We start from the raw sequence: 57,671 nt of genomic DNA, 5'->3' as shown, positions 1-57,671 counted from the left end.
ATGTATTATTCCGGCGGCACCGAAATTATTACATTTCACAGATTAAACCTGATTCATACAGGAGCCATTATTGATATTAAAAGTATTCCTGAATGTATGTCATTAGAAGAAGATGAAAATTTTTTAATAATCGGAGCTGCATTACCATTAACCTTTCTAGAAGAGAAAAATGCTTTCCCTCTATTAAGCAAAACATCGAGCGGTATAGCGGATCACACCGCTCGAAATAAAATTACTTTAGGTGGGAACATTTGCGGACAAATTTTTTACCGGGAAGCCGTACTACCATTCCTTCTGGTAGATAGCTTTGTAGTAGTAGCTGGGCATGACGGAGTAAAAAGTTACCCGATACAAACGGTCTTTAATCAAACATTAAACCTTTTTGAAGGACAGTTACTCGTGCAATTCATTACGGAGAAAAGGTTTTTAGAAATGCCTCATATCGCAATCAAAAAAAGACAGCAATGGGAGACAGGATATCCATTAATAACGTTCGCGGCAATGAAAGCGGATGATCAAATCAGAATTGCCTTGAGTGGCCTTTGTCCGTTTCCATTTCGCTCATTAGATGTAGAAAGGGAGTTAAACAATCGGCAGATGCCTTTTGAAGAAAGAATCAATCAGGCTATTAAATATCTTCCAAATCCAATATTAAATGATATTGAAGGCTCGAAAGAATATCGATTATATGTTTTAAAAAATACATTATTAGATATTTTAATAGAATTGGAGGGGAGATAAATGGATGCCTCACCAGTAAATAAATTGAATATTACACTTAATATTAATAATGAAATCTATCATACAGAAGTAAGACCTATAAGTACACTATTAAGTGTTCTTCGCCAGCAATTAGGGTTGACTGGTGCTAAGCCTGGCTGCCTTAACGGTGATTGTGGTGCATGTACCATACTGATTGATGGACTTCCATTTAAATCATGTATCATATTAGCCGTCGAAGCAGCAGGAAAGAAAATTACCACGATTGAAGGCTTGAAAAATACGCCTATCCAGCAGGCATTTGTCGAACATTTTGCCTTTCAATGCGGCTATTGTACCCCAGGCTTTATTATGAATTGTCAGGCGTTAGTATCTAATCATCCAAATCCATCGAAAGAAATGATTAAAGAATGGCTCTCTTCCAATATATGCAGATGCACATGCTATGAGGAAATTGAACATGCGATTACATCTGTAATCCAACATAATAATGAATAATTGAAAAGGCATAGCTATGGAAGATTGTTCATAGCCATGCCTTTTTCTTATATTACATCTGATGCTTTCTCCTGTGTAAAAAAGAAAATGAAAATAACGATTGAAAGAGCGAGAATAAATCTGCCACCCTCGCTAAGTCGAATGGCAGGTAAATCAGTTAAGAACATCCTCATCATTCCTTTATATGTTTCTAAAGACTGTTGGATCCACAGCAAAATATTTCGTGACAATTTTTTTATAAAATTTATATTCTCGTTTTAAACATGGAAGTGTCGGTACATGCCTACGTGATCCAAAAATTGGTCCACTGACAACGATCGAGAATCTCCTCGGGCCGATGAACGCACCGATAACCTGAATTTCATCAATAATTAATAGAACTGCGATAATTACATCAATGATATCAATAACAGTGTTAATAAATGGCTCGTTGCTAAATTTACTTTCCAATCGGGCTCTTCCAAAAATTGGACCACTTAATGAAAGGTTAAAATCCCCGGGGTTTATAAATATACCTACAATTGAAATTTGTCCTGTTAACAATAAAAAAGCAGTAACTAAGTTCAAATCCCTTTGAAGTAAAGCAATGAGTTGAAGATCTTGTTGTAGTTCCAATTTACTTTGCAATGTGCCCACACCCTTAAGAGCAGTGTATTCAAACGAAACTAATGTGTTAATGAATTTGAATTGCATAAATAGGAAATAAAAGGAGAAATTATGTTTTAAGGTGGTGGGATCGATGGATTTTCCTACAATTCATACAAATTTCTGGGATGCGGTCATAGCAATCCCCGCAATCATGATTATTACACAGGTCATCAAAGTTGTTTTTAAAATCCCAAAGAAGTTCGTACCTCTTGTTGCGATCTTCCTTGGCTACGGAATTTCCATCTTTATTAGTCATAGATACCATCTATTTGCTGGCATATTTATGGGTTATTTATACGGCTATGCTGCAATTGGCACCTATGCCTCATTAAAAACCTCTTTACTCGCTTTTAGAAAAAGGTAAATTCATGAGTTTGGCAGGGGATATGAATGGGAAAATCTAACAGTCTTTTGGAACAAATTAAAGAAACGTTTTCGAAATCAAATGATTTTACACATAAAACATTAATTATTAGGGATTTTACGGTTCAGATTTTATATGTTTCAAGTTTAGTTTCAGTAGAAAGAATAACGGAATATATCATTCCTACTTTAATCAAATTAGAGGATGCGCTTTTTCACGACTATATACACAATATAAAAACTCATGAGACGGATGATTTAGAAGATGCCGTAAAAGGGCTTTTAAGCGGGCTTTTTGGATTGTTTTTTGAAGATAGAGATGAAATTTTTCTTATTAAAATGGCCGATCCTGTTCAACGAGCAATTGAAGAGCCGAAATCGGAATTAATTGTACGCGGCTCACATGCAGGATTTGTCGAAAGTTTATCAACCAATATTCAATTAATCAGATCAATTATTAATGATAGTCATTTAATCGTTCATTTATTAGAACTAGGATCAAAAACAAAAACGCTTTCAGCGATCATTTATCGGGATGATCTTGTTAATCCAGAGATTTTAACAGAAGTGAAAAGAAGGCTTTCCTATATAAATATCGAAACAGACATGATCATTAGCCCAGGATTTATTGAAGAATTTATTGAGGATGACCCGTTCACTGTTTTTCCGCAAATTTTATATACAGAAAGACCCGATCGTGTCGGAGATAACATTATGGATGGCCGAATAACGATCATGACAGAAGGAAGCCCTGCTGCATTGATTATGCCTGTTAATTTTTTCACTTTTTATCAATCACCAGATGATTATAACAGCAGGTGGACAACAGCGACATTTATACGTGTATTAAGAATGATTAGCTTTGTGATTGCGATTACATTCCCGGCGATTTACATAAGTGTTGTTTCTTTTCACTTTGAAGTATTGCCTAATGAATTAATCATTCCAATGCAAAATTCTGTTCAAGATATCCCTTACCCGCCAATCATTGAGGCTTTTATTATGGAATTAACGATTGAATTAATTCGGGAGGCTGGAATACGGCTGCCTACTCCAATTAGCCAAACAATTGGTATCGTAGGCGGTTTAGTCATCGGTGATGCTGTCGTAAAAGCGGGAATCGTCTCAAATATGATGATTGTCGTCGTCGCTATTACCGCTATTTCATCCTTTGTCGTCCCGTCCAATGAATTAAGTGCTGCGGTAAGATTATTGAGGTTTCCCTTAATGATTGCTTCTGCCTCATTTGGTTTTTTCGGACTCGTGTTCGGTTTCATCTTAATACTAATAAAACTTTGCAAGCAGGAATCATTTGGTGTTCCATACTTTTATCCTGTTGCTCCATTGAGACTGAATGGATTAAAAGACTCTATCGTTCGACTCCCTATATGGATTATGAGGGAAAGACCTCAAGATACAAAGGCAAAAAGACAAAAGAAATTAAATTGGGTTAGAGGCTGGGATAAAAATGAAAGATAAAACAAAAAAAATATCTCCAGCCCAGCTATTTTTCATGATTATACAAACCCAAATCGGTGTCGGTGTATTATCTTTACCGAATACAATGGCGAATGCTGCAAAAATAGATGGCTGGATCTCTCTACTTTTTGGCTGGATCGTTGTGCAAATTTATATAATAACTAGTTATTTTATTATGAAAAAACACCCAAATAAAAAAATGAAGGAAATTGTCGAACTGCTATTTGGTAAGATGATAAGTCGAATGTTTGAAATCGTTATATTACTTTATTCCATTCTCATCGGTGTATTGATTCTTTACTTATATACAAGAATACTTGATCGATGGGTATTGCCTGAAACACCGAACTGGATTATCTCTCTATTATTAATTATTTGTTGCTATTTTTTGGCGAAGGAAGATATCCGTGTCATTGCCAGGTTTTATGTCATCGTTACTCTATTCTTATTTATCTTTCTTGGGTTAATCATTTATTCACTTAAATATGCCAATATTTATTATATTTTGCCCGTTGCAAGCACGGACTGGAAAGATATTTTAATTGGTACGAAAGAGGCAATCATTGCTCTTCTTGGTTTTGAAATCATCATGTTTTTAACCGCAATGACATCTGGAGCATTAAATTTAAAAATCAAATTAATTAGCGCAGCAAATGGAGTAGTGACGTTTTTTTATGTATTGGCAACGATTGCCTGCTACTTGTTTTTCAGTCCAGCCGACCTCCTGTTAATACCTGAACCATTGCTTTATTTAATTAAATCTTTTTCCTTTAATATTATCGAAAGAACCGATCTTCTCTTTTTATCGATATGGATTGTTTTCGTTTTTACCTCATTAGTCTCTTATGTCTATTGGGGAGCGAATTGTCTGCAAAATATTGTGAAAGGTAAAAAGACGTCTAAATATACACTCATCATGGTCGCGATCATTTTTATCATGGCACAAATGCCTTCAGACACTGAGCAGTCGATGCAGCAATTGAGTAAATATGCTTCCTATGCGGGGTATTTCATTATTCTTATTCCATTCGTCCTTTTGCCATTTGTTTTATTAAGCAGAAAGGGGAAGCATCATGCACAAAATCAATAGTGTAATTATCCTGTCCGTTCTATTTTTATCTGGCTGTTGGGATCAGAATTTATTAAAAGATGCCAGCTTGATCAATAGTATCGCATTTGATTTAGAAGATTCTGGTCAAGTTTCAACTACTGTTTCTATTCGATCTTTACAAGGATCCGAAGGGACTGGAGAACAAAAGATTCATACAGATACATTTACAGAAGTTGACAGTACCCCGCGAGGATCCCGTGATAAAATTGACTTAGAAGTAGCGAAAAAAATTAATGCTTCCAAAATACAAGTGTTGCTAATTGGAGAAAAGCTAGCAAAGAAAGAGTTTTACCCTACTTTAGACGTATTTTACAGAGATCCCAAAAGTGCTTTAAATGCGAAACTTGCAGTTGTCAATGATCAAGCGAAGGAAGTGATAAAACTAGGCAGTGAAGTGAATGTTTCTGTAGGGGAATATATTTCCGATTTATTAACTAGTGCCGAGGATTTGACAATGGCAAACGATTTCGATATACAAACAGTAGGAACAATTATTCTTGATCCAGGTAGGGATATTGCTATTCCTATGATCCACCGTGTTAATCATAAAACGGCAAAAGTGGTAGGCCTCGCCCTATTTAATAACAATGTATACTCAGGAATGGTGTTAAATAAACAGGATACAACTATGTATTACCTTTTAGCAGGACATCTTTCTAAAATAGCAAGATTTACGAAGAAGATCGATGATTCAGGAAGTGTGAAAGATTTTATTACCTTTGAAGTGACAGATTTAAAAAGAAAATTAACCGTCCAAGCGAAGAAGCCTCAAAGTGTGATCGTAAATATTAATCTTGTCTTAAAAACAAAAGTAGTTGAATATCCGAAAAACAAATTGGATTCGCAAAAAGAGATTGATAAACTAAATAAATTACTCTCAAAAAAAATGACAGAAAAGGCACAAAATATAACGGTGCAACTTCAAGAAGCTAATTGTGACGCTTTGGGCATCGGCAGACGGATGATTGCTCTCCATCCACACGTATGGAAGGATCTTGACTGGCGAAAAGTTTACCCGACCATCACTTTTAAGACTGATGTAAAAGTGGATATTACTCAAAAGGGAATTACCAATTAATGAAGAAAATGAATGATGTAAATGAAGTATGGAAATAATAACAGCACGATGGAAAAAGGATGATTCCAATGATCTATGTATATAATGATTTCGGTGGCACTCATACTACTTCTATTGCTGCGGCCTATCATTTACGAAAGCTTCCCGAAAATCGTGTGCTTACAAAAGAAGAAATTTTAAACGTCCCGTATTTTAATAAGCTGGAAAAATCGGACGCTGGCAAATTTATTTTTCATGGAAAAGACGAGGATGGTCATTCTGTTTATACTTTAGGCAGAAGATCGTCTAAGCTAATTATTCCAAGTTTAAAAAACTTTTACGAAGTGCTAGAGGACCGTTTTCAATTAGATGAAAAAATCATTTTTTCAAACACATCCCCAACAGTTCCATTTGCGATGACAATGGGGGGATTTTTTTCAAGAGGGTTAAAAATCGACTTTATCGGTGTTCCTTTATTAGTCGCTGGAGCAAAAAAATCCTGCCTAAATATACATAAGCTTGTAGAGAATACAAAACAGATTGGAAGCAGTGCGCACTCAAAGGTAACGGTTATTGAAAATAAAAACTTTCAAGCGTAAAAAAACAGACTAATGTTGAATGTCTGTTTTTTTATTTACTATTCAAGTAAAATAAAAAAGAAAATAATCCACGAAGCTATTGCTACATAAGTAAGCAACTAAAGGAGAGCATAATAATCATGTTAAGCAAAAATTTACAAGCTTTTATATCAAAAAAAAAACCCAATGTAGAATTATTAAAAGAAGAAATTGATTTTGCAAAGAAAGTCCAAATTATTGATGATATGGTAATCGAAAAAAATGATTCATCACTATTCAGCGGTGCTTATGTCGAACGCAGTCATAAAGAAACAGAGGAGCTTATTGCAGAGGAAGCGGAAAATTTTTTAGATCAGCCGGTTAGCTATTTAAAAAACCATATAAGTGAATTTCTCTACATAGAATCTGAGCGTTTTTCCGTTGTAGGGGCAGACTCTATTTGCCTAGAAATAGATGATGTATTTGGCACCTATGAAGCGATGCTAGGTTTAAAGCTGCAAAAGAAGCATGAAAAATCAATAAAGGATTATTTAAAAAGTACATTAAACGAGGAAGGGAAATTTAGTTTATTATTTTCACAGACTGACGGATTATGGGATTTCAATTTTGCCCTAAATGGTGTAAAGGGATTTACAGAGGAAATGACGATAGGTGAAGCGTGCAAGCTGATTTATCTGTATTTATTTAAGCTCGTGGAGACAGTAGAAGAGAATAAATAATGCTGAAACCTTCGATACGTTTATCGGAGGTTTTTTTACATAAAAGTCATTCCTTCATCATATGAATCATCTAGATGGGGGGACTGATGATGAATAATATCAACGTACTATGCAATCAATTCGCTAAAATATTGAACGGCAAAGGAACAATAAATAATGGAGTATGCTCCGTAGAAATGCAGCGTGATTTTAAAGTAATGGTTCAAGGGCGATCAACCTCGTCAGTTGTACCGGCAGGCTTTTCTTTTGAGGCTTTGGACAAGGATGGAAATGCATTAAATTTAGCCGAAATCGCCATTTTAGAAGAAGAAATTCCAGGCTTTATGCATGCCGTAGTCCAGCAGGGAATTATCGTTAGTGCCTTGCATAATCATTGGTTGTTTACTCAGCCAAATATCCTCTATATCCATTTACAATCTATTGAACCCCCATTAAACTTCGCCAATAAATTAGCTTATTCCTTCCGTACTTTAAGAAGTAATCCCGTCCAAAAAAATTAATCTTTAAGTTATGAGAAGTATTTTTAATAAATGTATGTTAAAATTTCTGCAATGCTATACTTATATGTTTAAAAACATAAGTATAGGTATATTTGTAGCTATTCTATTTAAACGGAGAGTGTAACAATGTTAAAGCAATTGATGAAATGGACGATTATTGGATTTGTTTTTATCTTAGCAGCGAATTTTGGAACAATGGCACACGCGTCCAATGGGAACAATGACGATGAGAGCATTAATGAAAAGTTTGGTCTTCCAATCGTAGTTTATGGTGAAAAACTATCAACTTCCCAAAAGGATGAGGTCCGTAAGCTATTAGGTGTAAATGACACAAGCAAAGTAACAGAAATAACGGTTACTGGAGATGATCTAGTTACCTATATTAAAGGGGACAGACGTGCAAACATGTATTCTTCAGCTAAAATCACCCGAAAAGAAGCTGGTGAAGGGCTCGTTATTAAACAGGTGACCCCAGAAAATATTACTGAAGTTACAGACGAAATGTATGCGAATGCGCTGTTAACAGCAGGAATTCAAGATGCGATTGTTGAAGTGGCATCCCCAGTTAAAGTTTCTGGACATTCAGCTTTAGTCGGTATTTACAAGGCTTATGATGAAGGGAATGGGGAAGAGCTTAATAAAGAACATACAGAAGTTGCGAATGAAGAATTATCTATAGCCACTCAATTAGCCAAAAAGGAAGGCATGGACAATGATAAAGTTACTGAGCTTTTGACAGAAATTAAAAAAGAAATTGCCGCAAAAAAACCAGCAACAAAAGAAGATATTGAGAAAATCATTAATGATCAAGTGAAAAGACTGGAAATTCAATTAAGTGAACAAGATCGCCAACTGCTCATTGATTTATTTGAAAAAATGCGCAGCCTCAATATTAATTTTGATAATGTACAGTCCCAGCTTGAAACCATTTCAAAAGATATTAAGCAGCGGATCGAAGAAGCTGTCGGTGATAAAGGTTTCTTGGAAGCAATATCGGATTTCTTTAAAAAGTTAATTGACGGCATTAAAAGCTTATTTTCATAAAACATATCTAAAGGACCTCTACCTTTCATGTTAGAGGTCCTTTTATGTTGGCCGGGTTCCCTTTAATTGCTTGAAATCTTAGGAAACTTAATGGGTGTGTTTAACGAATAATAGTCCCGGTATGAACGATAGGATACTAATTGTACCCCTCCAGAATGCACATCTAATTGCAAAATATAGGAGTTTTTACATTCTAGTGAATAGTAAATGCCCTCTTTTTCTAATTGATAAAAGAAAAAAGATTGTCCTAATAGGTCCTGCCGCTTTACTTTTGTATCCGGATTATTTCGAATAAAATCTGCTAACTGTATGACAGTAACAGCTGAAGTGCCGGTTAATTCATACAATCTTTCTTTCATAAGAGCGGAAGCAGAATGTAAAGATTCTTTTGCTTTGTGTAAAAGCTTATTTAAAATTGGCTTCATCTTTCGTCACCCTATCAAAATATTAGTCGAAACATGACATTTATCATGGTTTAGACATGACACCTATGCCTACAAAACATTAAATCAATTATATACAATATTCTTAAAAAATGGTGGAAGGATATCTTTAAAATGACCAAACAAATGCAAACTCAATTGAGAAAGCAAATGGCTCCTTACGAAAAAGCGAATTTAAAGACGAGCGTTTTTCAAATTATTAATACAATTATTCCATTCTTTCTCTTATGGTTTCTCGCTTATAAAAGTTTATCCATATCTTATGTATTAACATTAGCGATTGCTTTAATTGCTTCAGGTTTTTTAGTACGTATTTTTATTATTTTTCACGATTGCTGTCACTACTCATTCTTTAAAAATCGCAAGGCTAATAAAATACTTGGCACCATTACAGGGATCATCACTGTTTTCCCATTTAGTCAATGGCAACATGACCACTCCGTTCATCATGCAACTAGCAGTAATTTAGATAAGCGCGGTGTTGGAGATATTTGGATGCTTACAGTGGAAGAATATTCGCAGGCTTCCTTTTGGCAACGTTTAGGTTATCGGCTTTACCGCAACCCAATTATCATGTTTGGCTTTGGCCCTATTTACCAATTTCTAATCGTCAATCGTTTTAACAGAAGAGGAGCAAAAACGAAGGAGCGCCTAAATACTTATTTAACGAATATATCCATCGTTATTTTATACAGTTTCATGTGCTGGGCGATTGGCTGGGAGGCCTTCTTATTAGTTCAGGGACCCATCTTTTTAATTTCTGGGTCTGCAGGGATTTGGCTTTTTTATGTCCAGCATACGTTTGAAGATTCCTATTTCGAAGCGGATGAGCATTGGGAATATGTGAAGGCGGCCGTTGAAGGAAGCTCCTTCTATAAACTGCCAAAACTGCTTCAATGGCTTACTGGAAATATCGGCTATCACCACGTCCATCATTTAAGTCCGCGAGTACCGAATTATAAGCTTGAAGAAGCACATAATAATACAGAACCATTACGAAACGTGCCTACTGTTTCTTTAAAAACAAGCTTGCTATCACTGCGGTTCCATTTATGGGACGAGGTAAATAAAAGGTTTGTTACTTATAAGGAAGCAGCAGATTACATGAACAACAACATGAAGAAAGTAATTTAATTCAATAAATTACAGCACCTTTAGTCCATTTCTAAAGGCAAGGACCTCGTTAACAATGAGAACCTTGCCTTTTTTATGATAGAATTAATAAAATGAAAAAAAATGGAGTTACTCGTATGCTAAAAAAATATATTACAACTTTAAAAAGTTCTGGCATTTCTCCATACATCTGGAGTATTTTTAGTATTCTGCCTTTTTATTATATCTTCCAAACCTCATCAACGATCGATATTATTGTTGGAATCATCTTAACGATACTCTTTTTTATTACATATCGATTTGCTTTTATTTCCAAAAAGTGGACAGTCTATTTATGGACTAGTATCCTTATCGGCATTTCCATTACGATGACGATTCATTTTCAGTTCGTTTATTTTGCCTTCTATATTGCCTACTATAATGGAAACATTAAAAACCGCATTGCTTTTTTAATTTTATATATTATCCATTTAATCGCAACAACTTTTTCAATTAATTATAATCTGATCTTTAAAGATGAACTATTTTTAAAGCAACTACCATTTATTATTATTGTTTGGATCGGTGTTATTCTTTTGCCATTTAATCTTTATAATAAGAAAAAACAAGAAAAGCTGGAAATGCAGCTAGAAGATGCAAACAAAAGAATCGCTGAGCTCGTAAAACAGGAAGAGCGGCAGAGAATAGCCCGCGATCTCCACGATACGTTAGGGCAAAAGCTGTCACTTATCGGCTTAAAAAGTGACCTATCAAGAAGGCTCGTCTATAAAGATCCAGAGCAAGCACGCCATGAAATGAAGGATGTCCAGCAAACGGCCAGAATGGCATTAAATGAAGTACGGAAAATGGTATCACAAATGAGAGGAATCCGCATAAAAGAAGAACTCGTACTAATTAAACAGCTACTCGATGCGGCAGAAATTGAGTTTATCTGTGAAATAGAGAATAAGCTATCAAACGTCTCGATCTACCTCGAAAACATTTTAAGCATGTGTATGAAAGAAGCCGTTACAAATGTCGTCAAACATAGTAAGGCGACAGTTTGCCGCATTACAATTGATCAAAACTCAAATGAAATTAGCATCAAAATTGAAGATAATGGGATAGGAATTGGAAAAAACTATGATCTTTCCAAAGGTCATGGTTTAATAGGAATAAAGGAACGACTCGAATTTGTTAACGGCAGCCTTGAAATCGAGGATAGAAATGGAACTTTCATATTAATGAAGATTCCGAACGTCATCATGCAAACAGAGAAGGAGGAGAAGTAATTGATTCGGATCGTCATTGCTGAAGACCAGCGAATGGTGTTAGGGGCGTTAGGCTCTTTACTAAATTTAGAAGAAGATATGGAAGTCGTCGGAAAAGCAAATAATGGTGAAGAAGCCATTGCTCTCGTCAGGCAATATCAGCCGGATATTTGTATGATGGATATTGAAATGCCAATGAAAAGTGGACTGGAAGCAGCGGAAGAACTAAAAGAGTTCGATTGTAAGGTGATCATCCTTACCACATTTGCAAGAACTGGCTATTTTCAAAGAGCATTAAAGGCAGGAGTGAGTGGCTATTTATTAAAGGATAGCCCAAGCGAGGAGCTAGCAGACTCAATTCGAACCGTAATGGCTGGCCGCAGAGTCTTTGCTCCAGAGTTAATGGACGATGTTTATAGCGAGGAAAATCCGCTTACCCAGCGGGAAAAAGCCGTCCTTGAGCTTGTTGCTAATGGTAAAAACACGAAGGAAATTGCCGATGAATTAAGTATTAAAGCTGGGACAGTGCGAAATTATATTTCGCAAATTTTAGATAAGCTTGAAGTGAAAAATCGCATTGAAGCGATTACTCAGTCTAAAGAAAAGGGCTGGTTTAAATAGGAAAAGCGGAATAATCGTAAGAAGATTCCGCTTGGAAATTATTTTTTAAAAATTTGCAAAAAACACTCGACAAACCGCTGTGAATTGTCGGATAATTATAATTACAATCACGACATAAGAAATTATATGAAAATATTATTAAATTTTACATGAATGAGTATTTTGTGATTGAAACGATTTATTAAAAAGAGACTTTAGCACAATTAAAAGGCAGGGAAATAAAGGATGAAAGACCAACAAATTGAAATTAATTTAGCTACAACTAGAAAAGAAAAGCCAGATTTTAACAACCTACAATTCGGAAGAACCTTCACAGATCATATGTTTATTATGGACTATACGGAAGGGAAGGGCTGGCATGATCCAAGAATTGTACCATATCAGCCGATTACTTTAGACCCTGCAGCGACAATTTTTCATTATGGACAAACTGTATTTGAGGGGTTAAAAGCCTATTTAACAAAAGATGAAAAAGTTTTTTTATTTAGGCCTACTAAAAATTTTGAACGCTTAAATCGATCAAGCGCTCGCTTGTGCATGCCGGAGCTTGATGAAGAGCTTGCTTTAAATGCATTAAAAGAATTAATTCGAGTGGATCGCGACTGGATCCCTAATCTTGAAGGGACTTCTCTATATATTCGTCCATTCATTATTTCAACGGAAGTTCACTTAGGCGTGTCAGCAGCATTAACGTATCAATTCATTATTATTCTTTCTCCAGTGGGAGCTTATTATAAGGAAGGGATTAACCCTGTAAAAATTGCTGTTGAAACAGAGTTCGTTCGAGCTGTACAAGGCGGTACAGGGAATGCGAAGACAGCAGGAAATTATGCTGGAGCCTTAAAAGCTCAAGAAGTTTCAAGCAAGTCAGGCTATTCCCAAGTGCTGTGGCTTGATGGAAAGGAAAAGAAATACGTTGAGGAAGTCGGAAGTATGAACGTCTTCTTTAAAATCAATGGAGAAATTATTACACCAGAATTAAATGGCAGTATTTTAGAAGGAGTTACCCGCGATTCCATCATTCAGCTTCTCCAGCATTGGGGTTTACCAATTGTTGAACGAAAAATTTCAATGGAAGAGGTTTATCAGGCTGGTTTGGATGGCAAGCTTGAAGAGGCCTTTGGAACAGGTACAGCAGCCGTAATTTCACCAATTGGCGAATTCTTTTGGAAAAACGAAAAGCTCATTATTAATAATGGCGAAACAGGTCCGCTTGCCAAAAAGCTATACGATGCGTTAACTGGCATCCAAAACGGAACATTGCCTGATTCATTGGGCTGGGTTGAGGAAGTATAATAAGCTGCTTATTGGAAGATTTTACTTGCTTTATTTCTTATTCATGTTATTCTATGTTTAAATATTAATAATTTTCACTAGGGGTGTCTTTCATAAGACTGAGACTGAACTGCTGTTCTAAACCCTTTGAACCTGAACTAGTTCATACTGGCGTAGGGAAGTGGCATAATAATGGTCCGAATACATTATATAACCCCACTCATATGCCATATGAGCGGGGTTTTTTATTTGTGCAATACCAATAACTTCATACCTTTGATTTGCTAGGGGCGCCTTTTGGCTGAGATGAACCCTTTGAACCTGATCTAGATCATACTAGCGTAGGGAAGCAGTTAATGAATACGGCTCTTCATGCCTGTTCGATTAACCGCTTTCTGATTAGAAGGCGGTTTTTTTATTTTTCCATGAGGCCGTATACTCCAGAAAAACAAAAAAAATGAGAGGGAGAATGAAAATGGAAGTAATTAAAACAAAAAAATTTACGGAAAGATTATTTGAAAATGTTCAGCCAATTTGGGAAAAAAATCACAACCATCCTTTCGTACAAGAGCTTGGCCAAGGGATTTTAGATGAAGAAAAATTTATTCATTACATGAAGCAAGATTATGTATATTTAGTCGATTATTCAAAACTCTTTGCGACAGGAGTAACGAAGGCCCGTGACCTAGATACAATGGGGAAATTTGCACAAATTCTTCATGAAACCTTACATTTTGAAATGGAATTGCACCGGCAATTCGCAGCTGAATTTGGGATTTCCCGTGAGGAGCTTGAAGAAACGAGACCTACTCCCGTGAATTTAGCCTACACACGTTATATGTTAAATGTCGCCCAAAATGGCAGCTTAGCTGAAGTTGTATCCTGTCTGCTTCCTTGTGCATGGGATTATTGGGAGATTGGGAAGCTATTAAGAAAACAATATGGAAATCTATTAGCTAAAAATCGGTATGCTAAATGGATTAAGACGTATGATTCTGAAACATTTGGTGAAGGAGCTAAATGGCTAATTGGGCTTATGGACGAGCTTGCAGAAGGAAAACCCGAGCGAGAGCTGGCTGTTCTTGAAGAGCATTTCCAAATGACTTCGAAATATGAATATTTATTCTGGGATATGAACTACTACAAACAAGATTGGCCTATATAAAATAAAGTTGGAGGAACTATGACATTAGAGATTATTAATGTATCTTATTCATATAAAAATTCAGAAAAGCAAAAAAACGATATCATTTCGAAATTGAACTTTGAAATATCAATTGGTGAATTTGTCTCCATCATTGGCAGAAGCGGAACTGGAAAAAGCACCATTTTAAAATTAATCACTGGTCTGCTTAAACAAGATGAAGGAGAAATTCTCCTAAATAATAAAGCGATCAAACTTGGGGATGTTGGCTATATGCCTCAGCGTGACTTGCTTCTGCCTTGGCGGACGATTATGGAAAATATCATGATCTCCTCTGAAATTCAAAAGGAGAGACAGATGACGAAAGAAGAGGTTCGAGAATGGCTTAATCGAGCAGGCTTAATCGAATACGAAGATGCATATCCTAAGCATCTTTCAGGAGGAATGAGACAGCGTGTTTCATTTCTCCGCGCGTTGTTGACAGGGAAGGAATTGTTATTGCTTGATGAACCATTTGGCGCATTGGATGCATTAACAAAGAAAGAAATGCATGCATGGCTGTTGTCCATTTGGCAAGAGTTTAAAAAAACAGTCCTGTTTATTACCCATGATTTAGAAGAAGCCTGCTTTTTAAGTGATCGAATCCTCTTGTTACACCCTAATAAACAAGTTGAAGAGATTGAGGTCAATCTCAAACGTCCACGAGTGCTTAAGATGCTTCATGAAAAAGAGATAATTACATTAAGACAGAGTTTGGAGAAAAAGATTACGAATGAAAAGATTTAAAAATTGGCTTCAATCATATAGGCTGTTTCTCATTTTTACAATTACCATTCTTGTTTTATTTGAATGGCTTGTACGTGCAGGGTTCATTCCGGCATTTATTATTCCTGCCCCAACAAGCGTGATGGTCTCAATCATAGAAAACTGGAAGCCGCTACTTTTTGAGCATTTGCCAGCAACTATGATTGAATTTCTCATTGGTTTTTTATTCGCCGTTAGTGGAGGAATTGCATTAGCTGTGACCATGTTCTTTTCAAAAACGGTCGAAAAAATGCTTTACCCGGCAGTATTAATTTCACAAATGATTCCAATTATAGCGCTGTCACCAATTTTCGTCCTATGGTTCGGCTATACAATTTGGAGCAAAGTAGCCGTAACTGTGCTCATTTCATTTTTTCCAATTGTGGTTGGTACGTATGACGGACTAAAAGCCAGTGATAAAGATTATTTCGAATTATTGCGATCCATGGGTGCAAACCGCTGGCAAATCTTTATAAAGCTAAATATTCCGATGGCTCTACCTTCTTTATTCTCAGGATTAAAGCTAGCCATTGTTTATGCCCTAGTAGGAGCGACGATAGGTGAATGGCTTGGCGCGAGTGAAGGACTCGGTTACTATAGCCGCAGAATGTCAGGGAATTTGAATTCTGAAGGCGTATTTGCAGCCATTACCATCCTTACCATCCTAGGAATTCTACTATTCGGATTCATACAAGTAATTGAAAAGAACGTTTTAAAATGGAAAAACACAGATTAATAGACAGATGGAGATGTTCACATAATGAAAAAGAAATGGTTCAATCATTTATTTATCGGACTAATAGCTATACTGCTTGTTGGCTGTACAGGAGAAAACGTTAGCAGTAAGAAAGATCTTGAAGAGATTAGTATTATGCTAGATTGGTATCCAAATGCTGTACATTCAGCCATTTATGTGGCAAAAGAAAAGGGCTATTTTGAGGACGAGGGTATTAAGGTGAAAATCGAAATGCCTGCAGATACGAACGATCCTTTAAAGCTTGCTGCTACGGGAAAAGTTGATTTAGCCATCAGCTATCAAAGCCAGCTTTTAGTATCAAGAGCAGAGGACATACCTGTTGTCTCCATTGCTGCACTCGTCAGACATTCTCTCGATGCGATTATGTATAAAAAAGAAAGCGGGATTCAATCCCCACAGGATTTACAAGGGAAAAATGTCGGATATCCATCGGCCTCTGTCAGTGAAGCAGTTGTTGCATCTATGGTTAAAAATGATGGCGGTGACATGAGTAAAGTCAAGATGACAGATGTTGGTTGGGACTTAATGTCATCTTTAGCTACTGACCGAGTTGATGCACTTGTTGGAGCCTATATTAATCATGAGCAAGTACTATTGCAAAAAGAAGGGTACAACATTGATATTCTTAATTTGCCAGATTACGGGGTGCCTGATAATTATGAACTGATTATCGTGACAGGAGAAAAAACGTTAGAAAAGAAACGAGTTGCCTTTGAAAAATTCTGGCGTGCTGTAACGAAAGGGCAGGAAACAGTAAAAGAGAATCCAGATGCTGGTCTTCAAGTCTTACTAGATCATGAAAATGATAGTTTTCCGTTAGATAAGGGAGTAGAAAAGGAAAGTTTACAAGTTTTATTGCCATTAATGGAGGCGGATAATGTTCCATTTGGTCATCAGGATGAAGCGGTATGGCAGGATGTTGCTGACTGGCTATACGATTCCAAAGTAATAAAGGAAAAAATTGATCCAAAAGAAGCGTTTAAAAATATCGTATCAAAATAAAGATGCACATTTGGAGGATATATGCAAAGAACAAAAAAACTTACTTTAACCGCGATTATCGCAGCGATTACAACCGTTTCAAGCAGCTTCATTTATATCCCGGTTGGCTTTGTGAAAATTTTTCCGATTCAGCATTTCGCTAATGTCCTTTCGGCTGTATTACTCGGACCATGGTATGCCGTTATTCAAGCTTTTATTTCATCCTCATTGAGAAATATGCTTGGTACAGGTAGTCTCTTTGCATATCCAGGCAGTATGATCGGGGCATTTTTAGCTGCCTTGCTTTACCGCAAAACAAAGAGTATAGGTCTTGCTGCAACCGGTGAAGTGATTGGAACAGGAATTCTTGGTGCCATGGCCACTTACCCAATTGCGGTTCTCATTTTAGGCAAGGAAGCAACGTTATTTGGATTGATACCTGCTTTTACGATGAGTTCCTTCACAGGTGCCATTATGGGTTTTGCATTACTGAAAATTTTAATTAGAAATAAAGCAATTGGAGGGATGCTACATGAGAACAGCGTTAACAATCGCTGGTTCTGATTCAGGCGGAGGCGCAGGCATTCAAGCAGATTTAAAAGCCTTTGCTGCTCAAGGTGTATATGGGATGTCAGTTATTACGGCAGTAACAGCACAAAACACACAGGAAGTGCGCTCCGTACAAAATATTGACCCATCCATCATACAAGACCAAATAGAAGCAGTATTTGATGATATTCAAGTGGACGCAGTAAAAATTGGGATGCTTTCTTCACCTGAAACGGTTGAGCTGGTTGCTCGTAAATTGCAAAAATATAGCCCAAAAAACATTGTATTAGACCCCGTCATGGTATCAAAGGGCGGGCACCACTTATTACAAGCGGATGCCATTTCAGCACTGATGAAAAAAATGATTTCTTTAGCTACAATTGTTACTCCCAATATTCCGGAAGCCGAAGTGTTAACTGGCAGTAAAATTCATACGGAAGAAGATCGCATGGATGCGTGCATAGCTATTCAAGCACTAGGAGTAAAATCAGTGTTATTAAAAGGCGGACACTTAAACGGCGAGCCAAATGATTTATTTTATGATGGAACGGATTTTCATTGGATACAGGGTGAGAGAATTCATACAAAAAACACGCATGGAACAGGCTGTACTCTTTCATCCGCAATTGCTGCAAACTTAGCTAAAGGAGCTTCCTTATTAGAAGCTATTCAAATTTCCAAACAATATATAACGACAGCTATTAGGCACAGCTTAGATTTAGGACATGGGCATGGACCAACCAATCATTTTTTTGAACTTTATGAAAAAGCAAATCTGCTGGTCAATCATAAATAGAATAATAGCGGGGGACGAAATCAATGCTTATTGATAATATTAAGGAATTATTTTTGAAAATTAAAAAAGGCAACCCTCTTGTTCATCATATTACGAATAACGTAACGATCAATGATTGTGCCAATGCAACGCTTGCCATTGGTGGTTCTCCAGTCATGGCAACAAGCATCGAAGAAGTAGCAGATATGGTGAACCTAGCAAATGCTTTAGTGATAAATTTTGGTACGATTGATGATTCGACCTACGAAGCGATGCTAAGAGCTGGAAAAGCCGCCAATAAGAAAGGGATCCCTGTTGTTTTTGATCCAGTCGGTGTCGGAGCAACACCATTTAGAACAGAAAGGGCAATTGATTTTCTAAAAAAAGTAGATGTATCCATTATTAGGGGAAATGCAACAGAGGTGTTTGCTCTTATCGGTGGTAAGGCAGCAACAAGAGGCGTTGACGCGGTTGAAATTACAATTTCCAAGGAAGAACTGGCAAAAAAGACGGCTCAACAGCTCAATACCATTGCCGTTATTAGCGGGAAGCATGACGTGATTTCCAATGGGGAAGAGACAGTCAAAATAGGAAATGGCGATATTTGGTTAACTCGAATCACAGGAACAGGATGTATGACCGCTTCTCTAATTGCCAGCTTTGCTGGAATCACAGATGATCTATTTTCGGCAGCGATTGCGGGGATGTCTGTCATGAGCTTAGCTGGGGAAAGAGCAAAAAATAGACTAATAGACGGAGAGGGAATTGGTACATACCGTGTTAAGCTGATAGATGAAATTTCAATGATGGATTCACAAATTTGGGAGGAAGGAGTTCGTTTCTTATGAGCTTAAATTACACTTTATATTTAGTAACTGAGGAATCTTTGGCTACTGAGGAACTCCTCGATATAGTGGAGAAAGCTGTAAAAGGCGGTGTGACAATTGTTCAACTACGAGAAAAAAAGAGCAGCGGCAAGCTTTTCTATGAAAAAGCAAAGAAACTGAAAGATTTACTTGATCGCTATCAAATACCGCTCATCATTAACGACCGGATTGATGTTGCATTAGCCGTGAATACAGCCGGTGTTCATATCGGTCAAAGCGATCTCCCGTTAGATGCTGTTAGAAAAATAGTCCCAGAGTCGATGATTGTAGGAGTCTCCGTATCAACCGTAGAAGAGGCAAAAATGGCCGAAATAAATGGCGCTGATTATATTGGTGTCGGTGCCGTTTTTCCAACACAATCGAAAGACGATGCCACATTACTTCCTGAAGGAACGCTCGAATCGATCATCAAGCAAGTTACCATTCCAGTTGTGGCAATTGGAGGAATCAAGCATCATAATATTCAAGAGCTTCGTGAAAAAAACATCTCAGGCTTTGCTATTGTTTCAGGGATTGTGAAAGCAGATAATCCTTTGGAAGCCGCAGAAGCTTTTAGGAAGGCTATTGACCGATGATTCATGTGTACTTCACCATTTCTTTAAAAAGGAATGGTGTTATTTTTTTAGAGAGCAGCCTGGTCAGTAACACGTACAATTTTCCTAATGGATTTTAAAGTTTTTTTGGAAATTACGTCGATATATACATAATTATGTTAAAATTTAATAATGTACAACATTAAAGTGATGGAGGAATAAAAAAGTGAAGAAATCTTTAACAATCATTTTAGCCGTATTACTTTCATTAGCTATCGCTCTTGTAGGCTGCGGAAAGCATGAGGAAAATCAATCAACTGGACAGGAATCAGACGCCAAAAGCAGCTCCAAAAAAGTCCCTGTAAACATTGGTATGCTTAAATTAACAAGCTCTGCACCTTTGTTTATCGCTTTAGAAAAGGGATTTTTCGAAGAGGAAAATATAGATGTAAAGGCAACTTGGTTTGAAGCTGCACAGCCGATCGCTGTAGCCACTGCTGGCGGAAGTGTCGATGTGGGGGCAACAGGAATTACTGCCAGTCTTTACAATATGGTTTCTGGCGGCCAACAATTATGGATTGTTGCTGATAAGGGAAGAGAGCAAAAAGGCTATTCATCATCTGCCTTATTAGTCCCTAATGATTCGGATGTATCGAAAATTGAAGAGTTAAAAGGAAAGAAAATTGGGATTACCCAAACAGGTTCAACATTCCACTATATGGCCGGAAGAGTTTTAGAGAATCACGGTTTAAGTATTAGTGATGTACAATTAGTTCCACTTAATAGCATTAAAGGGCTAATGGAGGCACTTAATAGCAAACAAGTAGATGCTGTTATCTTGAATGAGCCAAATATTTCAACAGTTGTCGAAGAAGGCTATGGTAAAGTTATTACACAAATAGGCGATGAGATCGATTATCAAACTTCAGGGATTTTCTTTTCGCCTGCATTTGCTGAAAATAAAGATGCTGCAATTAGATTCTTTAAAGCTTATATTAAAGCATCCCGTTACTACTATGATGCAGTTCTAGTAAAAAAAGACGGTGAAACCGTTCCAGGCGAAAACTATGAAGAAGTCATTAACATTATTGCGAAGTATACAGATCAAGATCCAGAGCTTATTAAAAAAGGACTTCCATATATGGACCGCGACGGAAAATTACTTCAATCTGACATCCAAACTCAAATCGATTGGTATGCAAAAGAAAAACTAATTGATAAAGCTATTGACAGTAAAGAAATTGTCAATACAGAATTACTAGAGGAAGCTTTAAAAGAACTAGGGGAATAACATCATGAGAATAGTAGTTGAAAATGTCGGAAAAACATTTACCGATTCAAAGAAAAGTGAAGTAACGGCTCTTGAAAATATTAACTTTGCCATTGAAAATCAAGAATTTGTTGTACTTGTAGGTCCTAGTGGTTGCGGGAAATCAACCTTGCTGAATATTGTTGGCGGGCTGCTTTCTCCAAGTGAAGGACAAGTTTATTTTGAAGGTACTCTAGGCAAAGAACCAAATTTAGGCATAGTCTTTCAGGAAATTGCTCTTTTCCCATGGCGCACAGTATTCGAAAATGTGGTGTATGGGCTTGAAGAAAGAGGCGTAAGCAAAAAAGAGCGCGAGGAAAAAGGCAAATATTATATTGACATGGTTGGTTTAACAGGATTTGAAAATGCCTATCCTAAACAATTATCAGGCGGAATGAAGCAGCGGGCTGGAATTGCCCGGGCTCTTTCCGTTGAACCAGATCTTCTTTTAATGGATGAACCATTTTCGGCATTAGATGCGCAAACCCGTACGATTATGCAGGAAGAATTGCTGACCATTTGGGATCGGACAAGATTAAGTACTTTATATGTTACCCATAACATACAAGAAGCTGTGTACTTAGCAGACCGAGTAATTGTTTTATCAAGGCATCCTGGACGAATCAAAAGTGTTATAAAGATTGATCTTCCAAAAATTGGCCGCGACGAAGAGAAATACCGCAGCCAATTTGAACAGTATTCCAATGAGATTTGGAATTTAATACGCCATGATGCTCAAGAAGCATTGAAGGAGGCGTAAATATGAAAGAAAATAGACAAGTCATTAAAAATCGGGTTGCCTTTCTTGAACGAAAAATCCCAACTTATGCTTCAGTACTAGGAATTACTGGTCTTTTGCTATTATGGGAACTTGTTTGCAGAATGAACATTGTGCCGCCACTATTCTTACCCGCTCCAACAGCCATTATTACCGCTGGATGGGAAATGATTCACAGTGGAGAACTGTTCAAAAATTTATTAGCAAGTTTGTATCGAATTGGGTGGGGATATGCTTTAGGAGCTACGCTTGGAATCATTATTGGCCTCATTCTTGGTTTCTCTAAATGGGCTGATGCCATCTTTACACCAATCGTCTATTCGATTTATCCGATTCCAAAAATCGCCCTATTGCCATTAATTATCTTATGGTTTGGCATTGGTGAAATGCCAAAGGTCGCCATTATTGCACTAGGGGTATTTTTCCCTGTACTTATTAATACATTTTCAGGTGTGAAAAGTGTTGATTCAATTTTAATTAAAGCTGCAGTTACATTTGGTTCCAATCATTTTAATGTGATTCGAAAGGTCATTTTGCCTGGAGCTCTTCCAACTATTTTTGCTGGTCTCAAGTTAGCCGCAGGAACAGCCCTTTTACTTTTAGTGTCAGCTGAAATGATTGCTGCACAGTACGGAATTGGTGCAATGGTTTTACACTATGGGAACTTAATGATCACGAATAAATTAATGGTAGGAGTATTATTACTTTCATTATTAGGATTACTCTTTAATCGAGGACTGCAATGGCTAGAGCGAAAGCTTATACCTTGGAAATAAGTACTGGACAATTCCTTTTTACGAGGGATTGTCCTTTTTTAAAGGGTTTTTCAGAACCGCCACAGAATTAATTACATTGAAATGATTTTTTAAAAGGACTTGCAAGGTGATAGTTGAACATCTATTGGAGTTATTGAGTTGCTAAGCAATACTCCGATTGAAATTGACTTCATAATCGCCATTTAGGAAGAGGGGAAAACTGAATGATTTCATTAAGCGATGTTCAAGCTGCGCGAGAGCGGATTGCAGAAATTACTTACATGACTCCAATTTTTACATCAACTAAGCTATCGCAAATTTGCGGTAATCAAATTTATTTAAAGTCAGAGCATCTACAAAAAACGGGATCCTTTAAAATAAGAGGCGCTGCCAATAAAGTCATCCAAGCCCTTCAGGATGGAGCAATTTATGTAACTGCTGCGTCTTCCGGAAATCACGGGCAAGCAGTAGCCTATATTGCCGATCAATATCGTATCCCAGCTACAATCGTTGTACCAGACAATGTAAGCTTTTGTAAAGAAAACGCCATTAAAGGCTATAATGGACATATCGAAAAATGCGGTACCACCTCAAGAGAGCGGCTGCCTCGAGCTATGGAAATAGCGAAACAGGAGAATGGAGTATATATTCCGCCATACGATGATCCGTATATTATGGCCGGTCAAGGCACAATCGGATTAGAAGTCTTAGAACAAGTTCAGGATGCAGATGCAGTCATCGTGCCAATTGGTGGCGGCGGACTTATTTCCGGCATATTAACTGCCATTAAGGAAAGTAACCCAAGCGTAAGGGTGATCGGTGTTGAGCCTCAGCTAGCTAATGATACATTTTTATCCTTTCAGAATAAACAAATAACATCCATTTCAGGAACAAATACAATTGCTGATGGCTTAAGAACTAATCAGCCAGGCGACCTCACCTTCCCTGTTTTAATGAAATATTTAGATGATCTCGTTCTCGTCAGTGAGGATGAAATTCGTCAAGCATTTAGCTTTGTGATGGAAAGAATGAAGCAATTAATCGAGCCATCAAGTGCGACAACTGTTGCGGCAGCAATGTTTAATAAATTGCCTTTCCAAGGAAAAAAAGTTGTTACAGTCATTACTGGAGGCAATGTCGATTTAGATAAGGTTTCCGATTTAATTGTCGATACACATATGTGTTAAAATGATGCTGAACAAACAAAAAAAGGTGGCAAACGAAAATTGAAAACAATTTCTCCAATGGAACTCAATGAAAAAATAAAAAAGAATGAAGATGTTTTAATCTTGGATGTAAGATCCGCAGAAAAATATGAAAGCTATAATATAAATGAACAAAATGTCACATCTTTAAACATTGAAAAAACAACTATTTTTTCACTGAATGATAATAATATGGATCAGATTTCATCACTGCCGAAGAACAAAGAATTGATCATCACTTGTACAACCGGAAATTCCGCAAGAAAATGTGCAGAGATTTTATCTGAAAAGAACTATAACGTTATGTTATTAGAAGGTGGTATTACAGCCTGGAAGGAATTTAAATCGAACTAAAAAGTAATTCAAGCAGCCGTCCCGAACGCCTGCTTGAATTACTTTTTTTGGTTCCTTAATGCACTCATTCGGTAAAATAGGTAGATGGTAACTAAATAAAAGAAATAACCAATGAAAGAGTAATAATGCCTCCATGACTCGTCATGAACAAATAGTCCTTTTTCTTCAGACCATTTTTCCACGGATGCCATCAATAAACTTATGCAAAGAATGAACCCCGCTTTTTTCACTATCGATAATCTTTTAGCTACAAATAAAAAGAAGAGAATGAGCAGCGGTAATCCGATAAGCGTAAATAAGATATTTATAGAAAAAATGTCAGGCAGCAGTCTCAGTGGAAATGCATACATCCCTATCCCAACAAAATATAGATCGAGATAAGTTCCAAGCAAGGAAGCAAATAGAATCGCTGGGAGCATTTTATGCGTCTCGCAAAGAAATTGTTTTTTTCGTCGTTGCTGCAAGTTCGAGTCTTTCGAGTGTTTTACAATAATCATTCTTAATCTCCCCATCAACATTTTCATTGTCTTCAGCCAAATAATAGACTACTTTCCAATCGTTAAACCAATCGCCGATTTCAGCTGGTTCATGGATGCGATTTTTCCAAGCAAACGCTAACATCGGACTATAAATTTTTGATGATCCTTTTGTCAGCTGGCAAGATCTTATACTTGGCTTTAGTAAAGTGCCTGGCACGCCTTCATTTACATCATTAAATAGATGAGGCCAATAATCCTTACGGGAACCAGTATGTGGATTTTCGTCAGCCCACTTCTTAACAGCTATAAATCTTTCCTGATCCCGACACAACACGGCATACAGCCTTTTTCCTAAAAGAATCCGTTCGTGTAAGCTCTGAAAATGATCCAATGTCTGTCCAACAAGCTTGATTTTACCCTTTTCTGTAAATGGAAAAAGAATATGGTTCATCGAAAGAAACTCCTGCAATACAAATTCAAATGTATTAAAGACATTCTTTATAAAAGCGGGATTTTTAAGGACTCTTTCTTCTAAATAGTTTTGTTCATTAATAACTAATGCCATCATAAGGGTATAGGGATCTTTTTCCTGCAAAAAATGATTCCATATTACTTCCATAAAGGTGGAAATATGAAAATGTGGCAGCAAATGAAACAGGTTTTTTCCACATTTTTGGCTTTCTTCATAAAGTAAAAATTGTGGGAAAGCGTCTTGGAAAATCAGCCAATTTCCGCGTTCTAAAAAGGTGAAAAACGCAGAAGCTTCTCTTTTCGTCATAAGTCTCGAAAGGAAGCTGCCCTTTAAATCCGTCATATTCCAACCGCCATTTCGCGAAACCATATGTCCTAAGAAAGCCCAGTGAATCTCGGGAAAGCGGTGATAAAAATCTAAGTAGGCTTTCGTTCGAGTAACATTATTTTTATTTAAAAAACTAGTTATGCCTTTTATTTTTTCAATAAGCGCCTGCTCCTCAGCAGTTAGATCTGATATAACATTAGGTGATTTCATTTTTTTCTTTAATTCTTTTTTTATTTTTAATAGAGAGTCGGGAAGTGGAGTTTTTTTTTGTTGCATGATTTTACATAGAATGATCATCACCTCCTCAATGAATGCTCACGGTCTTAATTGAATATGTATTGGTTAGGATAGAAACTTTCTAAAAGGAGAGGAATGAGTGTATGAATATGCCAATCTCCGACGGCATAAACGAGTTAGTACAAATCTTAAAACAAGACCAAAAACATGATGGAACCTGGGAATATCCTTTTGAGGTGGGCATTTCCACTGATTGCTATATGATTATTTTATTAAAGACGCTAGAAATAAATGATGAAAAATTAATATTGGATTTGACGAAAAGGATATTAAGCAGACAAGAAAAGACGGGAGCATGGAAGCTATATTATGACGAAGAGGGAGGGAATCTGACTTCAACACTCGAAGCCTATTATGCACTACTTTACTCCGGATATTATCAGAAAACAGACGAAAGGCTGCGGGCAGCAAAAAAATTCATCTTAAAAAATGGCGGGATAGAAGAAGCTCATATGTTCATAAAAATCTTGCTCGCCTTAACTGGACAAATTAATTGGCCAAGATTGTTTCCTGTTCCATTAGAAATGATTTTGCTTCCTCTTTCTTTCCCTGTAAACTTCTATAGTTTTTCTGAATTTGGGAGGGCAAATTTGGCGCCAATCATGATCCTGGCCGATCGGAAGTTTCAGCGCAAAACTGCTGACAGTCCTGATATATCTGATCTCTTTCATAAAAGAGGGACAGAGTTTGATAGAGATTTGGATGCCTTTCGATCGATCTTTTCTATATTGGAAAATGGGATTAAAAGTTTAATAGGTTTGCCTAGCCAAATCCATAAACTGGCAACGGAGCAGACGAAACAATATATGCTTGATAGAATCGAGCCCGATGGCACGTTACTCGGATATTTCAGTTCGACCTTTTTGATGATTTTTGCATTACTCTCTCTAGGCTATTCCAAAACGAATTCAGTCATTATCAATGCAGTCAATGGCCTTAAACAGATGAAGTGTGAAATTAATGGGCTACCTCATATTCAATATACGACCGCAACCGTCTGGAATACTTCATTAATTAATTATGCTCTCCAAGAAGCAGGTATGTCCCCAACCGACGAAACGATAAAAAAAGCAAATCATTCTTTACTGAAGAGACAGCAATACAAATATGGGGACTGGGTCATTCATAATCCAACTGGTATTCCAGGGGGCTGGGGTTTTGGTGATATAAACACGAAGCACCCCGATATCGATGACACAACGGCATCATTAAGAGCGATAGCAAGAAATGTGATCACTGATCCAAGCTACCGCCATTCATGGGATAGGGGAATGAATTGGCTATTATCGATGCAAAATGACGATGGTGGCTGGCCAGCCTTTGAAAAAAATGCAAACAGTAAACTATTGCAGCTTTTACCGATTGAAAAAGCGGAATTTATTCTCGCCGATCCTTCTTCAGCAGATTTGACGGGCAGAACGCTTGAATTTCTCGGTAACTTTACCAATCTGCCAAAAAACCATTCAGCCATTAAAAGTGGGAGGAATTGGCTTTTTAAAAACCAAGAAAAGGACGGTTCATGGTACGGAAGATGGGGTATTTGCTATATTTACGGTACTTGGGCTGCTCTGACTGGACTAAGAGCGGTTAATGTATTACCTGATCATCGGGCTATGGAGAAAGGAGTTATATGGCTAAAAGACATACAAAATCCGGATGGCGGCTGGGGAGAATCATGTAAAAGCGATAGTGCGAAAAAGTATATTCCTTTAAATGCAAGTACATTAACCCATACCGCCTGGGCGGTGGATGCTTTAATTTCTGTCTATGAACGCCCAACGAAAGAGATTAATGAAGGGATTCAGTTTTTATTAGGTCATTTAGAGAAAAAAGACTGGACAACTGAATACCCGAAAGGACAGGGAATGGCTGGCGATTTTTATATGCATTACCACAGCTACCGCTATATATTCCCGCTTCTTGCATTTGCTCATTATCGTGAAAAGTTTACCTGAAAGAACAAATAATTTAATTATTTACAAATATTTACTCAATCTAGGCGAGAGTAATGTTAGAATAGGCAATATTACTAGTAGTTTTTGAAAATAATAGGAGGAGTTTAAAAATTGAATATACAGTTTAATAAGCCTAAAGGATTCAGTGAAATATTAGACCACACCTTTAGTTTAAGTAAAAATCGCTTTAAAGATTTTTATATGATTTTACTCATTTTAATGGGACCTGTTTATGTTATTCAGGCTTTAATGCAGCTTTTTTCTGGTGTAAGCTTCTTTAGACAGCTTGGGAGCGGCGATGTTTGGTATAAAAAAATTCTTTCTGGTTTAATTGAAACGGAACCTGCTGCTACAAATATTGGATCCGATATTGGCATCATCATAACGGGTATTATTAGTTTTCTCTTATTGCCGATTGCTGAAGCAGCCATATTACTAGCGATGAATCGCATTCGTAGAAATGAAGAATATACAATTCAATCTGTGATCAAAGAAGCATTTTCTAGGTTTTGGCCAATCATTGGAAGTACGATCTTGTTTGCAATTATCACATTCGGGCTCATTGCCACTCCGTTTATTATTATCGCATTAACGGGAGTAATAGGTTCATTTATCCATCCAGCTGTAGGAATTGTTTTTTCTATTATTCTCATTTTAGGCTTTGCGGTCTTAATTGGATATTTATTAACACGCTGGAGCTTTTATTTTGGTTCTGTTGTACTCGATCATGACGCTCCTGGACTAACGAATAGCTGGAGGCTTGCAGGGAAGCGCACTTGGATATTAATGGCCCTCTATGTATTATTTTTCTTAATTATTTCTTGCATTAGCTCTGCGGTGGAAATAACCTTTAGCCTATTTTTAGGGAATAGCGTATTACTCTCGATCATCGTTAATCTGGTCACTTTATTTACAACAATGATTCTGTGTATAGGCTACGGAATTATGTACTTTGATTTAAAAACGAGACATGATGCAGACGATTTAAAAGAACTGATTGATGATTTTCATCAATAAATACCGATGTAAGCTTGGTGATTTCTTATGTTAGATGTAAGCAAAGCAAAGAAAGAGCTTCAACATATTTTAGATGCCAGAGAGTATAGGGCTTATTACGACGAGTCGAAAAGTATATTTGAGACATGGTGGGAAGACGCGAAAAAATGGATAGCAGATCAGTTATCCAGCCTATTCCCATCGTTTGAACCTTCGGGAAGTGCTTCTAGCTTTCTTTTAATTGGCTTGATTGTCATCATGATTGCCTTATTAGCACTTACCGTCTTTTTGATGGCAAGAAATATGAAACGCAATCGAATACTTCGTCATAAAAACCCCCTGCAAACGATAAAGGAATTAAATTGGTCGTTTCAACGTCATTTGATGGAAGCAAAAGAACAAGAGGTTATAGGGAACTACAAAACAGCGACTCGTCATCTATTTTTGGCGCTGCTCCTTTATTTTCATGAAAAGGAGTGGTTAGAGGCAAGAATGTGGAAAACAAACTGGGATTATTATGACGAGCTTGGAAAAGTCAATTCCGAATGGGCCCAACAATTTTCCAAGTTAGCAAGCATTTTTGATGAGGTGACGTACGGAGAGCGGGAAATCAATCAAAACGAATACATACAGTTTCATAATGAAGCAATGTACTGGCTCCTGGAAACGGCTGATGGATTCGAAGGGCAAGGGGGGAGACAGACTTGCTAGGGGAAAATTCAAAAGGACGAGCGTGGATTTATATATTCGCTCTTCTTATCGTTTTTATGGTGGTTAGCTATTTCTCGTTTTCTCCAGAACTTAAACAATACCCTGATTATGTGACAGAATCTCCCTCGCCAACGGGTACGAAAGCATTTTATACGTATTTATCTCATGAAAAGAAAGTTAAGAAGTGGACGCACTCCCCTCAGTTACTAAGGAATCAAGAGGGAAGACAGCTGCTCATCATGGCAGAGCCAAACTTTTTTCAAAATGGGGAAGAAACGGAAGGGTATATAAGCTTTATGGAAGCGGGAAATACGATTCTATTTTTAAAAAAGAATCCGAAGGGTTTTTTCAATATAAATACGTTTCCGGTAGATGAAAACAATTTATCTGCTGAAAGGCAAGAAGTAGTTACACCTGCAGGCATAAAACATCATGCAGAAATAAGCTCATCTGTGCGTCTTCAAACAAATGAAAACGATGAAATTTTAATATCCGATCAAGCGGGCACAGTCGCTTTAAAACGCCCATTTGGTAACGGACAACTGGTTGTTGCTAATACTCCCGAATGGATAAGCAACGGGAAAGTATTAACCGAAGATCATCTTCCGCTCCTATTCTCCCTTTTACTCGTAGAAGATGCATCCATCATTCTCTTTGATGAATACATTCATGGCGGTGAAAACGCAGCTAACTTATCTGCCTTATATCCAATGTGGTTTCTGCTGCTAATCATTCAAGGCGGCTTACTAGCCATTCTTGCCCTTTGGTTTACAGGCAAGCGCTTTGGCCCGATCTATACGCCGCGAGAAGAAGCGGTTCGATTTAGTGATGAGAAGCTTCGTGCTTTAGCGGCTTGGTATATGAGAGGGCGAAGGTATCATGATTCATTAGGCATTCAGGCAGAATATGTGAAGTTGATGATGCAGGAGCAGTTCGGCATTCCTTATAATAAACCGTGGACGGATATCCTTGAACAATTATCAAAGAAATGGCGCAATATGTCACAAAGCGAAATTCAAGCCTTCCTAACAGGGTTATCTCATATGTTAGAAAAGGATAAAGTAAATAAACAAGAGTATTTACTATGGTCGAAAAAGCTTGATCATCTAAGAAAAGAGGTAGAAGATAAATGAGGACAGCATTAACTTCCTTATTAGAAAAATATGAAGAGCGTATATTAGGGCAAAAAAGAAATATAAAATTACTTTTAACAGCTATTTTGGCAGGCGGACATGTCCTTATTGAAGGAGTACCTGGTACTGGGAAGACTCAAATGGTAAGAACGCTTGCAAGTCTGATAGGCGGAAACTTTAACCGTATTCAATTTACTCCAGACCTATTGCCTAGTGATATTACAGGTAGCACGATATTCAACATGAAAGACAGTAGTTTCCAAACATTAAAGGGACCTGTTTTTACTAATATTCTTTTAGCTGATGAAATCAACCGTACTCCAGCGAAAACACAGGCTGCTCTTCTTGAAGCGATGGAAGAAAAACAAGTAACAATCCAAGGGGAAACGTTTCAGCTTCCAGACGTCTTCTTTGTCGTAGCCACGCAAAATCCAATTGAGTTTGAAGGGACGTATCCACTGCCAGAAGCACAAACAGATCGGTTCTTATTTAAGCTTCAAATTGATTTCCCGGCATTTGAAGAAGAAAAGGCTGTCTTAAAGCAAGTCATTGAAAATAACTATAGTCATTTTAACGAGCATCCAATTTTGGATATGAACACTTTTTTAGCGATCAAACAGGAAATTCAAAAAGTCAACATTGGCGAAGGTGTTCTAGATTATATTATGCAAATTGTTAGAAAAACACGGGAAACAGAAGCAATACGCTTCGGTGCGAGTACGAGAGCGGCAATTTCGATTGGAAAAGCGGCACAAGCATGGGCCTATTTATCTGGACGCGACTATGTCACACCTGATGATATAAAAATGGTCGCGAACTCTGCGTTAAGGCACCGTATTCAGTTATCTCCGCATATGGAATTGGAGGGAGTGACCGTTGACCAAATCATTCATGAGCTTGTGGGGGCGATTCCTGTTCCAAGATAGAGGAATTTTGCCGACAAAAAGACTATTAATCATTTATAGTATTGTCTCCCTTAGTATGCTGGCTTGCTCGGCATTAATTGCTTCATGGACATTCGTGATTGTTGTAAATGTATGTTTCATATTAATTAGTTTCATAGATTTACTGCTGTTTCCTCGAAAACAACAAATTATTATTATGCGAAACATGCCAGAGGAAATGGAAAGAGGACTTACATATGCAATTCAAGTAGAAGTGAAAAATAATTCAGAGCAATCTATAAATTTTCGGTTAACTGATGGCATCCCACAATCATTTTTACGTCCATTTCCTTCCAAAGGAAGGGTTTTAAAGAATACTCAAGCTGTCATCACTTATGATACACAAGCAAGTATGCGTGGTAATTATCAAATTGATAAGCTGTATTTTCGCTACTCTAGCATTTTTAATTTATGGGAAAAGCAAATGACAGTAGAATTGCCTCATTCTGTAAAAGTTATACCGGACTTAACAGAGACGAAGCAGTACTTGCAGGATGCGCAAGCATTTTTATTATATGAGGGCTTAGCGATTCGCAAGCAGCAGAGCGGCATAGGGGATTTTGCCAAAATTAGAAATTATGTTGTTGGAGATGATCCGCGAAAAATAAACTGGCGGCAAACGGCTAAGCTTCGGGAAATCATGACGAATGATTATGAGCCAGAACATGGAAAATATATTACGGTCTTAATTGATTGCGGGCGAATGATGGGTGTCGAGCTGGCAAAGGGAAATCGGCTAGAAAAATCATTAGAAGCTGCACTGACAGTAATTGCAGCAGCCCTTCAAAAAGGGGATTATGTTTCCGTGCTTGCCTTTTCAAATGAGGTCAAAGTATTTGTTCCTCCTGCAAAAGGAATGGCGCATCTACAGACGATTTTACAGGCGGCTTATCATCTTCAAGTAGATGCCGCTGAATCCAATTATGCTGCAGTGCTTCATTACTTAGAAACGATGCAGAAAAAACGCAGTCTAATTTTACTCTTTAGCGATGTAGGAACTTTTCTGCATGAGGACTCAGCTTTAGCATATTTAAAACGACTTAGGCAGCGGCATTTATTCTTAATGATCGGCATAGAAGATATGACATTAACACGGATGATAAAGGTAAATCCAGATCAAGTGCAAACAGCGATGATGAAAAGCATGGCCCAACAGCAAATGCTCATTAAGAAAAAAGAGAAGATCAAATGGGAAAAGCAAGGCCTCTTACTGCTTGAGGCCCGAGAGGAGAAGTTAGCGGTAACAGCCGTTTCCCATTATATTGAGATTATGAACCGTAATTTGCTGTAGGCTGCTTTTTCTTTATGAAAAGCTTTCCAGTTATCATATAAAGAATCAGTCCGATCACTGTTAGGAACGCAACGATATATTTTGCTTTAAGAGAGATAGCTGCAGGTGTAATAAACCCCTCGATTACACCTGCAATAACAAATAATGGAATGGTTCCAAGCAATAATTGAACAGATCGTTTCGCCTGCTGCTTTAACTGATATCCTCTTGAGTAATTTCCGGGAACGAGGAGCCTGTAGCCCATTAATAAGCCCGCTCCGCCCGCAATAAATATTGCTGTAAGTTCGATCATTCCATGCGGGACTATATATGCCCAAAAATCATATGACATTCCGTGATGCCAGTAGAGACCAGCAAGGGCGCCAACAATGATGCCATTATAAATTAATAAATAGATCGTCACGATCCCAAAGGTAACGCCGCCAGCAAAGGCGAATATCGCTACTTGGATATTATTCGTCATAATGCTTGCCGACATGAAAGCTGAATCAACCGCTCCATCATGATTGCCCAGCTTTTCTGGCTCAATATTTTGTGCCATTTCTGCCGGCAAAATGGAATAAATATGTAAGGGGTCATTTATTAACGAAAAAAAGCTGCCTGCAGCACCTAGAGTAAAAAGGATCATAGCTGCTACGATAAATTTCCATTGCTCTAATAATAATCCAATAAATTTAGTGCTGAAAAAGTGACGGAATTGCTTCATACTAGTTATTTGATTTTTATATAACAGATTATGTGATTTTGAAACAATGCCATTTAAATAATGCGTTACTTCATTATTTAGAAAATAAGTTTGACTGTATGATAGATTGTGAGTCGCCTTTTGATAAAGCCGATGAAATTGGTTAATATCAGCACCAGTTATGCTGCTTTTACGCTTCTGCATCGTTGCGATCATTAATTCAAGCTGCTGCCAATCTTCACGGTGCTGTTTAATAAATTGCTTTACATTCATTTCGTCACCCCTTCGTCTGCATAATCCTTATTATAGTAATTTTACAGAAAAATAGAAACAACATTCGAAATATCAGCAAATGGAGGGAATAGAATGAGCCAGGACCGAATCGATATAAAAACACCAGAATATGTTTCATTGAATTTTCAGCTAGCTGGTCTTGGTAGCAGGACCGCTGCATTTTTAATCGACCAGACGATCTTAATCATCGTGAATATTTTAATATTAATCGGTCTATTTACTATCCTATATGGTCAATCAGGTCTCCCATTTTTGGCCGAAATCAATTCTGCGCCCGTCGCGATCGCCATTATTTTGATGTTTATTATTAATTGGGGATACTTTTTTGCCTATGAATTTTTTTCAGGCGGGAGAACGATTGGCAAAAAATTAATGGGCTTAAGAGTCATTCAAGAAAATGGACATAGCATTACTTTACTTTCAAGCTTTATTCGGAATTTGCTGCGCATTATCGATTCCTTACCGGCAAGTTATTTTCTTGGTATCATGATGATATTTTTTCATTACAAGCATAAGAGAATTGGAGATCTTGTAGCTGGAACAATCGTCGTCCATGAACGGAAAGCCAAAAATAAAAAACAGCTTTCACCGATTGAAAAAGAAATAGAAAAACGCGGACTGTCGAAAAATGATCTCATGATAGAAAGCTCGTTATTACAAGTTTTTGGGACAAAAGAATGGAATTTAATTAAGACGTATAGCAGCAGGTTTTTGCAATTACCTGAAGAAGAGAGAATCAAGCTTACTAGACAAGTAGCTGAAATATTACTGCCAAAAGCAGGAATAGTCGTAGCTGGGAAAAATTTCGCGGACTTGGAAAACAGTTTGCTTGTCCTTTATTTAATATTAAGGGATGAGTGGGCGTTTGAAATAGCGTAAGAAAAAATCCACACATAATTATTTCTTAAAGGTGAATAAGGGAACTTGTAAAATTCAGAAAATTATAATATGATGAATATAACTACTTCACCCTATCTGCTTTGTCGGCAGAAGGTAGAGAGGGAGCTATTAATAAATAATAAATTTGACTGATAAGATTCCACATCCATCCTTTGCCGGATGGTTCTTATGGATCATGTAGCCAGTCCTTACCACATCATGTGATAGGGCTGGCTTTTGTGTTTTTTAGGCACTAGGCAGTCGTAATTAAAGTACAAGCTCCAGGGAGCAGTGATGAAACGAGAGGCTAGAGTCCTCCATTCAAAACGGAGTTATATGCGAGGAGCTTGAAAGGGGGGATTAGCGGGGGTATCACTCTAAACGAAAAGTATAAACTTGGTCCTGATATAGGAGGGATTAAATGTCAGAGAAAAATGAATTTTCCAGGGTGTTATCACGAGCTGATGTCATTGTATTAGCTTTTGGTGCAATGATTGGCTGGGGTTGGGTTGTTTTATCTGGAGATTGGATTATGAAAGCTGGATCAGTGGGCGCGATGATTGCATTTATCATCGGAGGCATTATGGTGACATTTGTCGGATTAGTGTACTCAGAGCTAACTACTGCCTTGCCAAAAACGGGCGGAGCTCATCATTTTGCTCTAGAAGCTCTAGGCTCTAAAGCGGCCTTTGTCGTATCTTGGTCTATATTACTAGGTTACATTTCAGTAGTTGCCTTTGAAGCGGTTGCTCTACCTACCGTTATTGAATATATTTTTCCAAACTATCAAGTTGGATACATGTGGACAATTGCTGGCTGGGATGTATATTTTTCTTGGGTAGCTGTTGGCATGATCGGATCGATTATCGTCACTTGGATTAACTGGATTGGTGTAAAACAAGCAGCTTTTCTTCAACTCGTCTTAACGATTCTATTAGCAGTCGTTGGATTAACTTTAATTTTCGGCTCTGCATTTGGTGGTGAAGTGCAAAATTTAAAGCCTCTTTTCACCGGTGGAATGGCCGGTTTAATGGCCGTAATGATTATGACACCGTTCATGTTTGTAGGCTTTGATGTCATTCCGCAAATGGCCGAGGAGATGAATATTCCTAAAAAAACAGTTGGACGAATTCTTCTTTTATCGGTCGTTTTAGCCATCTTATGGTATGTTTTCATCATTTTAGGCGTGTCATTATCATTAAATGATGGACAGCTTCAAGTAGCAAGCCTTCCTACCGCAGATGCAATGGGAGCAGTCTTCGGCTCGGCCCTTTTCTCAAAAATATTAATTCTTGGAGGAATCGCAGGAATTTTAACGAGCTGGAATGCATTTATCATCGGTGGAAGCCGAGTCATGTATGCGATGGCACAGGATGGCATGCTTCCAAAGTGGTTTGGTAAGATCCACCCTAAATATAAAACACCTGGCAATGCAATCTTTATTATCGGATTACTCGCAACTCTAAGCCCTCTTCTTGGTCGCCCTGCACTAGTTTGGCTTGTTGATGCTGGAGGTCTTTCAATTGTAATCGCTTACTTTATTGTTTCTCTGTCATTTGTCGTGCTTCGCAAAACGATGCCAGAATTAGATCGGCCATTTCGTGCTGGAAAAAGTAATATTGTTGGTATATTAGCTACTATTTTGAGCGTTGGCTTTATTATTTTATATTTGCCAGGCATGCCAGCTTCACTCGTATGGCCTTATGAATGGATTATTTTTGGTGTTTGGTGGATTTTTGGCTTATTTTTCCTTGCACGAATTTCTAATTTAAAAACTATAAAAACAGATTCCAATATAGAACAAACTTTAAAGGAGTGATTGATTATGATCAAAACAGATTTAAAGGAAATGTTAATCGATTTAGACAAAAAACACTTTATCCATCCAACTTCATCTTTAAAACAGCAGCAAGAATCAGGCGCACCATTTATTTTCACGGAAGGGAATGGGGTATATCTAACGGATATTAGCGGTAAAAAGGTTTTAGAAGGGATGGCATCCTTATGGAATGTAAACGTGGGTTACGGCCGGAAGGAACTTGCAGAAGCAGCTCGTGAGCAAATGGAAAAGCTTGCTTATACAAATTCATTCTCTTCCATGAGCAATGAGCCAGCGATACGCCTTGCTGCAAAAATAGCCGAACTTACTACAGGTGACTTAAATGCTGTTTTCTTTACATCAAGCGGTTCCGAATGTAACGATACCGCCTATAAACTAGCAAGATATTATTGGAAGCTAAAAGGTTCTCCAGAAAAAACAAAGATTATATCAAGGAAAAAAGGCTACCATGGAGTCAATATTGGGGCGACTAGCGCAACAGGTATTAGCCCGTTTCATGAGATGACTTCTTCGCTGGCTCCCGATTTTCTACATGTAGAGACGTTTTCAACGGAAGCTCTTCGCGAATGTATAGAAAGAGAAGGAGCAGATACAGTTGCTGCTTTCATTGCTGAGCCTGTACAAGGTGCTGGCGGAGTGAACATTGCTCCGGATGGTTATTTTCAAGAAGTAAGAAAAATCTGTGACGAATATAATATTCTTTTTATTGCAGATGAAGTAATAACGGGATTTGGCCGAACTGGAAAAATGTTTGCTTGTGAGCATTACGGCATTGTTCCTGACATCATGCTCCTTGCAAAAGGAATTACTAGCGGGTACATCCCATTAGGTGCTGTAGTAGTAACTGACCGAATCCATAAAGATCTTATAGAATTTTCAGAAGGGGTACTACTTCATGGATACACATATAGCGGGCATGCAACTGCTTGTGCAGTAGCATTGAAAAATATTGAAATTCTTGAGAAAGAAAACTTAATTGAGAATTCACGATTGATGGGTGAGGAATTATTAAATGGTTTCAATAAGCTCCAAAAAGAAATTGATATAGTAGGAGAGGTTCGAACGCTAGGCTTAATTGGAGCCGTTGAAATTATTAACCCCGAAACAAATAATAGATTTCCTACACATATTGCTCCAAAAGTGAGTGCAGAAGCAGCAAAAAGAGGATTAATCTGTAGAACAGTTGTTTTTGAAGGAATGGACACGATTGTTTTTTCTCCTCCTTTAGTCATTAATAAAAAGGAGATTGAAGAGCTTATATCAATATTGCGTGAAGCGTTGCTAACTGTACAACAAAGCTTATAAGTAGATTAGGTTCCTTACAAAGTATTTGGGATACTCAGTAAGAGTATCCCAAAATTAATTAAATAAAATTTGCTTGCTGATAATAACTTTCATATTGTTTATGAAGATCCTTTAATGCCGCAATTAACGCATTATTCGCCTTGCCTAGGTAGCCTTTTCTTAACTGTTCAAGCGGCTGATCTATACCATCTCTTAAACTATGCCCCTTTAAGAGCATCTTAATATAATTTCTGCCGTGATCAGTCGCTAACGTGCAGGAGGCTTCTACTATTACTCCATATTTTTTATCGATCTCAGCAGTGATCGTTAAGGTTTCAAAAATATTTTTAGCTGCCATTCCAGAAGGTAATTTTGCATGACCAGCAATAAAGATTGTATTCATCTTATCTCTCCTAGTATTTAATATCTTTAGAATAATACAAAAATAGATTTATGTTAAATGAAAGTTGTTTATTTACTTGATTAATAATATCTATATAAAATATACTGAATATTATCAATATTAAAAATAGATATCGATAAGTAATTTCCAATTGGTTAAGGGGGTAAATCACTATGAAACAGACCAGACTCGCAATCGATGTAGGTGGAACATTTACAGATGTATTTAGTTTTGATGAAAAAACAGGAGAAATTTTTGTTACGAAAACTTCCTCTACACCATCGAATCCTGAGCGCGGAATACTTAATGGGATTGAAAAAGCCCAATTAAAAGGAGAAAACATAAAGATGTTCTCTCATGGAACCACTGTTGGTACTAACGCTTTAATAGAAAGGAAGCTTCCTAAGACAGCATTAATTACTACAAAAGGGTTTCGTGATGTTCCAGAGATACGCAGGGGAACAAAACAAGACTTATGGGATGCGTACAAAGATACAGCAAAACCATATATCCAAAGACGTGACCGTTTCGAAGTGAGTGAAAGAATTGATTATAACGGAAGTATATTACTAGACATTGACGAAGAAGAGGTACGTCAGCTTGCAAGGAGATTAAATAAACGAGGAACAGAATCGATTGCCGTTTGTTTCATGAACTCCTATGTAAATGGAGAGAATGAGAGAAAGGTAAAAGAGATTTTTCAAGAGGAGATGCCAAACGTTTATGTTTGCATCTCGAGTGAAGTTTTACCAGAAATTTTTGAACATGAGCGTATGAGTACAACAATTATTAATGCTGTTTTAGGGCCGATAATTAGCAAATATATTTATACGTTAGAAGAAGAAATGAAGCAAAAGGGCTATGAAGATGATATACTCGTTCTCCACTCTGGAGGTGGGGTAATGACCTCTAGTACAGTTCCACGATTTGCTGCAAGAGTTGCTAGCTCTGGTATTGCTGCGGGAGCAATTGCAAGTAAACATATTGCTAAGCTGTGTGGATTTAATAACGCTATTGGACTTGATATGGGAGGTACGAGTACAGATATCTCCCTCATGCATAATGGTGACATTCGAATCACGAAAGATTGGTATATCGAATATGGTTACCCAATTGGCTTTCCAAGTATAGAAATATTAACCATCGGTGCAGGCGGAGGCAGCATAGCTTGGAAGGATGATGGTGGTTCATTAAGAAATGGCCCGCAAAGTGCGGGGGCTATCCCAGGTCCCGCTTGTTATCAAGGTGGGGGCGAGGAACCAACGAACTCGGATGCAAACTTAGTTCTTGGCCGCCTTGGAATCAATCTATTAGATGGTAATATGCAGCTAGATAAAGAGAAAGCAATGGAAGCTGTTGAAAAAATAGCAAAAGAGTTTAATTTTTCAACCGTTGAAGCTGCTAATGCCATTATTGAAGTTGCGAATGCAAATATGTGTGATGCTCTACGCTTAATCTCAGTAAGACGGGGCTATGACCCGCGGGAATTTGCTCTTGTTGCTTTTGGCGGGGCAGGTCCATTACATGGAGCATATTTAGCAAAAGAAATGGAAATTCCGACAGTGATCATTCCACCACATCCTGGAGTCGCAGCAGCAATGGGGTGTCTACTAGTCGATGTACGTCATGACATATCAAAAACATTTGTCAAGAATTTTAGTCATGTCACAATGAAAGAACTAGATTTAGAGTTTTCAAAAATGGAAAAAGAGGCTGTGGAGTTGTTAGAAGAAGAAGGTGTTGCAGAAGAAAACTCTACACTCATGAGCTTTTTAGATATGAGGTATAGCGGACAATGGAGATCATTAGCAATACCGATTAATTTGAAAGCGCATACATTAGATGATGCATTAGAAGCCTTCCATCAAGAACATGAACGTGAATTTGCCTTTTCGGATCGGATGCAATCCGTTGAGATATACGGTTTACGAGTAACTGCATTGGGAACTGTGCCAAAACCAGAATTTCCAAAGTATGGGCCATCTGGTCGTCTCGATGATGCTCTCAAAGAAGTACGAGATGTCTATTTTGATAATAAATTTGTTCACACAAAAGTATTTGACCGAGAAAAAATCCCAGTATTCTCAGAAATTCAAGGTCCAGCGATTGTTGATCAGCTTGATGCAACAACAGTGATACCACCAGACTTCACCGCATTTGTTGATGAATATAGAAATTTGATTCTTACGATAAATAAATAAAAAGAGGTGAAAGGCAATGAGTTTAAATCATTTTACAGAACAGGCTCATGGTAATCGCTTAGATCCTGTTACATTTGAGGTGTTGAAAAATGGTTTCGTCAACCTAGTTGACCAAATGGCGGAACAAATTTTAAGAACCTGTTATTCATTTGTCATTTATAATCGAGATTTCAGCTGTGCATTATGTGATGCTGAAGGAAATACGGTTATGCAAGGGACACAAGATATTTCGGTTCATGTAGGAACATTACATTTAACAGCAAAAGCCGTTTTAGAAGATTTTAAGGATGACATACATCCAGGTGATGTTTTCTTAGTAAACGACCCATACCGAGGCGGAACTCATTTTAATGATACTCGTGTTGTATTACCTGTGTTTTATGATGGGGAATTAATAGCGTTAATGCAGACGAATGGACATTGGGCAGATATGGGTGGATCCACTCCAGGCTCTTTTGATATAAACGCAAAAGAGCATTATGGTGAAGGAATTCGAATTCCTCCAGTAAGAATTTATAGTAAAGGGACTTATTTAAAGGATGTCGTCAACGTACTTGCTTCCAATATGCGTGTTCCTGAAGAGAGAAGCGGGGATCTAAGGGCACAAGTAGAGGCTGCAAAAGTAGGGCAAACTCAATTGCTCGAAATCGTTGCCAAATACGGCATTGAAAAAACACTAATCGCCTTTGAAGAAGTTCAAGATTATGTAGAACGGTTGGCAAAAGTTAAAATTTCAACATTACCAAAAGGGACCTGGCAAACCGTTGATTATATCGATATGGACCCAGAATTAGGCGATGGTCTAATTCCTATACATGTGAAGATGACTATTTCCGACGATGAAATTTTATATGATCTTAGTGGTTCACATCAGTATATTAGCTGTTTTTTAAATTCAGGTTTTGGTGGATCATTATCGGCAACCTATGCAGGAACAAAAACCTTTTTCCCTGAAATTCCTTTAAATTCAGGTTTTTATCGAGTAGTTAAAGTTAAATTACCTGAAAACTCGGTTGTAAATGCCCCTGCTCCAATTGCTGTAACAGGGTTCTGTTCAGGCACTTATGAAAAGATCATGAATGCTTGCTTTGAATTATGGTCAAATATTATGCCTGAAAGAGCTATCGCCTGTTCCTTCAACTTAGAATACTTATTAATTGGCGGGAATGATCAAAGGTCGAATCAAAATAGCTACTTTATGTGGTATGACTGGATGGCAGGCGGCCACGGGGGGCGTAATGATCGAGATGGAGCAAACGCTACTTCACCAGTGTTTGGTGTCGGTTTAAGTGTACAACCATGCGAAGGTCAAGAAAGACTATCACCTGTTATTACGACGAAACATCAAATCATCACTGATTCGGCAGGACCTGGAAAATACCGAGGCGGATGTGGTGTAGAAAAAGGTGGGGTGCTTTCAAAAATAAATAACTCAGTCATGTCTTATTGTTGTGATCGTTCCCGTTCTGTAACATGGGGGATATTTGGAGGATTGCCATCCTATCCACACGGAGCATGGCTAAACCCTGGGAAAGAGGATGAACAATATTTAGGTGCTATTTTTTCTAATGTGAAAGTGAAGAGCGGCGACTCCTTTATTAGACCTTCTGCAGGTGGAGGGGGATTGGGGGATCCACTTGAGAGAGATCCATTAGCTGTTTTAGAAGATGTAATTGATGACTACGTCTCAATTGAGAGAGCAAAAATAGATTATGGGGTTGTGATTAGAGAAATAGACAGAGATCTAGATCTATTTGAAATTGATTTCGAAGAGACTGAATTTGAAAGAAATTATATTCGAAAACATCGGAAACGGTGGTTAGAGATAGACCCGTTCACTGTTGAGGAAAAATTTAATAACAATGAGATTGATAAATTAGATGTCATTCGAAAGTTTGGTGTGATCATTGATTATTCAACCAATAAAGTATTATTAAAATCAACAGAACAATTTAGAGAATCGATGAAAAGACGTTCGTTAGCTTATTGGAATTAATTTTAAAAAACAAGGGTCAATTCGGCCCTTGTTATTAAAATAAATATAAAAAAGGGGATGAACAAATGGCTGAGATTTCAAAACCGAATGTTTTTACAGATGAGGAGTCTAGTAAAGAAGTAAAAAAGGATGACTTTGCACTTGAAAAGGTCCCACTTGAAGGTAGGACAATGGGTTGGAAAAGCATCACCAATGTAACTCTCGGAGTGGCAACAGCTATGATCTTCATGCAAATGGGAAGCTTAATGGCAGTTAACTTTGGGTCTATCAATGCACTGATAGCAGAAATTTATGCAACAGTTGTTGCTGGTGCATTAGGTATCGGAATTTGTTATTATGCTGCTAAATCAGGATTAAACGTTAATTTATTGGCAAGGGGTGGGGGTTTTGGTTATATAGGGGCATCCATAACCTCCCTCATATATGCTTTGAATTTCATCATGTACTGTGCTATTGAGGGAGCCATCATGGCATTTGCAGTACATGAGTATTTGCCAAGCATTCCAGTTTGGGCGCTTATGGTAATCTTTGGGTTGCTAGTTGTTCCTCTCAATTGGTTTGGAATTAAACAGTTAGATAAGCTGCAAAAATGGTCTTTGCCAATTTTTATTATTTTACTAGGTACCGGCTTCTTTCTTGCCTTTAAGATCACTCCAAAAATTGCTGGGAATGTATGGACCTATTTACCACAAGGATCCGAAGTAGGTGGGGCAGCCCTATTTGCATGTATTGGAATCATGAATGGTTTAGTCGGAATCATGGCTCTACTCGTGTCAGACTATGCAAGATTTATTAAAAAAGAAGAATTTAAAATTGGCGTATTTGCTGTCGGATTTATCCCTCAACTAGTTTGCTTCTTAATCATGGGAATCATTGGTATATGGTTTGGAGTTCGAATGGCAGAAGTAAACCCAGGAATATACTTTGTTCAAATTTTGGGTATTGGTGGGGCATTATTTACAATTTTAACTCAAATTAGGATCAATATTACCAACTTATATAGTGGATCATTGTCATTGGCAAGCTTCTTTGAAAACGTATTTAAATTTAAACCTGGGAGAACATTCTGGGTTGTGTTTACATCGATTGCTGCAATTATATTAATGCTAGGTGGAGTATTAGATCATATCGGAAATCTACTAACCTTCCAAGGAGTTTTTCTTTTATCTTGGGCAGCGATATTAGTATGTGATGCGGTCGTAGTGAAGAAAATATTAAAAATTGGTCCAAATTATTTTGAACATCGCCAAGAATATCTATATGCGTGGAATCCTGTTGGAGTTATTTCAATCATTGTATCTAGTGTAATTGGTTCAATTGCCGCTTTCGGATATTTAGGCGTCTTTTTACAAAATGTAGCTGCATTTTTCGCTGCAATCATCGCTTTTGTGCTTACAATTGTTTTAGCTTTAACAACTAAAGGCAAATATTACAGTAAGAAAGAAGCTGATGATGTTTCAGCCAATGAATTCATTAGCTAAAAAATAGTATATTGTATTCATCTAATTATTAATAAGATTAATAGAAAAAGAAACGAAGTATTTTATATCACCAATTTCAATATATACAAAATATTCTCCAAACTAACAAAAAGGCTAAAAGAACGGAATTTCGTCCTTTTAGCCTTTCTTAATTTTAGAAGGGTTATTAATTTTATATAAAACAGGATCAGCAACTATAAATTGCTCTTCCACATCTTTTCCTTTTGGCAATTTCTTTTTTACAATTTTCCCGTCAAATTCAAGTATATCACCAGGGGAAAGCTCAAATTTTTTCAAAGTCTTTGAATGTGAGCACCATGAAAGTCCGACCTCAATAGGGTTTTCTAGCTGGATGACCAGGTTTTCAAGGATAATCACTTCATCATTTTCTTCATTAAAATTATTCCAGCTTAAAGAAAATTGTTTAACGGACGCTGTAAAATGGACCTTTTCTTCCGGGAGCTCAAGTTTGACTGGTTTTTCTTTTTTCTTGCTTGGCTCCTTTGGTGATTCAGGGACTTTATCCTCTGCCGGATGCATTTCTGTCTTTTCTTTCTCGTTACTAGGAGACGGCGAAGATTCAGCAGCATCTGAAAAACTGCCTTTTCCAAAGCTTGAAGCCTGCATTTCTTTCAGATAGGCAGGATGGATGCAGCATAGATTCCCATCTTGAAATTCTATAACAATTGTGTTTATTTCAGGATTTTTTTCATATACTTCATAGCCTTTTACAGTGACGGTATATTGAAGGTTTTTCTCCTTATATAGAAATTGCTTTTTCACTTCTTTTGTCGTTGATAGACCCCATTCTCTGACTTTTTCAGCGTAATGGCCCTCATCAGTAAATGTTTCATAGCTTCCTTTAGGAGGCAGGAAAGTAACTTCGTTTAATTGAGATGAAGCGGCTGACAATATTCCTCATCCTTTCTTCTTTGAATTAATATGTAACTGCCACGGTTAGATTATCATTAATGTCATTTAATCTCAACTTTAAATGTGTATTCAGTGAAAGTGAGCATAGACGAAGCCTTAGTTGAGATAGAATGATATTCTTATATGAAATTACATGTTAAACTAATACTAACAAATATTAACATAAAGAGAGGATCATAATGATAAAAGCGATTTTTTTTGATTTAGATGATACCTTACTATGGGACCAAAAAAGTGTAAAAGAAGCGTTTTGCGCAACATGTAAAGTTGCGGAAGAACGATATGGTTTGGATCCAGTCCAATTTGAGGAAGCGGTTCGTGAGGAAGCAAGAAATTTATATGCTTCCTATCAAACATATCCTTTAACACAAATGATTGGGATCAATCCATTTGAAGGACTATGGGGAAATTTTTTAGACGAGCACGATGATTTTAGGCTAATGAATGAAATCGTGCCATCCTATCGAAAAGATGCTTGGACATTAGGACTCAAAAAAATGGGAATTGACGATCCAGGATTCGGATTTGTATTGGCCGAACGCTTTCCTGAAGAACGAAGAAAAAATCCTTTTGTATATGAGGAGACCTTCCAAGTTCTCGATGCATTAAAGGGGAAATACAAGCTTTTATTATTAACAAACGGTTCACCCGATTTACAAAAGACGAAACTGACGATTACACCAGAGATTGCTCCATATTTTGATCATATTGTTATTTCGGGTGATTTCGGAAAGGGGAAGCCAGATCCGTCCATTTTTGAACATGCACTTTCGCAAGTGGGATTACATAAGGATGAAGTGATGATGGTTGGAGATAACTTAATGACCGATATTCTTGGCGCAAATCGAGCTGGAATTAAATCGGTATGGATTAATCGAAATGAAAATAAACGGAATGAAATTATTCCTACATACGAAATCAAGCATTTGGAGGAGCTTTATCATATAATAGATGAGTTAAAAAATATATAACAAAGAGTCATTTTTCAATAATTGTTATGATAAAGAACCAATCTTTTTGTTTACTTAATGAAGTGCTGAATTCTCTTAAGATTAAGAAGAAATTCAGCACTTTTTTCATCTTTGACTTTTGATTATTATGATCCATTTTTTGATGCAGCAGTACGATTTCGAATACTGCCAACTATCAATAACAACAATGGAAATCCAATCATATTAATAGGCAGAACATATTTAACCCAATACTCATTTACATATTCTGTGCCAAATAATTTGGTGGTTGGCTGTAAAATAGCGATTAAAAATGTAATTATCGCAACAAACCAAATCATTTTTCGCCAATCTTTTAATTTGAGAATTTGTGCTGTCCCATAACTCGCTGAAAAAAAATACAAGGATACCTTGATAAATGCACTAAGTATCCATACTAAAACAGCAATAATCTCTAAATTTTGGATGAAGTTCATCACATTGATAAAGCGGATCGTTTCAAAAGCTGGAAACAAAAATTTACTTGCTACCTCAGGTCCGAATATCGTTAATACACTAATGATGACTGTACTTACTAAAAATCCTGATAGGGCTATTCCCCATATTGCTTTTAATGGACCTTGCTTAGGTTGATCCATGAACGAAATCATCATCATCATTATTACTGATTCTCCCAAAAATGAAAGTGGAGAAAAAGAACCCTTTAAAATCTCCCGGAACCCAGTTTCTGAATAAATAGGTAAAATTCTATCGAACTCCATGTTTGGTAGCGATAGAATCACTAATAGAACGACCATAAGTAAAACCATTGGTCCAAATACCTCGCTGCAACGTGCGATTCCTTCTATTCCTCCGGTATAGGTTACATAGATCATTAACAACAGCATTGTCAAAATCAATATCCATGATGGTGTTGTAGGCAGTAATATAGTAATGGTGAATTCTGCAAATTCTCCTAAAATGGTACCGATAACAGAATACCATTGGATAAAATAAAAAAAGATGATAATCGTTCCAAGCCACTTACCCAAAATAAGTTTAGTGAATTCAACCAACGTTTTGTTTGGAAAAAAAAGACCCACTTTTGTTGCAGCAAAAACAACCGCAATTCCAAAGAAAATAGCAATTAAAGAGGAAATCCATGCGTCTTGTTTGGCAACAATAATTGGTGGTCCAACGGTAAGCAGGAGCATATTGCCTGTTTCGAAAGTGAACATCAGCCAAAAGATTTGCAAACCACTAATTTTCATTTTTTGATCTCACTTTCTTTATACAATAAGGATGGTCCAGTCATGCCAATCCGTTTTATTTTCAAATTTACTTGCACAGACACTTCAGCTTCTGAAAAAAGATTGTCCCATTCCTTATTCAATGATTTCCACTGCCCAGGATGCTTTTTACGAATGGTCTCACCGAACCCAAAGATATCTTCGCCGTACTCTTTTTGAGCTTTTGTAATTGTTTTGTGAATTTGTTTTTTGACCCTTTTCTCAAATTTCCTTTGCATATCCTTAATATTCTTCGGCTCCACTAGGTCTAAATTCGAATTATTTTCAAGGAGAGATCCTTCTCCTGTCAGCTTTACGACAAATCTTAGTTTTTTATTTCTGCTTATTTCTGGTACAATATCACTTTTTAATTTTGTTAAATTCAAACTTGCACTCCCATCCTTTACAGGCGCCGAAATAGTCATGTTTTTTAAATTCCCCATAACCCAAAGAAAGTGTCTATTTTCTTGATTGTTTAAATATCCGATTAATTCAAGCTCCTCATTAAAAATCGCAAGTCCTGCTAATCGCAATATTGACTTGGAGGAACTTTCCTGTCCCTTATTTTCTCCATCATCAAAATTCCCCATTTCAACGACAGGCAAGGTTGGACGAATACCGTCGCTGTTAGCAGCAATCAGGAAATTCAAAAAAGCTTTATCGCCTCTTCCTCCAGCCTCTTTATGCGCTTTAATTGTTGCTGTAGCTGGCGGTTTTTCTAACGGGTAATTCAGATTAAGCGCTTCTTTTGCTGTACCTTCTTTTACAACAAATACATCGGTCCGTATACTGACTTCATGACTGCGGCTATTTACATCGAGGTGATTTTTTATCCCATGTTTAGCAAATTCTTCACCAAAAAAAACGACCCGCCTCTGGCCTGAAAATTCTTTTCTTGATAATTTCTCCTGAATGTTTTGCATAGAATCATTCACATTTTTTCCATTAGATGATATGGTTAAAAACTCTTTTGCAGCTCCGCCACCTCCATTTTGGGATTGCATCAAGGAGGGAACCACAATTTGCCCGCTAAATTGAAGGTCTTTTTTTTCATCAAAATCAAATCCAGTTGCAAGCCAAATAGCTCTATCATTTAATTCTTTGCGGTCCCAACAACCCGTTGTAAAAATTATGCAAAAGCAAAATACATAACAAAAAATGCTCCTTCTGCTCATTTATTTTCCCTACCTTGCTTTGAACTAGGTTTTTGCCCTTTTGGTATCCGTTTTTTATTCCAGCCAGAGGTAAAGGGAGGACGGTAGTTATAAACCCATTTAGGCACTCTTACGATAACATCCTTTAAACCAGACGGAATCTGAGGAGCAACCGGGCTGAAATAAGGAACTCCAAAGGAGCGAAGATTAACAAGATGAATCGTAAGGGCAATAAAGCCGAAAACAATCCCATACAAACCAAAAATCCCAGCTAAAATTAACAAGACAAACCGGATCATCCGAAAAGCGGTTCCAAAATTGTAGCGCGGTATAGCAAACGATGAAATACCAGTTGCTGCAACAACAATAACCATCGGTGCAGAAACAATACCAGCCTGCACTGCCGCTTGTCCTATGACGAGCGCCCCAACAATACTTACCGCCGAACCGACAGCTCTAGGCAACCGTATCCCCGCTTCACGAAGGCCTTCAAACACGACTTCCATAATTAACGCTTCAATAATGGCTGGAAAGGGAACTCCTTCTCGTGCAGCGGCAACACTAATGAGCAGGTTAGTCGGAATAAGCTCAGGATGATAGGTTGTAAGTGCGACATAAACAGAAGGTAAAAATTGTGAAACATTCAATAAAATAAAGCGAATAATCCGTATGAAGGTAGTATAAATAAAACGTTCGTAATAATCCTCAACAGCTTGTAAACCACTCCAAAATGTCATAGGAATTAATAGAACAAAAGGAGTATTATCTACGAAAATTGCGATTTTTCCTTCTAAAAGACTCGCTGCAACAATATCCGGTCTTTCTGTATTTTGTATTTGTGGGAATGGGGAAAAAGGAAAGTCCTCAATGAATTCCTCAATAAACTCAGATTCTAAAATGCCGTCAATTTGTATGCGCTCTAATCGGATGCGAACTTCTCTCAAAACAGATTCAGCTGCAATCCCTTCAATATAGGAAATAGCCACATCTGTTTGAGAAAATTCTCCGATAGTGAACGGTTCAAATTTAAGTTTTGTGCTTCTAATTCTTCTCCGTAAAAGGGCAGTATTTGTTCGTATTACTTCTGTAAACCCGTCTCTTGGTCCACGTAAACTGACTTCTGTTTGCGGCTCTTCAATACTTCTTTTTTCAAAACCTTTCATATCTACAATAATGGAATTCTGTTCACCCTCTACCAAAAACCCGATATTTGCTTTTAATATTCCATCTACAAGTTCGGTAATCTTTGAAACAGTCTTCATTTGGGAAATAGCAATGAGCTTTTCTTCTAACATTTGCCTTAGTGAATGAACTTCGCTTAAACCATTAGGAAGACCCTCAAATAGGATGTTCTTTAAAAAAACATCATCAAGGGTTTTTGTATCAACTAAACCATCTATATAAAACAACAGCATTTTCTTTTTTCCGTTTTCAAAGATGGGGCGAATAACAAAATCAGAACAGTTTTGAAAGAGCCCCTTTAACATTTCTTCATTTTGCTCAAGTGAGCCACTAAGAGCTTCAACTTCTTGATTAGGCGAAAGGTGAGAACTCGACTTTTTAAAGTCAAATAGTTTTTTGCGTTTATTAAAGGGGCTCATACTAAAGAATCCTCCTACTGGATACTTGTGAATATTTTTCCAAGTAAGGTGTTTTTTATACTTTTTTTGCAACTCTCATAAATATTAAAAATCATAAATAGTCAAAGCTGTTCATTTATTATTAGGACGTTTAAAATAAGATGGAGTATAACTGAAGGATTTAGGTGAAAACATGAAAACTTATATTGTTATTGGAGCAGGAATATTAGGTGCATCAACAGCCTATCATCTTACTAAAACCGGCGCTAAAGTAATGATTATTGATCGTCAAGATCGCGGACAAGCTACAGTTGCCGCTGCTGGAATCGTTTGCCCATGGCTCACACAACGTCGAAATCAAGCTTGGTACAAGCTGGCAAAAGGAGGAGCAAAATATTATTCTTCTTTAATTAGTCAATTAGAGGAAGATGGAGAAACAGAAACTGGCTACAAAAAGGTAGGGGCTATTAGCATACATACAGATGAAATTAAACTGGAAAAGATGGAAGAAAGAGCGTTCAAAAGGTTAGAGGACGCTTCTGAAATAGGGGAAATTACAAGATTATCTAATGAAGAGTCAAGAGAGAAATTTCCTCCTTTAGCTGAGGAGTATTCTTCGGTTCATATTAGCGGTGCGGCTCGGGTAAATGGGAGAGCTCTCTGCCAATCACTAATTAGGGGCGCCGAAAAGCATGGTGCTACCCTTATATATGGAAACGCAGCTTTAATATTTAATGAAAATAAAGTAACAGGTATAAAGGTCAATGGAGAAGCATATCTTGCCGATCAGGTTATTGTAACAGCAGGTGCATGGGCCAACGAATTATTGCTGCCGCTAGGTATAAATTTTTTAGTTTCTCCCCAAAAAGCACAAATTGTTCATCTCCATATGGGAGAAACAGATACAAGTGAATGGCCTGTCATCATGCCACCGAATAACCAATATATTTTAGCCTTTGCTGGAGGAAGAGTGGTAATTGGAGCTACACATGAAGATGATAAAGGCTTTGATACTCGAGTGACTGCAGGCGGGCTTAATGAAATATACAGTAAAGCGATAGCCGTTGCACCGGGATTAAGCGATAGCGAGGTTCTTGAAACAAGAGTTGGTTTTCGTCCATTCACACCAGGATTTCTTCCGGTGATAGGAGCAGTTCCGGGCTATGAAAGTCTGTTAATTGCTAATGGATTAGGTGCATCAGGCTTAACAGTTGGGCCGTATTTAGGTGCTGAACTAGCAAAGCTCGCACTTGGTAAACCGTTAGAAATTGACATTTCTCTTTATGATGTAGCTGGAGCTATAGAATCATTGAAGTAAGTCTAACTGAATAGGCACCTAATCGGTAATCATGTCAGTGTACTGCCGAGTGGGATACACATAGAAGGCAACAGAACATTATGACTGTTGCCTTTTCCCATATCGAAATACAATATGAAGCGTAAAATTAGTACTGCAATTACATTAAATCATGAAGTTCGGTATCTGAATGAATAGTGATCAGCACAACAGCTTTTCCATCCCCGATATTCTTCACTAAATGGGGAACGCTAGCATGCCAGCTAAAAGAATCACCTTCCTCAATTATAATAGAGTCTTCTCCCTGTTCAGCCAGAACTCTTCCTTCCAATACTAAATGGCATTCTTCGCCTTCATGCACATTTGGATCTCCCATCGAAGCACCTGAAGGGAATTCTACGATCATCATTCTTAATCCGCCTTTAGAAGTTAGATGCTCAATCTTTAAATTATTATATGAAGAATATGTTCTTTCATTTTTTCTAACGACTCGCATATGCTGCTGTTTTTCTAATAATAAATAAGGTAAAGGAACTCCTAAAAAACTGCTGATAGTTTGCAGCGTATTAATAGATGGGGAAGTGTTATTGTTTTCGACATTGCTAATGAATCCCTTTGAAAGGCCTGTTGCTTCACACATTTGTGCAATGGTGATTTTTTTTCTTTTTCGTATTGCTCGAATTTTTGCTCCAATATCCAGTTTAACCACCTCAAATGTTTCCTAATAGACAACTTAATTATATATTAGCAAATAAATGATTGACAATCGATATTAAAAATTGTTATCTTATAAACAACAAATATTCATAAAGAGAAACTTTGTGTATTATTTTTTGTTCATTTGTTTTCTAATATGAATCTTTTATTCTTATAAAAATATCGGGAGTTATTAACTATATACAATTAGAAAAGAAAATAAATGAAAGGATGATGAACAAATGAATGCACCTATGATTTACGAACTTCGGAGACCAGCACAAGTTGAGACCGATCAAACATATCCAGCTTTATTTCTTATGCATGGAATCGGAAGTAATGAACAAAACATGCTATCACTCGTAGATGGATTGGAAAGCCGTTTCTTTATTTTCAGTATTCGCGGTCATCTTCCGCAGCCGCCAGGCTATGCGTTTTTTACAATTCAAGGATATGGGAAACCACATAGAGAAATATTTGATCAAAGCATTAGAAAACTTACAAGCTTTATTGATTTCGCTACTGACAAATACCCAATAGATACTGGCAACCTTTACTTACTCGGCTTTAGCCAGGGAGCAATCCTTGCTAAGACACTCGGATTGACATTGGGTAATCACATAAAAGGAATTGTTGCTCTGAGCGGATACATCCCAGAGTTCATTAAAGAAGAATCCAGCAATAAGCCAGTAGACCAGCTTTCCGTTTTTATTTCTCACGGAGAATTTGATTCTATTCTTCCATATGAGTGGGGTGTAGAAAGTAATCAATACTACCAGGAGAAAGCCGCAAATGTAACCTTTCGTACTTATCAAGAAGGTCATACAGTTTCTTTAGGAAACCAACAAGATTTTATTACGTGGTTACTTGATGATTTAGAGAATTAATAATGACAATAGAGGAGGAATAACATGTTACCATCTTTTTTTATCGCACATGGAGCACCTTTACTAGCAATTGAAGATAATGAGTATACACAGTTTTTACATTCTTTAGGCCGCACATTACCTAAACCGAAAGCAGTTGTTTTATTTTCAGCTCATTGGGAATCATCTGTTCAAAAAGTCAGTGATGTCGATCAGTATAGAACAATCTATGATTTTGGCGGTTTCCCTGAAAGTCTTTACCGCATTCAATATCCGGCTAATGGAGACAAGGAGATTGCAAAAGAAATTGAAGAATTGTTTATTAACAAGGGGATACCATTTGAAGTTGAAACAGAACGCGGCTTGGATCATGGAGCTTGGGTCGTTCTAAGACTGCTTTATCCTGATGCGGATATTCCAGTCATCTCAATGTCTGTGAATCCGAATATAACACCGGAGGAGCAATATAAGGTCGGCAAATCATTATCTGAATTAAGGAAAAAAGATGTATTGATAATTGGCAGCGGAGGAACAGTTCATAACCTAAGTGCCGTAAAGATGGTCCAAGGTGACAGTGTAGTCGATCAATGGGCACTCGGATTTGATGAATGGCTAGCCATTCGTTTAAAAAATTGGGATCTAGAATCACTGTTTAAGTATGATTCATTGGCTCCAAATGCAAGCCTGGCAGTGCCGCCCTATGGGAATGAACACTTTATTCCCATTTTCTACGCAATGGGGGCAGCTGACAACGAAAAATCTGCTAAATTAATCCACCGTAGTTATCGTTATGGAAACCTTAGTCACAGTGTTTGGCAATTTGGATAAGGAGCCACCCACATATAAGAATATTCAAAAAAAATCGTTTTTTTAGAAAAAGCAATTATTATTCGGAGGTATGAAAAATATGAAATATGAAGCAGGAACATTGATTTTACGTGTAATTTTAGGAATCACTTTCTTCATCCATGGATTAGTTAAATTCCAAGGTGGAATTGAAAATATCGTGGGCTGGTTTGAAAGCATCGGTTTACCAGGATTTATGGCTTATGGCGTAGCTCTAATTGAAGTTGTTGGTGGAATTGCATTAATTATTGGATTAGGCAGTAGAATTGTTTCAGCGTTACTAGCTCTAGTAATGATTGGCGCGATCTTAAAAGTAAAATTAGCTGTTGGCTTTTTAGGTAATGGACAAATGGCGGGATATGAACTAGATCTAGCTTTCCTAGCAATTGCCATTTTTATTGCAATCAACGGCAGCAAGCTATTAGCAGTAGATCAGATTCTTTTCAAAGCGAAGAATCAAAATTCCACTACAGCTTAATGTTAAAAATAAACATGAATATTTAAGTTTTATGCATTACTTCTATTTGGAGTAATGCTTTTTTACTTGTTTAGATACGAAATAAAGTATAACCGTAACACTATAAAGCTTTGAACAATTACTAAATTGAAGTAGTATTATATATAACTTTACTTATTGATAAGGAGGGAAGACTATATTGAAGCAAGTAGCTGTTGCCATTATCCATGGAATGGGAAACCAAAAGGAAGATTATGCTGAAAAGATGGCGGCAAAACTTCAGCAAATGTTTTGTGACAAAGCCCAGCCTTTCGTAGATCAAACCGATACTCCACTAATCATTGAATCGGTCTATTGGGCAAAAGTATTTGAGAGCGGTGAGGATGACTTATATAAGCGTTTAGTTCTTGAAGAAAATCTTCATTATAAATGGCTTCGAAGATTTATCATTCATTATCTGGCAGATGCGATTGCTTATCAGCCAGTAGAGACAACGAATCATAACTATCACCTTGTCCATAAAAAAATGGGGGAGGCTCTCGAAGGGCTTGCCCAAAAAGCAGGTTCTGATGCGCCATTATGCTTGATTTCCCATAGTCTTGGCACAGTAATTGCCAGCAATTATTTTTATGATTTACAAATGAACAAAAACAATATTAGGCTTTCCCTTAATGATAAATCTCCTTTAGAAAAAGGAGACTCTTTGGCATTATTTTATTCAATGGGAACGACCTTGCCGTTTTGGAGTCTCCGCTATGACAAGTTTGATCGACCCATTCATATTCCATCACCCAAAATTGAAGAATTCTTCCCAGGACTAAAAGGGGAATGGATTAATTTTTATGACCGACATGATCTATTGGGTTATCCTTTAAAGAAAATAAGTCCTGAATATGAAAGGGCAGTTTCCGAGGATCGGGAAATTAATGCAGGCGGTATGCTTGTGAATTGGAATCCATTATCACATACCGGATATTTAAATGATAAAGATGTACTTATTCCAATCGTCGATGGCTTATTTAGAGTATGGAAGCACATAAACAATATTTGACAATGAAATCATTGCTCCAATAAAAGAGATAATGAGACCTCTTGTTCCTTTTCAGGTTGATCGAGAGGAAAGATTCGCGCAGTTTCATTATTTTCATCTACTTTTTGAATGTAGACCGGAACTCCATTATATGTAACATTAGCCATATCTGGAGAAGCAGCAATTTCTTGTGCACGAAGTTTGTTCATTTAAATGACCTCCTACAATTTAATCACAGTTATAATGTTTACATAAAATTCTTTAAATATTCTTTGAGTTATGGCATTGAACAATTAACAAATAAAGAAAATCGTAAATTTAGGCAACTTTCCAATTGACGTTGCCTTTTCGTATTTTCGGAATTAAATTTATAAAATTATTGAGATGCGTCGCTTCTGACGTAAAAAGATTAAATAATGATGAATGAGTTTCTTATAGCAGAGTTATCAGAAGTTTACATGAAATCAAAGCATTACCAGCATTATCAATCATCATAAAGAACAAAATAAAAATGAGAAGCGATTATTTTGCTTTTCAAAATCACTGTAGAGGAGTGCTTAAATTTGAATAATTGGATGACAGCGCTTTTAAATACAAGGATGTTACAAAATGTATTTGGCAGAAGAAGAAGCAACCGTGGAATGATTTGGGCAACATTGCTGGGGTTAGGTGTTAGTGCTGCAGCAATTGGATTAAATAGGAATCGAAATAATAAAATGATGAATTCATTACAAAATGTAATGAACAATAATATGATGAAACCGTTACAAAATGTAATGAACAATAATATGATGAAACCATTACAAAATGTAATGAACAATGTCCAAACCCAATTTAAGGGACAAATTCCTGATGCTGTTTTAGCAGAGTTTGCAAAAGAATTAGCACCTGGTAATAATTCATTAACAAACAAATAGTAAATATATATGCCCACTTAAATGTGGGCATTTTGATGTTCAAATCCAAAATGAATTATTGACGGGAAATGTAATTTACACAACGTGCTGTTTTATCATATAGGATGCTCGTTATGCTGCCAATAAAGGCACTTCCAATAATATCGGAAGGATAATGATGGCCTACCCATATTCTTGAAAAGCCTGTCAAAATAGATAAAACCCACAAGATTGATCCAATAAAACGTTCATAAAGAAAAATAGAAGTAGAGACAGCAAACATTAGTAGAGTATGCTTGCTTGGAAATGATGAATCCATTTTTGAGGGAATAAGGATACCAACCCGCCGCTTTATAAATGGTCGTGGTTTATAATAAAACAGCTTTATCAATAAGTTCATTACTAAAGTAATCCCTGCAGATATCACCGCATTCCGAGACGCTATTTTATTTGAATTATTTCTGAACCACATGTAAATTAAAACAAAAATAAATACATAACGAATTCTGTTAGATATTAATATCATTAGAAAATCAATTAGTAAACAACGTCCAGAAAGCTGATTGATTGCCTTAAACATCTTGTAGTCCATAAAGCGTATCTCCTTAAATGCTTGATACTGTTAAAATTCCCTTATCATAAAAAAATATGTAAGACTGGAAGGAGACAAAACCTATCCTCTACTACAAGTTATCTCTGCTGTAATAGTATTAAGAAGAACTTATTTGGTTTTAATTCATATTATACACATAAGAATTATACACTTTAAAACAAAAGGTGATGAACATGGGCAGAGAATTTCTAGAAGTATTTGAGAAATGGGCAACTTCCTATGACGAAACTGTGAAGGGCGTTGATCTTGAATATCGCGAAGTTTTTAAAGGATATCAAACAATACTAGAGCAGGTTGCTGATCTTTCATTTGGTCATGTATTAGAATTTGGCGCAGGTACCGGAAACTTAACAGAAAAGCTTGTTGAAAAGGGGCGCTTGGTTACTGCTATTGAACCATCACATGCAATGAGAGAAATTGCTCTTGAAAAATTAAGCGGAAAAGCAAGCATTCTTGATGGCGACTTATTAGATTTTCCTTCAATTGCACCAGTGGATACAATAGTTAGTACTTATGCATTTCATCATTTAACAGATGAGGAGAAAGCAAAAGCGATCTCTATTTATTCGAACATATTAAAGACTGGTGGAAAAATTGTTTTTGCAGATACAATGTATCCCTCAAATATTGAGTATGAACAAGCTATACAAAATGCTAAGGCAGCAAATTTCCTTGCATTAGCGGAGGATTTGCAAACAGAATATTATTCAACGATCCCATATTTACAAAGGATACTTGAAGAGAATGGTTTTTTTGTAACTTTTCATCGTTGCAATGATTTTGTTTGGATTATGAATGCTGTGAAACGATAAAATTGAAATAAATTAGTTTTCTCCTCTTTCCTTTTCGCCCCAATAAAAAGATTCAGAAGAATTTTATGCAGCACAATGACATCCATTTTCTTTCTTTAGTATAGAAAGCAAATGGACTTTTTTCAGAACAAACGTTCCTTCAATGTGTTATAATATAGAAAACTCCAAGATAGGAGGAATAAACCTTAATGGATCGAACCACTATTTTTATTAGCTCTGTTGCTCAAGATTCTCTTAGTAGAGTAGAAAACTGATTTCATAGGGATAGCTTACGCTATCTCTTTTACTTTCAGTTTCCCCTCATCAAACCGTACGTGAAGTTTTCCCTCATACGGCTTTCCGATGTTCTTCTTTC

60 protein-coding genes and 2 riboswitches (1 of these 62 running past the window's edge) are annotated in these 57,671 nt (G+C 37.1%); of the genes, 47 read left to right on the top strand and 13 right to left on the bottom strand.

All coding sequences use genetic code 11. From position 1 onward, the window contains the following. Together F7731_RS20580 and F7731_RS20575 are read left to right on the top strand one after the other, a co-directional pair. Positions 1–741, top strand: the 3' portion of a protein-coding gene (locus F7731_RS20580; protein ID WP_151536678.1) for an FAD binding domain-containing protein. The gene continues 93 nt to the left of window position 1, outside the view; 741 of the gene's 834 nt are visible here — the last part of the coding sequence; its start codon lies beyond the left edge, outside the window; the stop codon is at positions 739–741. Beyond that, a complete protein-coding gene (locus tag F7731_RS20575; protein ID WP_151536677.1) occupies positions 742–1,218 on the top strand; it encodes a (2Fe-2S)-binding protein in 477 nt (158 codons plus the stop codon). 180 nt (positions 1,219–1,398) lie between these two features. Here F7731_RS20575 and F7731_RS20570 read toward each other — a convergent pair whose 3' ends face one another. Next, positions 1,399–1,854 (bottom strand): hypothetical protein, encoded by a 456-nt coding sequence (locus F7731_RS20570; RefSeq protein ID WP_246197351.1) that lies wholly within the window; start codon positions 1,852–1,854, stop codon positions 1,399–1,401. Between the two features lie 103 nt (positions 1,855–1,957). Here F7731_RS20570 and F7731_RS20565 point away from each other — a divergent pair, with 103 nt between their 5' ends. The 8 genes from F7731_RS20565 (at position 1,958) to F7731_RS20530 (ending at position 8,717) form a co-directional block, all read left to right on the top strand. Continuing rightward, positions 1,958–2,230 (top strand): hypothetical protein, encoded by a 273-nt coding sequence (locus F7731_RS20565; RefSeq protein ID WP_151536675.1) that lies wholly within the window; start codon positions 1,958–1,960, stop codon positions 2,228–2,230. A gap of 26 nt (positions 2,231–2,256) precedes the next feature. After that, complete coding sequence (locus F7731_RS20560) at positions 2,257–3,708, top strand: spore germination protein (RefSeq protein ID WP_151536674.1); 1,452 nt, start codon at positions 2,257–2,259, stop codon at positions 3,706–3,708. Further along, positions 3,698–4,798, top strand: a complete 1,101-nt coding sequence (locus F7731_RS20555; protein WP_151536673.1) for a GerAB/ArcD/ProY family transporter — start codon at positions 3,698–3,700, stop codon at positions 4,796–4,798. The genes F7731_RS20560 and F7731_RS20555 overlap by 11 nt, the downstream gene beginning before the upstream one ends. Next, the gene (locus tag F7731_RS20550) at positions 4,782–5,897 is read left to right on the top strand and encodes a Ger(x)C family spore germination protein (protein WP_151536672.1); all 1,116 of its coding nucleotides are present in this window, start codon (positions 4,782–4,784) and stop codon (positions 5,895–5,897) included. The genes F7731_RS20555 and F7731_RS20550 overlap by 17 nt, the downstream gene beginning before the upstream one ends. 68 nt (positions 5,898–5,965) lie before the next feature. After that, positions 5,966–6,475: a DUF3189 family protein gene (locus tag F7731_RS20545; protein WP_151536671.1), complete on the top strand. Its 510-nt coding sequence runs from the start codon at positions 5,966–5,968 to the stop codon at positions 6,473–6,475. 119 nt (positions 6,476–6,594) lie between these two features. Next, positions 6,595–7,173 (top strand): branched-chain amino acid aminotransferase, encoded by a 579-nt coding sequence (locus F7731_RS20540; protein ID WP_151536670.1) that lies wholly within the window; start codon positions 6,595–6,597, stop codon positions 7,171–7,173. Positions 7,174–7,262: 89 nt separating this feature from the next. Further along, on the top strand, positions 7,263–7,673 hold the full coding sequence (locus tag F7731_RS20535) for a DUF1259 domain-containing protein (RefSeq protein ID WP_151536669.1): 411 nt from the start codon (positions 7,263–7,265) through the stop codon (positions 7,671–7,673). Positions 7,674–7,799: 126 nt separating this feature from the next. Then, positions 7,800–8,717, top strand: a complete 918-nt coding sequence (locus tag F7731_RS20530; RefSeq protein ID WP_151536668.1) for a DUF1002 domain-containing protein — start codon at positions 7,800–7,802, stop codon at positions 8,715–8,717. A 62-nt stretch (positions 8,718–8,779) separates the two neighbouring features. Here the strand turns inward: F7731_RS20530 and F7731_RS20525 are convergent, their stop codons facing one another. Continuing rightward, positions 8,780–9,142 carry a hypothetical protein gene (locus F7731_RS20525; RefSeq protein ID WP_151536667.1) on the bottom strand — a complete coding sequence of 121 codons (363 nt, stop codon included), beginning with the start codon at positions 9,140–9,142 and terminating at the stop codon, positions 8,780–8,782. A gap of 132 nt (positions 9,143–9,274) precedes the next feature. Between F7731_RS20525 and desA the strand changes: the two genes are divergently transcribed. The 17 genes from desA (at position 9,275) to F7731_RS20440 (ending at position 24,250) form a co-directional block, all read left to right on the top strand. Then, complete coding sequence (gene desA, locus F7731_RS20520) at positions 9,275–10,294, top strand: Delta(5) desaturase DesA (RefSeq protein ID WP_151536666.1); 1,020 nt, start codon at positions 9,275–9,277, stop codon at positions 10,292–10,294. Positions 10,295–10,410: 116 nt separating this feature from the next. Further along, positions 10,411–11,544 carry a sensor histidine kinase gene (locus tag F7731_RS20515; protein ID WP_151536665.1) on the top strand — a complete coding sequence of 378 codons (1,134 nt, stop codon included), beginning with the start codon at positions 10,411–10,413 and terminating at the stop codon, positions 11,542–11,544. After that, positions 11,545–12,144 carry a response regulator transcription factor gene (locus F7731_RS20510; protein ID WP_151536664.1) on the top strand — a complete coding sequence of 200 codons (600 nt, stop codon included), beginning with the start codon at positions 11,545–11,547 and terminating at the stop codon, positions 12,142–12,144. Between the two features lie 225 nt (positions 12,145–12,369). Next, a complete protein-coding gene (locus F7731_RS20505; RefSeq protein WP_151536663.1) occupies positions 12,370–13,440 on the top strand; it encodes a branched-chain amino acid aminotransferase in 1,071 nt (356 codons plus the stop codon). Between the two features lie 69 nt (positions 13,441–13,509). Beyond that, positions 13,510–13,616: riboswitch (TPP riboswitch) on the top strand. Positions 13,617–13,695: 79 nt separating this feature from the next. After that, positions 13,696–13,784: riboswitch (TPP riboswitch) on the top strand. A gap of 110 nt (positions 13,785–13,894) precedes the next feature. After that, positions 13,895–14,584: a thiaminase II gene (gene tenA / locus F7731_RS20500; RefSeq protein ID WP_151536662.1), complete on the top strand. Its 690-nt coding sequence runs from the start codon at positions 13,895–13,897 to the stop codon at positions 14,582–14,584. 18 nt (positions 14,585–14,602) lie between these two features. Further along, positions 14,603–15,349, top strand: a complete 747-nt coding sequence (locus F7731_RS20495) for an ABC transporter ATP-binding protein (RefSeq protein ID WP_151536661.1) — start codon at positions 14,603–14,605, stop codon at positions 15,347–15,349. Beyond that, positions 15,336–16,103, top strand: coding sequence for an ABC transporter permease (locus F7731_RS20490; RefSeq protein WP_151536660.1), 768 nt, complete (start codon positions 15,336–15,338; stop codon positions 16,101–16,103). The genes F7731_RS20495 and F7731_RS20490 overlap by 14 nt, the downstream gene beginning before the upstream one ends. A gap of 24 nt (positions 16,104–16,127) precedes the next feature. Beyond that, a complete protein-coding gene (locus tag F7731_RS20485; protein ID WP_151536659.1) occupies positions 16,128–17,126 on the top strand; it encodes an ABC transporter substrate-binding protein in 999 nt (332 codons plus the stop codon). Positions 17,127–17,147: 21 nt separating this feature from the next. After that, a complete protein-coding gene (gene thiW / locus F7731_RS20480) occupies positions 17,148–17,669 on the top strand; it encodes an energy coupling factor transporter S component ThiW (protein ID WP_151536658.1) in 522 nt (173 codons plus the stop codon). Then, a complete protein-coding gene (thiD, locus tag F7731_RS20475) occupies positions 17,638–18,450 on the top strand; it encodes a bifunctional hydroxymethylpyrimidine kinase/phosphomethylpyrimidine kinase (RefSeq protein ID WP_151536657.1) in 813 nt (270 codons plus the stop codon). Before thiW ends, thiD begins: the two co-directional genes overlap by 32 nt. Positions 18,451–18,473: 23 nt before the next feature. Continuing rightward, entirely contained in the window at positions 18,474–19,277 is an 804-nt protein-coding gene (thiM, locus tag F7731_RS20470; RefSeq protein WP_151536656.1) for a hydroxyethylthiazole kinase, read from the top strand. Then, positions 19,274–19,891: a thiamine phosphate synthase gene (gene thiE, locus F7731_RS20465; RefSeq protein WP_151536655.1), complete on the top strand. Its 618-nt coding sequence runs from the start codon at positions 19,274–19,276 to the stop codon at positions 19,889–19,891. The genes thiM and thiE overlap by 4 nt, the downstream gene beginning before the upstream one ends. Positions 19,892–20,075: 184 nt before the next feature. Then, positions 20,076–21,140 (top strand): ABC transporter substrate-binding protein, encoded by a 1,065-nt coding sequence (locus tag F7731_RS20460; protein WP_151536654.1) that lies wholly within the window; start codon positions 20,076–20,078, stop codon positions 21,138–21,140. A gap of 4 nt (positions 21,141–21,144) precedes the next feature. After that, complete coding sequence (locus F7731_RS20455; RefSeq protein WP_151536653.1) at positions 21,145–21,918, top strand: ABC transporter ATP-binding protein; 774 nt, start codon at positions 21,145–21,147, stop codon at positions 21,916–21,918. A 2-nt stretch (positions 21,919–21,920) separates the two neighbouring features. Continuing rightward, entirely contained in the window at positions 21,921–22,712 is a 792-nt protein-coding gene (locus F7731_RS20450; protein ID WP_151536652.1) for an ABC transporter permease, read from the top strand. Positions 22,713–22,915: 203 nt separating this feature from the next. Then, the gene (locus F7731_RS20445) at positions 22,916–23,878 is read left to right on the top strand and encodes a threonine ammonia-lyase (protein ID WP_151536651.1); all 963 of its coding nucleotides are present in this window, start codon (positions 22,916–22,918) and stop codon (positions 23,876–23,878) included. A 39-nt stretch (positions 23,879–23,917) separates the two neighbouring features. Then, positions 23,918–24,250: a rhodanese-like domain-containing protein gene (locus tag F7731_RS20440; protein WP_246197349.1), complete on the top strand. Its 333-nt coding sequence runs from the start codon at positions 23,918–23,920 to the stop codon at positions 24,248–24,250. A gap of 38 nt (positions 24,251–24,288) precedes the next feature. Here F7731_RS20440 and F7731_RS20435 read toward each other — a convergent pair whose 3' ends face one another. Together F7731_RS20435 and F7731_RS20430 are read right to left on the bottom strand one after the other, a co-directional pair. Continuing rightward, on the bottom strand, positions 24,289–24,669 hold the full coding sequence (locus tag F7731_RS20435; RefSeq protein WP_151536650.1) for a CBO0543 family protein: 381 nt from the start codon (positions 24,667–24,669) through the stop codon (positions 24,289–24,291). A 1-nt stretch (position 24,670) separates the two neighbouring features. After that, on the bottom strand, positions 24,671–25,825 hold the full coding sequence (locus tag F7731_RS20430; RefSeq protein ID WP_246197347.1) for a DUF2515 domain-containing protein: 1,155 nt from the start codon (positions 25,823–25,825) through the stop codon (positions 24,671–24,673). A gap of 83 nt (positions 25,826–25,908) precedes the next feature. Between F7731_RS20430 and F7731_RS20425 the strand changes: the two genes are divergently transcribed. From F7731_RS20425 to F7731_RS20400, 6 genes are all read left to right on the top strand, one after another. Next, positions 25,909–27,780 carry a terpene cyclase/mutase family protein gene (locus tag F7731_RS20425; protein ID WP_151536649.1) on the top strand — a complete coding sequence of 624 codons (1,872 nt, stop codon included), beginning with the start codon at positions 25,909–25,911 and terminating at the stop codon, positions 27,778–27,780. A 111-nt stretch (positions 27,781–27,891) separates the two neighbouring features. After that, positions 27,892–28,797 (top strand): hypothetical protein, encoded by a 906-nt coding sequence (locus tag F7731_RS20420; protein ID WP_151536648.1) that lies wholly within the window; start codon positions 27,892–27,894, stop codon positions 28,795–28,797. A 27-nt stretch (positions 28,798–28,824) separates the two neighbouring features. Next, on the top strand, positions 28,825–29,487 hold the full coding sequence (locus tag F7731_RS20415) for a DUF4129 domain-containing protein (protein ID WP_151536647.1): 663 nt from the start codon (positions 28,825–28,827) through the stop codon (positions 29,485–29,487). Next, a complete protein-coding gene (locus F7731_RS20410) occupies positions 29,481–30,620 on the top strand; it encodes a DUF4350 domain-containing protein (RefSeq protein ID WP_151536646.1) in 1,140 nt (379 codons plus the stop codon). The genes F7731_RS20415 and F7731_RS20410 overlap by 7 nt, the downstream gene beginning before the upstream one ends. Next, entirely contained in the window at positions 30,617–31,546 is a 930-nt protein-coding gene (locus F7731_RS20405) for an AAA family ATPase (protein ID WP_151536645.1), read from the top strand. The genes F7731_RS20410 and F7731_RS20405 overlap by 4 nt, the downstream gene beginning before the upstream one ends. Beyond that, a complete protein-coding gene (locus F7731_RS20400) occupies positions 31,497–32,855 on the top strand; it encodes a DUF58 domain-containing protein (protein WP_246197345.1) in 1,359 nt (452 codons plus the stop codon). Before F7731_RS20405 ends, F7731_RS20400 begins: the two co-directional genes overlap by 50 nt. On the opposite strand, the gene F7731_RS20395 is transcribed toward F7731_RS20400, so the two are convergent. Beyond that, positions 32,833–33,813: a stage II sporulation protein M gene (locus F7731_RS20395; protein WP_151536644.1), complete on the bottom strand. Its 981-nt coding sequence runs from the start codon at positions 33,811–33,813 to the stop codon at positions 32,833–32,835. The genes F7731_RS20400 and F7731_RS20395 overlap by 23 nt on opposite strands. 93 nt (positions 33,814–33,906) lie before the next feature. On the opposite strand from F7731_RS20395, the gene F7731_RS20390 reads away from it, so the two are divergent. From F7731_RS20390 to F7731_RS20380, 3 genes are all read left to right on the top strand, one after another. After that, positions 33,907–34,713, top strand: a complete 807-nt coding sequence (locus F7731_RS20390) for an RDD family protein (RefSeq protein ID WP_151536643.1) — start codon at positions 33,907–33,909, stop codon at positions 34,711–34,713. 421 nt (positions 34,714–35,134) lie between these two features. Further along, entirely contained in the window at positions 35,135–36,532 is a 1,398-nt protein-coding gene (locus F7731_RS20385; RefSeq protein ID WP_151536642.1) for an APC family permease, read from the top strand. Positions 36,533–36,538: 6 nt separating this feature from the next. Beyond that, positions 36,539–37,858, top strand: coding sequence for an aminotransferase family protein (locus F7731_RS20380; RefSeq protein WP_151536641.1), 1,320 nt, complete (start codon positions 36,539–36,541; stop codon positions 37,856–37,858). A 58-nt stretch (positions 37,859–37,916) separates the two neighbouring features. Here F7731_RS20380 and F7731_RS20375 read toward each other — a convergent pair whose 3' ends face one another. Continuing rightward, positions 37,917–38,240 carry a DUF3870 domain-containing protein gene (locus tag F7731_RS20375; RefSeq protein WP_151536640.1) on the bottom strand — a complete coding sequence of 108 codons (324 nt, stop codon included), beginning with the start codon at positions 38,238–38,240 and terminating at the stop codon, positions 37,917–37,919. Positions 38,241–38,413: 173 nt separating this feature from the next. Between F7731_RS20375 and F7731_RS20370 the strand changes: the two genes are divergently transcribed. From F7731_RS20370 to F7731_RS20360, 3 genes are all read left to right on the top strand, one after another. Beyond that, on the top strand, positions 38,414–40,441 hold the full coding sequence (locus F7731_RS20370) for a hydantoinase/oxoprolinase family protein (protein WP_151536639.1): 2,028 nt from the start codon (positions 38,414–38,416) through the stop codon (positions 40,439–40,441). 16 nt (positions 40,442–40,457) lie between these two features. Beyond that, complete coding sequence (locus F7731_RS20365) at positions 40,458–42,437, top strand: hydantoinase B/oxoprolinase family protein (protein WP_151536638.1); 1,980 nt, start codon at positions 40,458–40,460, stop codon at positions 42,435–42,437. 65 nt (positions 42,438–42,502) lie between these two features. Then, the gene (locus F7731_RS20360) at positions 42,503–43,918 is read left to right on the top strand and encodes a purine-cytosine permease family protein (protein WP_151536637.1); all 1,416 of its coding nucleotides are present in this window, start codon (positions 42,503–42,505) and stop codon (positions 43,916–43,918) included. 138 nt (positions 43,919–44,056) lie between these two features. On the opposite strand, the gene F7731_RS20355 is transcribed toward F7731_RS20360, so the two are convergent. Further along, a complete protein-coding gene (locus F7731_RS20355) occupies positions 44,057–44,830 on the bottom strand; it encodes a hypothetical protein (RefSeq protein WP_246197343.1) in 774 nt (257 codons plus the stop codon). A gap of 200 nt (positions 44,831–45,030) precedes the next feature. Here F7731_RS20355 and F7731_RS20350 point away from each other — a divergent pair, with 200 nt between their 5' ends. Next, positions 45,031–45,822 (top strand): HAD family hydrolase, encoded by a 792-nt coding sequence (locus F7731_RS20350; RefSeq protein WP_151536635.1) that lies wholly within the window; start codon positions 45,031–45,033, stop codon positions 45,820–45,822. Positions 45,823–45,947: 125 nt separating this feature from the next. Here the strand turns inward: F7731_RS20350 and F7731_RS20345 are convergent, their stop codons facing one another. From F7731_RS20345 to F7731_RS20335, 3 genes are read right to left on the bottom strand one after another with little or no spacing between them, the layout of a single operon-like run. Next, complete coding sequence (locus F7731_RS20345; protein ID WP_151536634.1) at positions 45,948–47,051, bottom strand: GerAB/ArcD/ProY family transporter; 1,104 nt, start codon at positions 47,049–47,051, stop codon at positions 45,948–45,950. Next, positions 47,048–48,244: a Ger(x)C family spore germination protein gene (locus tag F7731_RS20340; RefSeq protein WP_151536633.1), complete on the bottom strand. Its 1,197-nt coding sequence runs from the start codon at positions 48,242–48,244 to the stop codon at positions 47,048–47,050. Before F7731_RS20340 ends, F7731_RS20345 begins: the two co-directional genes overlap by 4 nt. Further along, positions 48,241–49,824, bottom strand: coding sequence for a spore germination protein (locus F7731_RS20335; protein ID WP_151536632.1), 1,584 nt, complete (start codon positions 49,822–49,824; stop codon positions 48,241–48,243). Before F7731_RS20335 ends, F7731_RS20340 begins: the two co-directional genes overlap by 4 nt. 172 nt (positions 49,825–49,996) lie before the next feature. Here F7731_RS20335 and F7731_RS20330 point away from each other — a divergent pair, with 172 nt between their 5' ends. Then, positions 49,997–51,121 carry an NAD(P)/FAD-dependent oxidoreductase gene (locus F7731_RS20330; RefSeq protein WP_151536631.1) on the top strand — a complete coding sequence of 375 codons (1,125 nt, stop codon included), beginning with the start codon at positions 49,997–49,999 and terminating at the stop codon, positions 51,119–51,121. 139 nt (positions 51,122–51,260) lie between these two features. On the opposite strand, the gene F7731_RS20325 is transcribed toward F7731_RS20330, so the two are convergent. Continuing rightward, complete coding sequence (locus F7731_RS20325; RefSeq protein ID WP_151536730.1) at positions 51,261–51,800, bottom strand: helix-turn-helix domain-containing protein; 540 nt, start codon at positions 51,798–51,800, stop codon at positions 51,261–51,263. A 238-nt stretch (positions 51,801–52,038) separates the two neighbouring features. On the opposite strand from F7731_RS20325, the gene F7731_RS20320 reads away from it, so the two are divergent. The 4 genes from F7731_RS20320 to F7731_RS20305 all read left to right on the top strand — a co-directional run bounded on the left by F7731_RS20320 (position 52,039) and on the right by F7731_RS20305 (position 55,016). Then, positions 52,039–52,683, top strand: coding sequence for an alpha/beta hydrolase (locus F7731_RS20320; RefSeq protein ID WP_151536630.1), 645 nt, complete (start codon positions 52,039–52,041; stop codon positions 52,681–52,683). 24 nt (positions 52,684–52,707) lie between these two features. Further along, positions 52,708–53,490 carry a dioxygenase family protein gene (locus F7731_RS20315; RefSeq protein ID WP_151536629.1) on the top strand — a complete coding sequence of 261 codons (783 nt, stop codon included), beginning with the start codon at positions 52,708–52,710 and terminating at the stop codon, positions 53,488–53,490. 70 nt (positions 53,491–53,560) lie between these two features. Continuing rightward, positions 53,561–53,986, top strand: coding sequence for a DoxX family protein (locus F7731_RS20310; protein ID WP_151536628.1), 426 nt, complete (start codon positions 53,561–53,563; stop codon positions 53,984–53,986). Between the two features lie 178 nt (positions 53,987–54,164). Then, complete coding sequence (locus tag F7731_RS20305; protein WP_151536627.1) at positions 54,165–55,016, top strand: chemotaxis protein; 852 nt, start codon at positions 54,165–54,167, stop codon at positions 55,014–55,016. Between the two features lie 8 nt (positions 55,017–55,024). Here F7731_RS20305 and F7731_RS20300 read toward each other — a convergent pair whose 3' ends face one another. Further along, on the bottom strand, positions 55,025–55,204 hold the full coding sequence (locus tag F7731_RS20300) for a small acid-soluble spore protein H (protein ID WP_151536626.1): 180 nt from the start codon (positions 55,202–55,204) through the stop codon (positions 55,025–55,027). Positions 55,205–55,558: 354 nt separating this feature from the next. Between F7731_RS20300 and F7731_RS20295 the strand changes: the two genes are divergently transcribed. Beyond that, the gene (locus F7731_RS20295; RefSeq protein WP_151536625.1) at positions 55,559–55,912 is read left to right on the top strand and encodes a hypothetical protein; all 354 of its coding nucleotides are present in this window, start codon (positions 55,559–55,561) and stop codon (positions 55,910–55,912) included. Between the two features lie 55 nt (positions 55,913–55,967). Here the strand turns inward: F7731_RS20295 and F7731_RS20290 are convergent, their stop codons facing one another. Continuing rightward, complete coding sequence (locus tag F7731_RS20290) at positions 55,968–56,483, bottom strand: undecaprenyl-diphosphatase (protein WP_151536624.1); 516 nt, start codon at positions 56,481–56,483, stop codon at positions 55,968–55,970. A gap of 194 nt (positions 56,484–56,677) precedes the next feature. Between F7731_RS20290 and F7731_RS20285 the strand changes: the two genes are divergently transcribed. Continuing rightward, positions 56,678–57,316, top strand: coding sequence for a class I SAM-dependent methyltransferase (locus F7731_RS20285; RefSeq protein ID WP_151536623.1), 639 nt, complete (start codon positions 56,678–56,680; stop codon positions 57,314–57,316). The last annotated feature ends 355 nt before the right edge of the window (positions 57,317–57,671 follow it).

The sequence above is a fragment of the Cytobacillus depressus genome (genome assembly GCF_008923245.1).
In the GTDB taxonomy this organism is placed as follows: domain Bacteria; phylum Bacillota; class Bacilli; order Bacillales; family Cytobacillaceae; genus Cytobacillus; species Cytobacillus depressus.
This window is presented reverse-complemented; position numbering and strand designations above follow the sequence as displayed.

What these genes read in the sequence shown, in the direction of transcription:
- thiW (WP_151536658.1), top strand. Translation starts at nt 17,148, where the DNA reads ATGCAAAGAACAAAAAAACTTACTTTAACCGCGATTATCGCAGCGATT.
- F7731_RS20395 (WP_151536644.1), bottom strand. Translation starts at nt 33,813, where the DNA reads ATGAATGTAAAGCAATTTATTAAACAGCACCGTGAAGATTGGCAGCAG.
- F7731_RS20515 (WP_151536665.1), top strand. Translation starts at nt 10,411, where the DNA reads ATGCTAAAAAAATATATTACAACTTTAAAAAGTTCTGGCATTTCTCCA.
- F7731_RS20390 (WP_151536643.1), top strand. Translation starts at nt 33,907, where the DNA reads ATGAGCCAGGACCGAATCGATATAAAAACACCAGAATATGTTTCATTG.
- F7731_RS20360 (WP_151536637.1), top strand. Translation starts at nt 42,503, where the DNA reads ATGGCTGAGATTTCAAAACCGAATGTTTTTACAGATGAGGAGTCTAGT.
- F7731_RS20320 (WP_151536630.1), top strand. Translation starts at nt 52,039, where the DNA reads ATGAATGCACCTATGATTTACGAACTTCGGAGACCAGCACAAGTTGAG.
- F7731_RS20415 (WP_151536647.1), top strand. Translation starts at nt 28,825, where the DNA reads ATGTTAGATGTAAGCAAAGCAAAGAAAGAGCTTCAACATATTTTAGAT.
- F7731_RS20340 (WP_151536633.1), bottom strand. Translation starts at nt 48,244, where the DNA reads ATGAGCAGAAGGAGCATTTTTTGTTATGTATTTTGCTTTTGCATAATT.
- F7731_RS20430 (WP_246197347.1), bottom strand. Translation starts at nt 25,825, where the DNA reads ATGATCATTCTATGTAAAATCATGCAACAAAAAAAAACTCCACTTCCC.
- tenA (WP_151536662.1), top strand. Translation starts at nt 13,895, where the DNA reads ATGGAAGTAATTAAAACAAAAAAATTTACGGAAAGATTATTTGAAAAT.
- F7731_RS20435 (WP_151536650.1), bottom strand. Translation starts at nt 24,669, where the DNA reads ATGCTCCCAGCGATTCTATTTGCTTCCTTGCTTGGAACTTATCTCGAT.
- F7731_RS20545 (WP_151536671.1), top strand. Translation starts at nt 5,966, where the DNA reads ATGATCTATGTATATAATGATTTCGGTGGCACTCATACTACTTCTATT.
- F7731_RS20560 (WP_151536674.1), top strand. Translation starts at nt 2,257, where the DNA reads ATGGGAAAATCTAACAGTCTTTTGGAACAAATTAAAGAAACGTTTTCG.
- F7731_RS20380 (WP_151536641.1), top strand. Translation starts at nt 36,539, where the DNA reads ATGATCAAAACAGATTTAAAGGAAATGTTAATCGATTTAGACAAAAAA.
- F7731_RS20405 (WP_151536645.1), top strand. Translation starts at nt 30,617, where the DNA reads ATGAGGACAGCATTAACTTCCTTATTAGAAAAATATGAAGAGCGTATA.
- F7731_RS20300 (WP_151536626.1), bottom strand. Translation starts at nt 55,204, where the DNA reads ATGAACAAACTTCGTGCACAAGAAATTGCTGCTTCTCCAGATATGGCT.
- F7731_RS20370 (WP_151536639.1), top strand. Translation starts at nt 38,414, where the DNA reads ATGAAACAGACCAGACTCGCAATCGATGTAGGTGGAACATTTACAGAT.
- F7731_RS20495 (WP_151536661.1), top strand. Translation starts at nt 14,603, where the DNA reads ATGACATTAGAGATTATTAATGTATCTTATTCATATAAAAATTCAGAA.
- F7731_RS20565 (WP_151536675.1), top strand. Translation starts at nt 1,958, where the DNA reads ATGGATTTTCCTACAATTCATACAAATTTCTGGGATGCGGTCATAGCA.
- thiE (WP_151536655.1), top strand. Translation starts at nt 19,274, where the DNA reads ATGAGCTTAAATTACACTTTATATTTAGTAACTGAGGAATCTTTGGCT.
- F7731_RS20445 (WP_151536651.1), top strand. Translation starts at nt 22,916, where the DNA reads ATGATTTCATTAAGCGATGTTCAAGCTGCGCGAGAGCGGATTGCAGAA.
- F7731_RS20310 (WP_151536628.1), top strand. Translation starts at nt 53,561, where the DNA reads ATGAAAAATATGAAATATGAAGCAGGAACATTGATTTTACGTGTAATT.
- F7731_RS20290 (WP_151536624.1), bottom strand. Translation starts at nt 56,483, where the DNA reads ATGGACTACAAGATGTTTAAGGCAATCAATCAGCTTTCTGGACGTTGT.
- F7731_RS20525 (WP_151536667.1), bottom strand. Translation starts at nt 9,142, where the DNA reads ATGAAGCCAATTTTAAATAAGCTTTTACACAAAGCAAAAGAATCTTTA.
- F7731_RS20450 (WP_151536652.1), top strand. Translation starts at nt 21,921, where the DNA reads ATGAAAGAAAATAGACAAGTCATTAAAAATCGGGTTGCCTTTCTTGAA.
- F7731_RS20550 (WP_151536672.1), top strand. Translation starts at nt 4,782, where the DNA reads ATGCACAAAATCAATAGTGTAATTATCCTGTCCGTTCTATTTTTATCT.
- F7731_RS20385 (WP_151536642.1), top strand. Translation starts at nt 35,135, where the DNA reads ATGTCAGAGAAAAATGAATTTTCCAGGGTGTTATCACGAGCTGATGTC.
- F7731_RS20530 (WP_151536668.1), top strand. Translation starts at nt 7,800, where the DNA reads ATGTTAAAGCAATTGATGAAATGGACGATTATTGGATTTGTTTTTATC.
- F7731_RS20555 (WP_151536673.1), top strand. Translation starts at nt 3,698, where the DNA reads ATGAAAGATAAAACAAAAAAAATATCTCCAGCCCAGCTATTTTTCATG.
- F7731_RS20535 (WP_151536669.1), top strand. Translation starts at nt 7,263, where the DNA reads ATGAATAATATCAACGTACTATGCAATCAATTCGCTAAAATATTGAAC.
- thiM (WP_151536656.1), top strand. Translation starts at nt 18,474, where the DNA reads ATGCTTATTGATAATATTAAGGAATTATTTTTGAAAATTAAAAAAGGC.
- F7731_RS20350 (WP_151536635.1), top strand. Translation starts at nt 45,031, where the DNA reads ATGATAAAAGCGATTTTTTTTGATTTAGATGATACCTTACTATGGGAC.
- F7731_RS20485 (WP_151536659.1), top strand. Translation starts at nt 16,128, where the DNA reads ATGAAAAAGAAATGGTTCAATCATTTATTTATCGGACTAATAGCTATA.
- F7731_RS20540 (WP_151536670.1), top strand. Translation starts at nt 6,595, where the DNA reads ATGTTAAGCAAAAATTTACAAGCTTTTATATCAAAAAAAAAACCCAAT.
- F7731_RS20330 (WP_151536631.1), top strand. Translation starts at nt 49,997, where the DNA reads ATGAAAACTTATATTGTTATTGGAGCAGGAATATTAGGTGCATCAACA.
- F7731_RS20425 (WP_151536649.1), top strand. Translation starts at nt 25,909, where the DNA reads ATGAATATGCCAATCTCCGACGGCATAAACGAGTTAGTACAAATCTTA.
- desA (WP_151536666.1), top strand. Translation starts at nt 9,275, where the DNA reads ATGACCAAACAAATGCAAACTCAATTGAGAAAGCAAATGGCTCCTTAC.
- F7731_RS20365 (WP_151536638.1), top strand. Translation starts at nt 40,458, where the DNA reads ATGAGTTTAAATCATTTTACAGAACAGGCTCATGGTAATCGCTTAGAT.
- thiD (WP_151536657.1), top strand. Translation starts at nt 17,638, where the DNA reads ATGAGAACAGCGTTAACAATCGCTGGTTCTGATTCAGGCGGAGGCGCA.
- F7731_RS20455 (WP_151536653.1), top strand. Translation starts at nt 21,145, where the DNA reads ATGAGAATAGTAGTTGAAAATGTCGGAAAAACATTTACCGATTCAAAG.
- F7731_RS20335 (WP_151536632.1), bottom strand. Translation starts at nt 49,824, where the DNA reads ATGAGCCCCTTTAATAAACGCAAAAAACTATTTGACTTTAAAAAGTCG.
- F7731_RS20375 (WP_151536640.1), bottom strand. Translation starts at nt 38,240, where the DNA reads ATGAATACAATCTTTATTGCTGGTCATGCAAAATTACCTTCTGGAATG.
- F7731_RS20575 (WP_151536677.1), top strand. Translation starts at nt 742, where the DNA reads ATGGATGCCTCACCAGTAAATAAATTGAATATTACACTTAATATTAAT.
- F7731_RS20490 (WP_151536660.1), top strand. Translation starts at nt 15,336, where the DNA reads ATGAAAAGATTTAAAAATTGGCTTCAATCATATAGGCTGTTTCTCATT.
- F7731_RS20285 (WP_151536623.1), top strand. Translation starts at nt 56,678, where the DNA reads ATGGGCAGAGAATTTCTAGAAGTATTTGAGAAATGGGCAACTTCCTAT.
- F7731_RS20345 (WP_151536634.1), bottom strand. Translation starts at nt 47,051, where the DNA reads ATGAAAATTAGTGGTTTGCAAATCTTTTGGCTGATGTTCACTTTCGAA.
- F7731_RS20315 (WP_151536629.1), top strand. Translation starts at nt 52,708, where the DNA reads ATGTTACCATCTTTTTTTATCGCACATGGAGCACCTTTACTAGCAATT.
- F7731_RS20505 (WP_151536663.1), top strand. Translation starts at nt 12,370, where the DNA reads ATGAAAGACCAACAAATTGAAATTAATTTAGCTACAACTAGAAAAGAA.